Raw genomic sequence first — 55,168 nt, forward strand, 5'->3', positions numbered from 1 at the left:
AGACGACGACGGCGACCGCGACCACGACGCAGTCGTCGGGGTCGACCGGGGGCGTTCCCGAGGCGTACGCGACCGCCACGTCCCTCGACGGCACCCAGCGCAACCCCGACAGCCTCTCGTCGCAGGAGGCCGTCTCGTACCAAGACGAGCCGAAAGACGGCAAGCAGTGTTCGACCTGCCGGTACTACATCGAGGACAAAAACGGGGACGGCGTGGGCGCGTGCGCCATCGTCGCGGGCGAAGTCGCTCCCGAGGGGTACTGCGTCTCCTACGTCGAATACGAGGGGTAACGCTCCGAACCGCGGTCGCGGTCAGGAGTCGTCGCCCGTCGGCCCGACGGCGCTCTGAATCCGACAGCGGATGGACTCCTCGACGCCGTCGCGCTCGACCGGAATCACCCACTTCTCGCCGCAGCCGAGGACGGTCACCATCTCGCCGTCCTGTCGGTGTTTCACCGAGACGAACACCTCGCCGCGCTCGGGGTCGTAGTCGACGAGTTCGACGAGCACGTCCTCGCCGGCGATGAGGAGGTTCTTCGCGCCGTCCAACTCGGTGACGTAGGACTCGGTGTTCCCGGCCGGGTCGGTGACGAACAGTTCGACGACCGGCACGTCCTCCCCGTCGGGGTAGCTCGCGTCGACTTCGAGCGCCCCGTCTTCGAGCCGGATGCCGTGTATCTCGACGAGCGACGCCGCGACGCCGAAGGTGTCAGCGACCTGCTGACGGAGGTCCCCCAACGGGATTCGAACCGACTCTCGAATCGTTCCCATGCCCGCCCCTACGAACGGGGGGTGTATGAGCGTGTCCGCTAGTCGTCGCCCCAGAGGGCGTCCGCGAGGCGCGACCCCGACGGGACAGCCTCGCGGAAGGGGACCGAGTCGAACGCGAGCGGCCCGTTGAGCGAGAGAAAGCCGAGTTCGCCCTCGGGTGCGCGGTCGAGGTTGGTCAGGAAGGCCACCTTTCGGACCGCCTCGACGCCCTCGACGGTCGCGTCGGGGTCGACCGACTCGTACAGGGCGGCGTGTTCCCGGACGTGTTCGACGCAGCGTTTCGTCGGCGCGAACAGCAACAGCGCGTGGACGCCCGGCCCCTCGCGGCCGAGTTTCGTCCGGATGGCGTGCTCGTCGTCCTTGTAGAAGTAGCGCTCCATGCGGCGGTACTGGCGGAGTATCTCGTTCGCGCCGGTGGCGTGGCGGACGGCGGCGTCGGCCTTGAGTTCGATGAGGTAGTCGACCGGTTCGGGCGTCCGAACCCGGACGTACACGTCGGCGACGCCGCGGTTCCCGTAGTGGTCGTACGGCTCTTCGAGGTGAATCTCCACGTCGTCGAAGGCCGCCCGGAAGTGCTCGACCACCCGCGTCGCCAACTCGTCCTCGCGCATCTGTCGGTCGAGACGAGGCGGCCGTCGGGGAAATGTCCCGCGGTTCGCCCGGCGCGACTCGGCACATCGGAAAACACATACCGTCGGCGTTCGGTTGGGGAATCGACATATGTCCCTGCCGACCCGCAGACAGGTCCTCCAGGCTGGCGGCGCGTCCCTTGTCGCCGCGCTCGCCGGGTGTTCCGGCGAGGGGTCCAGTTCCAGTTTAGACGAGCCACGCGGTCCCTCCCCGGACGCGCTCGTCACCGACTACGACGCCCTGACAGTTCGCAACGACGCCGAGACCGGCATCTTCCGGGACGCCGCCCGGGAAGACGAGGACACGGGGTCGTCGTATCTCGACGATTTCCTCGTCACCACCGACGAGGAGCGCGAGAACGTCGCCGTCGCAGCCGAACCCGACGGCATCGACGAGGCCCGCGCGTTCATCGACGAGACGGAGTTCGACGCGCAGACGCTCGTCATCACCCAGCACCGGACGGACGCCTGCCACCGCGTGAAACTGCTGTACGTCACGCACCCCCCGGACAGCGCCGTCCACCTCGACTTCTGTCACCCGCTCCGCCCGGCCTCGGTCGAGTGTTCCGTCGACGACCGCCACGTCGTCGCCTCGCTGGTTCGACTGCCCTACTCGTCGAAGGGCGAGTCGAGTTGGGGACACGGCGGCGGAAGCAGTTGTCGCCTCCCGCCGTCGCTCCGAACCGAGACGGAGGACGCCTGAGATGCCCCGGACGCGACGCGACGTGCTCGCCTCGCTCGCCGGGGTCGGCGTCGCCGGACTCGCGGGGTGTACCGCGCTCGACGCTGGCGGCTCCGAAACCGAGGACCCGTCTCTCGACGCGGCGACCCTCCGCGAGGTCAGAGAACTCGGGTCGCCGGCGTTCCCGGCCCGCGTTCCGGCCCCGATTGCCGATTCGTTCCTCGAACGGGGCCGCGCTCGCGCCCGCGAACTCCTCGATTCCTGTCCCGAGAGGATGTCCCCGGAAGAAGTCCCGAACGAGGCGGTCCGGGAAATCTACGCCGAGGCGTACGCGGACGCCGCCGAGGACCTCGAACGGACGGCGGCTGACGAGTCGCCCTTCGAGGCGCTTCGGGGACTGCGCTACGCCCGCGGGGCCGCGGCGATGGCGAAGGGGACCTACGAGGCCGCAGTCGGCGGCTTCACCGAGTCTGACGTGCGTGACGAGGCCGAGGCGGTCCGCGCCGACATCGAGTCGTTCCGGCTCGGCACGCGTTATCTCGGCGACGAACCCGACCGGGCGCTCGTGGTGTACGAGGCCGTCGAGAACCTCGTCGCGGCCGCGGTCAGGTATCTCGACAACGCCGGCGAGTACGGGCGCTACGCCGACAGCGCCCCGCGGGTCGGCGAACTCTTCGACGCGGTCGAGTCGGCGCGGGCGTCGCTCGACGGCGCGCGCCACGTCCGCGACCGCTATCTCGCGACGATTCCAGACCCGGTGGACTTCACCGGCCCGTTCGAGGCGACGGCCTCCTCGCTCGCCGAGATTATCGCGGACCGCCTGTCCGAGTATCCCGAGGAGGAAAGGCTCGAACCCGTCGTCGAGGCCGAGGGATTCGACACGGAGGAACTCGAATCCATGCCGGCCAAAGACCTGCTGGTGGAGACGTTCGTCGAGTTCGGTTCGGGCGTCCGCACCGTCCGCGAAGCCCTCGGAAGCGACCGCTTCGCCACCGCGCTCGTGGGCGCACACACCGCCGAGACGCACCGCCGCGCGTTCGAGGACGCAGTCACGGAAGTCAAGCGAGGCCGGTACGAGTCGGTCGAGTCCGCGGCCGCGGTCAGAGACGCGAAACTCGGCGCGCTCGAAGCCCTCGAAGCCGCCCGGTCGGACGGGTCGAACCCGCACCTGACGCGGCGCGCGCTGGTCGATATCGCCCACATGGTCGGCCGCGGGGACCGTTCTCTCGGCGACGACTACTATTCGGACGACGACCCTCGGGCCGCGCGAAACGCACTCGCGCAGTACGCGACCACCGAGTTCGCCGCGCGCGAGACGCCTGATGTGAGCGCGTGGGTGCTCGGGACGCTCGCGGCCGAGCGCGGCGGCGTCCGCCGCTGACGGGCCGTTTCCTTCGTTTTGGGCGCGTTCCCGCGAACTGTTTGGACGGTATCTACCGGTCCGACTGCCGCGTCTCTGCATCGACTCTCGGAAACTCTCGAGACGACCGCTTCGATAACTCGCGGGCGGCGAGTCATGGGGGCGCCCACAGGTGGTTCATGCAATCCACGCACTACCATCGCGCTCGACCGAGTCGAACGCTCGATGGACGAACTCCGGGTGAGGTGCTCCTTAGATAGCACCTCCTCGTCTCGGTGAAACGCGGGAGATTGGCAACGTTTGGGTGTCCTCCGTCGCAACGCTACCCAACCCGATAATAAGTTTTAATATTTGATGACGGTTTGATTGTTATATGGCCGTCGTTAGCGTCTCGATGCCGGAGGAACTACTCGAGCGAATCGACCAGTTTTCCGAGGACCACGGATATACTGGTCGGAGCGAAGTGCTCCGAGAGGCGAGTCGGAACCTCCTCGGTGAGTTCGAGGACAAGAAACTCGAAGACCGCGAACTGATGGGCGTCGTAACTGTCGTCTTCGATTACGAGACGACGAGCGTCGAAGAGAAGATGATGCGACTCCGCCACGAGTACGAGGACATCGTTGCGTCGAACTTCCACAGCCACGTCGGCGGGCACCACTGTATGGAACTGTTCGTTCTCGAGGGGTCGCTCGAAGACATCTCGACGTTCGTCGGAAAAATCAGAGCGACGAAAGACACGCTCACGATCGATTATTCGGTGCTTCCGGTCGACGACTTCGGTCCGCTCGCCGATATGAACTGAATTCGCTGTCCCACGTTCGGACCCCACGCTGTCGACTCACCCGGACAGATTGGTCGTAGCGCTGGGGTAGTCTGTTATCGGAACTCTCTCTATCAGTGGACCGCTGTAGCGGACGCTGAACGAGTAGATGCTCTGTTCGACCGGCGAGAGGCGTCGTCGCCGGTGTATCGTTCGGCCGAGGAAGTTAGGTGTCGGCGGGCGTACCACTCTCACATAATGTCTGACGAACCATTCGTCGTCGTCGGCGGCGACGCCGCCGGACTTTCCGCCGCGAGCAAGTTCGCCCGCGCCGACGCCGACCGCGAGGTCGTCGTCTTCGAGAAGGGCCGCTGGGTCTCCTACGCCCACTGCGGCACGCCCTACTTCGTCAAAGGCGAGGTCGACAAGCTCACCGACATGCTCTCGCTGTCGCCCGAGGCGGCCGCCGACCGCGGCATCGACCTCCGGCGCGAACACGAGGTCGTCGCCGTCGACACCGACGAGCGGGTCGTCACGGTCGACGGCCCCGACGGGGCGTTCGAACAGCCCTACGGCGACCTCCTCGTCGCCACCGGCGCGCGGGCGCTCCGCGACCCGATAGACGGCATCGACCTCGACGGCGCGTTCACGCTCCACGGGCTGGACGACGCGGCGGCGATTCGGTCGTTCCTCACCGACCCGGACGAGGCCTCGGTCGCCGACCTCGGCGGCGGCGGGTTCGTCGACGAGGCGCGAGCGGCCCGTTTCGGCGCGATGGAACCGCCCGAGTCGGTCGCCATCGTCGGCGGCGGGTTCGTCGGCGTCGAGATGGCTGAGGCCTTCACCGCCCACGACCTCGACGTCCACCTGTTCCAGCGCTCCGGGCACGTCCTCAGCTCCTTCGGCGACGCCGTCGGCGAGCGGGTCGAAGAACACCTCGAAGATAACGGCGTCACGCTCCACCTCGGCGCGTCGGTGGAGCGACTCCGCGGCGACGACGCGGGCCGGGTCGAGGCCGTCGTCTGCGAGGGCGACGAACTCGCGGTCGACGCGGCGATGGTCGGCATCGGCCTCCGCCCCAACTCGGACCTCGTCGCCGACGCGGTCGACCTCGGCGAGACGGGCGCTATCGCGGTCGACGACTACGGGCGGACGAGCGCGGAGCGCGTCTACGCCGCGGGCGACTGCGCCGAAATCGACCACGTCGTCACCGGCGAGCCGACGTGGAACACGCTCGGCCTGCCCGCGAACCGCGCCGGGCGAGCCATCGGCCAGACCGTCGCCGGCGACCCCGAACCCATCGGGACCGTCGCGAACACCTCGGTCGTGAAGGCGTTCGACCTCGAGTGCGGCCGCGCCGGCGTGACCGACCTCGACGAGGCGCGCGACGCGGGCTTCGACCCCGTCTCGGAGACCATCACCGCCGGCTCGCGGTCGGGCTACTACCCCGGGTCCGCCGAGACGACCGTCACGCTCGTCGCCGACCGCGACACGGGGCGACTGCTCGGCGGCACCATCGTCGGAGCCGACCGCGCCGCCGTCAGAATCGACACCGTGGCGACCGCGCTCGCCTCCGAGTTGACCGTCGCCGAGGTGGAGCGTCTCGACCTCGGCTACGCGCCGCCCTTTAGCCCCGTCTGGGACCCGATTTTGACCGCGGCGAAGGTGCTCCGCGGCTCGCTGTAAGCCGCGAGCGGTTCGAAATTCGAACCGAACAAAACGACTATTATCGATTGTGTGGTAACGATACGCTCACGTGCTGGATATACCTCCAACAGAGCGCGGGTGTGTCGAAACGAAACCGACGCGGCCGACGAGTCCGGCGGAGTCGCATCGGCGTCCGCCGAGCGGAGCGTGGTGTCGGTGAACGGCCGGGTCGCCGCCGGACTGTTCGTCCTTCTGGGACTCCTCTGGGGGAGTTCGTTCGTCGCCATCGAAGTCGGTCTCGCGTACTTTCCGCCGCTACACTTCGCGGCGCTTCGGTTCTTCCTCGCGGGGCTCATCGTCCTCGGCTACGCCGCCGTCTCGACCGACTACTGGCGGCCGCACAGCCGGACCGACTGGACGCTCGTCGGCGTCTCCGGCGGCCTCCTCATCGGCGCGCACCACGCGTTTCTCTACCTCGGACAGGAGCACGTCCCCGGCGCGGTGGCGGCCATCGTCATCAGTCTCGGCCCGGTCCTGACCGCGCTGTTCGCGACGGGCATCCTCGGCGACCGCATCTCGCCGCTCGGGGTCATCGGGTTCGGTTTCGGCTTTCTCGGCGTCGGCCTCGTCGCCCAACCGGACCCGAACGCGCTCCTCTCCAGCGACGTGGTCGGCGTCGCCATCGTCTTCGTCGCCTCGGCGTGTTTCGCCCTCGGTGCCGTCCTGACGCGCCCCTTCTCGTCGGACATCCCGGCGCGGACGCTCCAGGCGTGGGCGATGCTGTTCGGGGCCGCGCTCCTGTCCGTCGCGGGCGTCGCCACCGGCGAGTCGCTCGCGGCTATCGAGTGGTCCGGCGTCGCCGTCGGCTCGCTGCTCTATCTCGCCGTCGTCAGCGGCGCGGGCGCGTTCCTCATCTACTTCGAACTGCTCGGCCGGTTCGGCCCGACGCAGATAAACCTCATCGGCTACGTCGAACCGGTCTCCGCGACGCTCCTCAGTTGGGCCTTCCTCGGTCAACTCATCGACTCCGTGACCGCGCTCGGCTTCCTCTCCATCTTCGCCGGCTTCGCGCTCATCAAGCGCCGGGCGCTCGGCGAGTTGGTCGCGGGAGCGCGCGGTCGGTCTGCGGAGTGACCGTCGTCGAGTCCCGCGTTTCGCCCGCGGAGCAACGGACACAAGTAGTCGAGCGAGCGAACACTCACTCACCATGCCCGCCGACTCCGTGCCGCCCGAGCAGAAAGCACAGATTGCGAACGCGGTCCGCGCGGCGCTCGCCACGCACGGCTACGCTCGGCTGACGACGAAGAAGGTGGCCGCGGAGAGCGAAAAGAGCGAGGCGGGGCTGTACTACTACTACGACTCGAAAGACAAGATGATCGTCGCGTTCCTCGAAACGTCGGAGGACTACCTCGCGCGGAGCCTCGACGAAATCGACGCCGAGGGCCCCGAAGAACGGCTTCGGGCGGTCTGCGACATCCTCATCGTCGACGAAGACGACGCGGCCGCCGCCGGCGTCAACATCGCCGTCATGGAACTCCTCTCGCACGCGCCACACAACGAGACGCTCCGCGAACCGCTGCTCCGGATGGAGCGCCACACCCTCGACGTTATCGCCGACATCGTCCGCGACGGCGTCGAGCGGGGCGTCTTCCGCGAGGTCGACCCCGAGGGAACGGCCGCGTTCGTCCTCTCGGCGACCGACGGCTACACCGGCTTTGCCCTCGCGCTCGGGATGGAGGGCGTCGGCGACGACCTCCGGGAGTCGCTGTCGGCGTACATCGACTCGTTGTTGGTCGAGTGAGGCCCGCCCGTCTGTTTCCGTCGTCCCCGCTCGGTCCGGCACTTATCTACCGAAACGGCCGTAAGCGGGCGGACGAATGTCTTTCGAAGGGTCGTGGTACCTTGACCCTCGGAAGGGTTATCCGTCGCCCGACCTTCGATTTGTTCGTAATGGCACACGGCAAAGTTGATTTCTTCAACGACACTGGCGGCTACGGTTTCATCTCTACTGACGACGGCGACCTCGACGACGACGAAGACGTGTTCTTCCACATGGAAGACGTCGGCGGCGAAGACCTCACGGAAGGTACCGAAGTCGAGTTCGACATCGAGTCCTCGCCCAAGGGCCCCCGCGCGGCGAACGTCGTTCGGCAGTAACACCGAGACGCGACTGCTGTTTGTAGCGGCAGACGACACCTCGACTTTTCAGACGATTACACGGCGAGCCGAGGCTCTCGACGGAACCGAGCCTCTCGGCCGTGGTTCGCTCCTCCCGTTTCTAAGTAAGTACTCACTCAGTAGATTTATATCGCTCCTCGAACGACTCGATTCCATGCCGAGCCTACACAGCGTCCACGCCCCGCCGAATCACGCCGAGCGTCCACGCCTGCCAACCGCCTCAATCGAGGTCTCGCGATGACGCTCGTCGAGGACGCGACGCTCGGCGTCCACATCCTCGCCGGGTTCGCGGCGCTGTTCGCCGGCTTCGGCGCGATAGCCACGAAGAAAGGCGGCCGTCGCCACCGTCGGGCGGGCCGGGTCTACGTCGCGGGGATGACCGTCGTCGCGGTCACGTCGCTCGTGCTGTTCGCCCTCGCGCCGACCCGCGGGCGGACGTTCCTCGCGCTCGTCGCGGTGTTCAGCTACTACTTCGTCTTCTCGGGCGACCGCGTCCTCTCGCGGAAGCGCCCGACCGACAGGCCGGAACTCGTCGACTGGGTCGCGGTCGGTCTGCTCGCCACCGCCGGAGTCGGTCTCCTCGCCATGGGCGCGCTCCGGTTCCTCGCCGGCGACAGTTTCGCCACCGTGATGCTCGTCTTCGGCGCTGCCGGCGCCGGCTTCGGCGTCCGCGACCTCGCCGCCTTCCGCCGGGAGCGCGCGGAGTCTCGGGAGTGGTTCTTCGAACACATCGGCCGCATGGGCGGCGGCTACATCGCCACCGTCACCGCCTTCTCGTCTGTCAACTTCGACTTCCTCCCGACCGTCGCCGCGTGGCTCTGGCCCACCGTCGTCGGCACGCCACTCATCTTCCTCGCCATCCGGAAGTACAAACGCGGGTCGCCCGGCGCGGCCGCCTCGACCGCCGACTGATTAGGAACCGCGGGCGACCGCTCTTTTCCCCACCTTCCGACCGCTATCTCGACGGCCTCTCGCCGCGGAGTGTGACGGCGCTCGACGAATTCCGGGCCCACATTGAATAACAACGGTGAACGATAGAATAACAGCACTTATTATATCGAATGAGTTTTCTAATAACATGCGAACGAAGACCCGACGCAGGTTCCTCGCGACAGTCGCCGGAAGCGCCGCCGTCGGCCTCGCGGGCTGTCTCGGTGACGGCTCGTCCGATTCGACCGACTCGTCAGCCGAATCGGAGACGACGGCCGCGGCCTCGTTCTTCGTCTTCGGCGACGTGGCCCGACGCGTCGCTGGCGACGTCGCGTCCGTCGACACGCTCGTCCCCATCGGTCAGCACGGCCACGGCTGGGAGCCCGGCCCGGACGTGCAGGGCCGGGTACTCGAGTCCGACCTGTTCGTCCACGGAATGCCCGGCTTTCAGCCGTGGGCCGACGACATTCGGTCGTCGCTCGAAGCCGACGGGTCGGATGTCACCGCGGTCGACGCCTCCGCCGACGTGGAACTCCACGAAATCGGACCCGACGGCCACGTCCACGACGACGAGTCCCACGACGAGGCGGAACAGCACGACGAAGAGGCGCACGCGAACGAGACGCACGAGGAGACGCACGCAAACGAGACACACAGCGAAGAGACCGAACACCACGAAGAGACCGAACACCACGACGACGAGCACGCCGAGGAGTCGGAGAGCCACGACCACGGCGAGCTCGACCCGCACTTCTGGCTGGACCCGACGCGGGTCGCCACCGCGACCGAGACGCTCCGCGACGCCTTCCAGTCGGTCGATTCTGCGAACGCCGACGCCTACGCCGCGAACGCCGAGTCCTACCGCGAGACGCTCTCGGAACTCGACGCGGCGTTCGAGGACGGCCTCGCCGCCCGCGACCGCGACGTGATTCTCGTCGCCGGCCACGACGCCTACGGCTATCTCTCCGACCGCTACGACCTCGAAATCGTCGCGCTCACCGGTATCTCGCCGGACGAGGAGCCGTCGCCGCGGGACATCGAGCGGGCGCAGGCGACCATCGAGGAACACGGCATCCGACACGTCCTCGCCGACCCGCTGGAGTCCGACCGCGCCGCACAGCAACTCGTCTCCGAGACGGACGCCGAGGACGTGCTCCCGCTCACGCCGCTTCCCGGCGTAATGACTGAGTGGGAGGAAAACGACTGGGGGTACGTGGATATCATGCGAGAGGTGAACCTCCCGTCGCTCCGGACGGCGCTCGGCGCGCAATGACGGCCGTCTCGCTCAGCGACGTGTCCTTTTCGTACGGCGACGTCCCGGTCGTCGACGGGGTTTCGCTCGACGTGGCCGAAGGCGAGTTCCTCGGCCTCGTCGGCCCGAACGGCTCGGGCAAGAGCACGCTCCTGACGCTGATGCTCGGGCTCCGCCGTCCGACCCGCGGCGAGGTGCGACTGTTCGACCGCCCCGCCCACGACTTCGCCGACGGCGAGCGCGTCGCCTACGTCGCACAGGACGCGACGGACGCGGCCCGGGACATGCCGGTCACCGTCCGCGAGGTCGTCCGGATGGGTCGTTACCCGCGGAACCTGTTCGGCCGCTTCTCGGCCGACGACCGCGAGGCGGTGGCCTCGGCGCTCGACCGCGTCGGTATCGCGGACCTCGCCGACCGCCGGGTCGGGGCGCTCTCCGGCGGCCAGCGCCAGCGAGTGTTCGTCGCCCGCGCGCTCGCCGCGGAGGCCGACCTGCTCGCCCTCGACGAGCCGACGGTCGCCCTCGACGCCGAGTCCCGCGAGGCGTTCTACGACCTCCTCGGCGAACTGAACCAACAGGGGATGACGGTCGTCCTCGTCGAACACGACATCGGCGTCGTCACGGCCCGCGCGTCCCGAATCGCCTGTCTCAACAAGCGGCTGTACTTCCACGGCGACACCGACGACTTCGCCGAGAGCGACGCGCTCGCCGCGGCCTACGGCGCGAACCAGCGCGTGCTCGACCACGACCACGGCCATCACCACGGCAACTCTCACGACCACCAGCGGGGTCACTCCCACGGCGACGCCCGCGCCGAACCGGAGGACGAGCAGTGAGCGGCCTCGTCGCACTCGCGGCGACCGACCTCCTCGCGGTCGATTTCTTCGCGGCCGACTCCCTCGCGCCGCTCCTCGTGGCCGACGCGTTCACGGGCGTTTTCGACTGGTTCTTGACGGTGGTCGTCGGCGGGGCGTTCTCGTGGCTCGCCGGCGTCACCGGTCTCGACTTCCTCGGCTACCCCTACATGCAGCGGGCGTACCTCTCGGTGCTCTGCATCGGCGTCGTCGGCCCGCTGGTCGGGTCGTTCCTCGTCTACCGCGACCTCTCGATGGTCGGGGACACGCTCGCCCACACCGCCTTCGCCGGGGTCGCGCTCGCGCTCTTCCTCGACGCGACGCTCGGCCTCGCGGTCCCGCCGCTCCTCGGCGCGCTCGTCGTCGCGGTCGTCGCGGCGCTCGTCGTGCAGGCGCTCATCGAGTACACCGACGCCCGGAGCGACGCCGCGCTGGCGATGGTCCTGACCGGCGGCTTCGCCCTCGGGAGCGTGCTCATCTCGCTCACCGGCGGCGGCATCTCGGTCGGTATCAACCAGTACCTGTTCGGCTCGCTGGCGACCGTCTCACGGGCCGACGTGGGACTTCTCGTCTCGATGGGACTCGTCGTCGTCGGCTCGGTCGCGGTCGCCTACCGGCCGCTCGTGTACGTCACGTTCGACGAGACCGCCGCCCGCGCGTCGCGGCTCCACGTCCGCGCCGTCAACACGCTCCTGTCGATTCTCACCGCGTTCGTCGTCGTCAGCGCGATGCGAATCATGGGCGTCATCCTCGTCGCGGCGCTGCTCGTCATCCCCGTCGTCACCGCCTCGCGACTCGGGCGGAGCTTCAAGCAGTCGCTCCTCTACGGCGTTCTCGCGGGCGAACTCGCGGGCGTCGCCGGCGTCACGGTCGCGTACCTCTACGGGCTCGCCGCCGGCGGCTCCATCGTCCTCGTCGCGCTCGCGGGCTTCGTCGCCGTCGCCGCCGGACACCGACTGTCCTGAGCGGTTCGCGTTTCCGCCCGGCTTCCCCGCTTCGGCCGTAGTGGTTCGGCACCCCCGCGCCTGTCTCCGGCCTTGTCCGGACAAGTGATTTTTAAACCGGCCGACGATTTCTGGTTCTATCAGCCGCTGGTAGTGTGGTATCTATCCTGCAATATACCTCCCGAATCTGTTATTTTTGGCAGTTTCGAGCCGGTTAGCGGCAATGTGGGGTTATCCGATTTGATACTGTTCGCGAATACTTATCACATCACTCCCACACGTTTTCGTATGGCAATCGAGCGAAACAAACGCGAACCGGCCGCCGGTGACGGGGCCGCCTCCCGACAGCACGACGCGTATTCCGGTCGCGGTGCCGCCGGCGCGGCGACCGACGAGGTTCTCGACGACGTGGACGACGTGGACGACGCGACCGACGAAATCGGCACGGCCGTCGCCGAACTCTCCCGCGCCTCCGAGAGCGTGGCCGTCAGCGCACAGGAGATAAGCGACCTCGCGGGCGACCAGTCGACCAACATGCACGAGGTCGCCGGCGAGGTGTCGAACCTGAGCGCCAGCGTCGAGCAGATAGCTTCCAGCGCCGACCAGACGAAGGCGATGAGCGACCAGGCGCGCGACCTCGCCGCCGAGGGACGAAGCTCCGCGGACAACGCCGCGGACGCGATGGAAACCGTCGACGACGTGACCACCGACGTGTACGACGAAATCACCGACCTCCGCGCGAAAGTCGACCAGATAGACAGCGTCGTCGAAGTCATCAACGACATCGCCGACCAGACGAACCTGCTCGCGCTCAACGCCTCCATCGAGGCCGCCCGCGCCGGCGAGGCGGGGGCCGGGTTCGCCGTCGTCGCCGACGAGGTCAAGAGCCTCGCGGAGCAGTCCCGCGACAGCGTCTCCGAAATCGAGGCGGTCGTCGGCGACATCCAGGAGACGACCGAGACGACCGTCGGCAACATCGAGGAGGCGAACGAGGAGGTCAACGACGGCATCTCGGAGGTCGACGCGGCCGTCTCCGCGCTCCGGAACATCGACGCCGCGGTCGGCGAGGCCGCCGCCGGCGCGGAGGAGGTCGCCCGCGCGACCGACCAGCAGGCCGCGAGCACCGAGGAGGTGGCGAGCCTCGTCGACCAGACCGCCCGGGGCGCAGAAGAGGTCGCCGGCGAGATAGACCAGGTCGCCGCGGCCACCGAAGAGCAGACGGCGAATATTTCCGAGGTCGCGCTCCTCGTCGGCCACATCGACGACGAGGTGGACGAGCTTGAGGACGAGGTGGACGACCTCGAAGACGAACTCGACGCGACCGAAACGGGCTCTCCGCCCGGGGCGCGTAGATGTCGCTCACGGACGCGCCCGACGCGGCGCTCGACGAGCCGACGCAGGTTCTCGAATTCGACATCGGCGCGGAGCGCTACTGCGTGGCCCTCGACGTCGTCACCGAGATTATCGACCGCAAGCCGGCCCGCTCGCTCCCGGACTCGCCGCCGCACGTCGTCGGCGCGATGGACTACCGGGGCGCGACGACGATGCTCGTCGACACGGCCTCGCTCCTCGGCGTGGGTTCGAACCCCGACGCCTCCCGCGTCGTCGTCTTCGACGCCGCCACCGAGGACGCGACCGTGTTCGGCTGGCTGGTCGACGAGGTCGACCGCGTGACGACGGTCGACCCCGAGACCGTCGACGACGCGCCGTTCGGCGACGACCTGACCCGCGGCGTCGTCAGGGGCGACGACGGCCTCGTCGTCTGGGTCGACCCGCCGGTCGACGAATAGGCCGACCGCACCGTACTTTCTTGAACGCTCCCGCGAACCACTCGGACGATGAAAACACGTCGGGACGCCGTCGATAGCTTCGATTCCTTCCGGCAGTTCGTCGGGCTCGAACGCGACGTGTTCGTCCTCTCGGTGGCGATGTTCGCGTTCAGCCTCTCGTTTCAGATGACCGGCCGGTACGTCCCGGAGTACCTCCGGGTGCTCGGGGCCGGCGCGACCGTCGTCGGCCTCTACGGGAGCGTCGGCAACCTCATCGGGGCGCTGTACCCGTATCCGGGCGGCGCGCTCTCCGACCGCCTCGGGTCGCGCCTCTCGCTCACGCTGTTCGGGACCGTCTCGTCGGCGGGCTTTCTCTTCTGGTTCGTCGCCCCGCAGGTCCCCGAAGTGACCCTCGCGGGCGTCTCGCTCGAACCGTGGCTCTGGATTTTCGTCGGGCTCTTTCTCACGCAGGCGTGGAAGTCGTTCGGCCTCGGCGCGACGTTCGCCATCGTCAAACAGAGCGTCCCGCCGGAGCGACTGGCGATGGGCTTCGCCAGCACCGAGATTTTCCGCCGCGTCGGCTTCCTCCTCGGGCCGCTCATCGCGGCCGCGCTGCTGGCGGCGACGGCGACGTTCGTCGAGGGCTTCCGGTACGTCCTCGTCGTGGCCGCGGTCTTCGGCGTCGTCGCCACCGTCGCTCAGCACGTTCTCTACGACGCGGGCGAAGACTCGCTGGGCAAGTCGTTCGAGGGGCTCGCACAGCTCCGCGACGACCTCCGGTCGCTCCCGGAGACGCTCCGCCCGCTCCTCGTCGCGGACACGCTCGTCCGGTTCGCCAACGGGATGGTGTACGTCTTTTTCGTCATCGTCGTCACGGAGTTCCTCGAAGTCGGCTTCACCGGGTTCGGCGTCTCGCTTCGGCCGGCCGCCTTCTTCGGCGTCCTCCTCGGCGTCGAGATGGTCGTCGCGCTCCTGACGAAACTCCCCGTCTCGAAGCTCGCCGAGCGGACCGGGCTCAAGCCGGTCGTCGGGCTCGGGTTCGCGGTGTACGCCGTCTTTCCGGTCCTCCTCATCTTCGCGCCGGCGGACCAGTGGGTCGTCGTCGCCCTCTTTGCCTTCTCGGGGCTCCGGTTCGCCGGTCTCCCTGCGCACAAGGCGCTCATCGTCGGCCCGGCGGAGCGAAACGCCGGCGGGCGGGTGACGGGCGCGTACTACCTCGTGCGGAACACCATCGTCATCCCGAGCGCGGCGCTCGGCGGCTGGCTCTACGCGCGGGACCCGACGCTCGCGTTCTCGGTCGCGTCGCTCGTCGGCGTGGTCGGCGTGGTTTACTTCGCACTGCGCGGAAAAGAGTTCGAGGCGTACGCCGGCGGGGCCTGACGCTCAGTTCGGGACGACGAGGTCGACCTCGAAGTAGTACATCGCCTCGAGGTCGCCCTCGAAGACGAGGTGGATGAGCGCGTTCTTGTCCGCCGGGACGTTGTTGCTCACGTCGGTGTCCTCGGCCACGAGGTCGCCCTCGGCGTCGTACACCCGACCGACGACGCTCAGTCGCCCGATGCGCGAGGAGGTGTCCACGGAGAGACCGACGCGGTAGGTTCCCGCCTCCTCGTCGGTCTCGGCGTAGTTCTGCCACGTCTTCGCGTACGGGAGGTCCGAGGAGACGACGACGCCCGGCACGGGTCCCTTCGTCAGGAGCGTGCCCACGACGTCCGGGTCGTCGTCCTCGCGCTCGAAGTCGATGCGGTCCTCGGGAGCGTCGGTCGTCGGCTCCGGCGTGGGTTCGGGTGTCGGTTCGGCGGGCTGTTCGGTCGTCGGTTCGGGAGTCGACTCGGGCGAGTCGGTCGCCGGTTTCGCGGGCTGTTCGTCGCCCGCAGGGTCGTCGTTCTGGTCGGCCGCCGGGTCGAGCGCGTTACCCTCCGCACCGAGGCAGCCGGAGAGGAGCACCACGCCCGCTCCGACGCCGCCGAGGAATGTTCGTCTGTTCATGTCGCTTCCAACGACACATATATACTAAATTATGATTGTACTGAATGGCTGAAGATTCCGGGATAGAGAAGGTCTGTGGCGGTTATAGGGGTCATTACGATTAGTGACCCACGAGTGAAAGGGGGGTCCGTCCCACGTCGCCGACCACGCAAAGATTCAACTTTGTTAACATACATCTTTGTTCATGGACATCGGAATACTCGGCGCTGGCCGACTCGGCGGGACGTTGGCCCAGCTCCTCGTGGAGTCGGACCACGAGGTTGCGATAGCCAACGAAAGCGGGGTCGAGTCGCTCGCGGACCTCTCCGAGACGCTCGGCCCGCAACTTCGCGCGGTTGAACCGACGCGGGCGATTCGGTTCGGCGACGTGGTCTTCCTCGCCGTTCCGTTCCGAGAGCGCGAGTCACTGCCCGACGCGGACCACTTCGCGGAGAAGATAGTCGTCGACGCGATGAACCCCTACACCGAGAACTTCCACGTTATCGACCTCGGCGACGACACCTCCTCGGAACTCGTCGCGGCTCAGCTCCCGGACGCGAAACTAGTCAAGTCGTTCAACACCATCCACTGGGAGACGCTCCGCGACCTCGGACATCCCGACCTCCCCGAATCGGAACGTCTCGCGGTCTTCCTCGCCGGCGACGACTCGGACGCCAAGGCGCACGTCGCCGACCTCATCCGCGACATCGGCTTCGGCCCGGTCGACGTCGGCGACCTCGTTCCGGGCGGCGAACTACTGGAACCCGGTTCAGCGCTCTACAAGCGCGAAATCACGGTCGAAGAGGCGCGTGAGACCGTCCGAACGCTTCGTGCTCGGCAGGGCTGACCGTCGTACCCGTGGAACTATCACGATTTTTGATTGTGTATGGTGAACACCAGATTGCGCTCGCGGAGTACCACGGCCGTACCCGTCCGTTTCCGTGACGTTCACGAATTACAACTGTTCACAAATAGCATGGATTTAAGGGCCATCATCTCACACAGACGCCTGTTAAGGCACCCATGATGGCACAGACGAACGACTGGAAGGACTCGCGCGTGACGTACGACGAGGCGACCGGGTCGTACCGCGTCGACCGCGATTCTTCCGAGCTACTAAGTACGAACGTTGTATTGAGTATTGCGGCAATCGAGGGCGTCCGACCGACGCAGCTCCCGCCGCTCGCACAGACTATCGACCCCGACGCCCTCGAAACGGTCTTCGGCCGTTCTGAGGACGCGCTCCTCTCGTTTTCCTACGCGGGCTACCGCGTGACGCTCGACGCGCTCGGTTCTATCGAAGTGGTCCCCATCGGCGACGCCCAGCCCCTCCAGTGAGGCGACTCACCGCCTAATCGCCGACCACTTACCGCTCATCTCCCCCGGCGAGTGGCGACACGGTCCCGCGATTCGTTACGCCGGCCTCGCGGTTCGCCACGGTCCAGTAGGTGCCGCCTGACCGCCCGCTCGTGACAGTAGGCGAAACATACCAAAACGTCCTGTCACCGTCTCCCACGGTATGTTCGGAACGAGTGGAATCAGAGGTCCGGTTGGCCGAACCGTGACCGCCGAACTCGCCCTTCGAATCGGCCGCGCGGTCGGCTGCGACGCCTGTACCGTCGTCGTCGGGCAGGACGCCCGCCTCAGCGGAGACGTCCTCGCCGACGCCGTGAGCGCAGGCGTCCGCGAGTGCGGCGCGAACGTGGTCCGACTCGGCGTCGCCTCGACCCCGACGGTCGCCCGCGCGGTCGGCTGGGCCGGCGCTGACGCCGGTATCGGTATCACGGCGTCTCACAACCCCGCGTCGGACAACGGGCTGAAGCTCTGGACGCCGAGCGGCCGCGCCTTCGACAAGGCCCAGACGCGTGACATCGTCCACCGGCTCAACCGCGACGAGGTGTCGCTCGCCCCGTGGGACGAACTCGGCGAGGAGCGCGAGTGGCCCGACGCCGCGGCCCGCCACGTGAACCACCTCGTCTCGTCGTTCGACGACCTTGACGACGTGTCCGTCGCGTTCGACCTCGGCAACGGTACGGGTCGCGTCTCCGTCGACGCGCTCTACGAACTCGGCGCGACGGTCAACACCATCGACGGCCAGCAGGACGGCCGGTTCCCCGCCCGAAAGAGCGAGCCGAACGCGGAGACGCTCACGGCGCTCCGGCGGACCGTCCCCGCGCTCGACGTGGACGTGGGGCTCGCCCACGACGGCGACGCGGACCGACTCGTCGCGGTCGACGAGACCGGCGCGTACGTCGCCGGCGACGCGCTCCTCGCGCTGTTCGCGCGGGACGCCGTCTCCCCGGGCGACGCCGTCGCCGTCCCCGTGGACACGAGCCTCCTCGTACAGGACGTGGTCGAATCCGCCGGCGGGCGCGTCACCTACACGCCGGTCGGCGACGTCCACGTCGCCGAGGCGGTCGCCGAACCCGGCTACGTCTTCGGCGGCGAGCCCTCCGGCGCGTGGATTTGGCCCGACGAGACGCTCGCGCCCGACGGCCACTACGCGGCGCTCAAACTCGCCGACCTCGTGGCCCGCGGCGAACCGCTGTCCGAACAGGTCGCCGACCTCGGCGGGGCGGCGTACGCCACCCGCCGCGCGAGCCTCTCGTTCGACGACAAACACCAGGCGATGGACCGAATCGCCCGCGACATCCACGCGACGTACGACGAGGTCGACACCATCGACGGCATCCGCGTCGACACCGACGACGGCTGGTTCCTCGTCCGCGCCAGCGGGACCGAACCGCTGGTCCGCATCACCGCCGAGGCCCGCGACGAGGCCGACGCCGACCGCCTGTTCGAGGACGTTCGCTCGCTCGTCGAGGGCGCGCGCGTCGTCGCCTGAAGCACTCCCTTTTGTGACCCGCCCGCCTCCTCCGCGGGGGTAGTTCAGTTCGCGCACGCGAGCGACCGTTCTCACGGTTTATGTACCATGGCGCCCGACCTCCGCACAGAGCGACGATGCACGACGACTCTCCGCCGCGCGACCGCTCGAACGGTTCGCTCACGCGCCGAGCCGCGACGAAAGCCGTTTCACTCGGCGCGCTCGCGGCCCTCGCGGGCTGTCTCGGCGGCGGTTCGAACGCGGAACAGCGGCCCGACCCCGTCGATCTCTCGGGCGGGAAGGAAGACGACCAAGGCGGGATGGTCATCGGCCTCCACGCCGGCCCGAACGGACAGATTTTCTACCGCGAGAACGCGCCGGAGGGCCACGACAACCCGGCGTGGTTCCACACCCTCAGTATGGGGCTGTTCCCGTACTACTTCGAACACCGAGAGCAGGGCTGGGAGGCGACGGCGGTGTACGTCACGGACTACTCGACGGTCGACTACGAGCTCTCGACCGAGGGTGGCGACACGTTCATCTCGACCCACACCGACGCCGAGACCTTCGGCGACGCCACCGAGATGACGTACGTCGTCGAAAGCGACGTGCTCGGAGGCATGGGTAAAGACCTGATTCCCTTTTCGTCGGACTCCGACGCCGACGGGTTCGTCGCCGAACACGGCGGAGAAACCGTATCGTTCGACGGCGTGACACCCGAGTGGCTCAGCGGCTACATGCGCTCGTAGCGCCGCCGCTGTCGGTCGCTTCGAAAACAACGGAGTTTCCGACGGCCTCAGAACGAGTCGTTGGGGATGCGGACGCCGTCGACGTAGACCGACACCGCGTCGGTCGACTGGAAGTTGGTGATGTCGCCCGCGAACTGGTAGCGCCGCGAGTCGTCGTCGACGGTTCCCTCGGCGGCGGGACCGACCGTCCCGGTCGTGCTGAGCGCGCCGTTCGATTGGAGCGGTGAGATCGAGCCGCTGACCGTCACTTCGAACGAAGAGACGGGACCGGTGCCCGCGACGACGAGCGTGTGCCCGTCGTCGTCGACCGGTTCGTCGGCCTGTTCCGTCGCCGAGCCGAGCCCAGAGAATCCCGCGAGTGCACCGGCGGCCGATACCGACCCGCACAGCGCGAGGTACTTGCGTCTACCGACGTCGTCGTCAGTCGTCGTCGTTTCTGGGTCCTGCCCGGTGGACCGTTCACTTACCATGTCTCAGGGGTTGCGGATTACACCCATAAATGTTGCGATAATTACATTAGTTGGAATACATGAATATCTATCGACGATACTATTGAGATCGTTACTGTTCGAATCGACGACGAGTTCCGACGATTCACTTCGACCGAAAAAACGACCGACAGCGACCACTTATTCTCGAATTAATCCGTTTCTTATGGCTGCATTAATGGCTGATTTGCGGTGTCGATTTGATTATCCTTTTTGTGATATTTTTGACGGCGACCGAATGTACTAACTTCTGATAAATATCTCAGTGGCGTGCGCAGCGACCGCTCTCTCGGTCGTCCGAGCGTCTATGAACCTCGAAACCGCGGCGGACGAGTCGGGAGTCGCGGCGGGCGTCGCGCTCGGCCTCGTCGAACGCGGTCGGCTCAGCGCCGCTGCGGTCGCTCGACTCGAATCGGCGTCAAAAAGGGGAGAGGACCGGACGAGACCGCGGGGACCGATGCGGCCACCAGCGACGAGCTGTTCTCGTCTTCGTTTCTTCCGGGGCGAGCGTCCCACTCGCGCCCTCGGGTGTTCGAACGGACGGTTCGTCGCTCCGCTGTGGGGACGGCGGCGTGCTATCCGAGGAACCCGACGTGGCGGTCTTCCCAGTCTCGGCGCTCGACGATGGACTCGCGACCTTTCTCGGACATCTCGTAGAAGTTCGTTCGGCGGTCGTGCTGTCCCTTGTTCACGTACCCCTGTTCGACGAGGGCGTCGAGGTTCGGGTAGAGCCGACCGTGGTTCACCTCCCCGACGTCCTTGCTGATCATCTCTTTAATCTCCTGCCCGGACGGGCGCTCTGCGCCGGCAATCACGTACAGCAGGTCTCGCTGGAAGCCAGTCAATTCGAACATTGTAGTCTCGAATCTAAGTATCGCCGCCATCGGGTATTGTTAGCCACCTCTATACTGGACAATTGGGTTCCTTACCGCCGCTGTCGCGAGTTTGCTCCCATTCCGGCGCGAGGACTTTTCTCGAAATCGACGAGATACGTAATCATCTCCGAGACCGAGATAACTCCCTCCCGCTGACGGTCCGTCTCCGAGTAAATATCGCGTGAAGATGAGCTTAATCCCCGTTAGAAACCGGTCCGGTGCCTCCCGGAAACGTCACGATAACAAAGGTCGGTTGTGGTGTACTACGACTCAACCGGGTCGGCTCCCCCTTTCGCATCGCGTGCGAGGACCGCCCCCGAACACGACGATGACAACCCTATCAAAAGACGAGCTCTTTCGCATCCTCAGTAACTCGCGCCGGAGGCAGATTCTCTACTTCCTCCACCGCGCGGGCGAAGCAATCTCGTTGAAGCAACTCGCGGCGATGGTCGCGGCTCGAGAGAACGGCACGGCGGTCGAGGACGTGACCGACGAAGAGCGACAGCGCGTGTATATCTCGCTGTACCAGACGCACCTCCCGAAACTCGAGAGCGCCGGGCTGGTCGATTACGACGACGAGGAGCGCTCCGTCGAACTCGTCCCGAACGTCGCCAAGCGGGGGTTCTTCTGGATGCAACCCGACGCGCGCGAGTCGTGGAGCCGGTACTACGCGCTTCTCGGCGCGCTCAGTTGGGTGCTCATCCTCGGGGTGTGGGCGGGGCTCCCGGGATTCGCGCTCGTCTCGTGGAGCGCAATCGCGGTGTTCGTCTCCGCGGCGCTCCTCGCGCTGGTGTTCGCGCAGTACCTCTCCGAGCGACGCGAGGGCACCTCGGCCGACGCCTTCGAAGCGCTCGTGGAATAACCCCCGGATAATCGTCATCTCGCGACCGCCGTGGGCACCCGCTCCGGCGCGCTCGCGTATTCTCAGTCGGTGCTACTGCCGAATCGTCGTATCCGTGAGTTTAACTGCCAGTCGAGTTTGATGTCCCTCTCGATAACGGCTTCCTTAGACGGAAAACCGGGACACTCTGCCACTTCGCGGTAGGACTACGCTACTATCGGATACATTGAAAGTCTGAGTTAGTATAGATTGTTACAACCAGTTTACTCGCAGATTTTGCGTCCCTAACAGTCGGACAAATCAGAGTGTGGGATTCTCAGACAAGTATATATCCTCGTTTAACCTATTAGTTGATTGACCCTCTGAATCTGGGGCGCGCTTGGTGGGGCGCATCCAAAGGTTGTGGTCTGTGCTAAACGTCACGTGGTCTCCCCTCTCGACTGACCACGTCACTCGGTAGCACCCGACTACACAGTGGGGGAGGAAGGAACAATGGTTACCGATTCATTACAAGCTGACACCGATGTTGTTGACCAGACGACGAACGAACAACTCGCGGAGACGACTGGTGGGTCTCACGCGGTTTCCGAACAGCAACAACAACCCGAAATCGAAGCGCTCTCGAAGGACGTCGTCTTCGAGATTCTGAAGAACCAACGCCGGCGCGACGCGCTCCGGTACCTCAAGGAGAACGACGGCGAGGCGAAGCTCGGCGACATGGCCGAGTTCATCGCCGCGAAGGAAAACGGCATCGAGATAAAGGCGCTGTCGTCGAGTCAGCGAAAGCGGGTGTACATCGGTCTGTACCAGTGTCACCTCCCGAAGATGGACTCGGCGGGCATCGTCGACTTCGAGAAGAACCGCGGTGACATCACGCTTCTCGACACCGCGAAGCAGCTCGACCAGTACCTCGACGGCGACGTCGTCAGCACCGAGACCGACGACGAGCAGGCGGCGCCGCTCGCCGCGTCGCCGAAACGGAACCTCGCCATCGCCGCCGGCGTGGCCGCGACCGTCTCCGGCGGCCTGCTCGGCGTCCCCGGTCTCGAACAGATTCCGGCCGCCGGCTGGGCCGTGCTGAGCACCGCGACGCTCATGGCCATCACCGCGATGGAGTCGTACAAGGGCCGCCTCAACCTCTGAGCCGGTCTCGCGCGCCCGCGTCGCGAACGATACAACGAACAACTCGGATCAACGAACAACTCGGATTTTACTTCGATCTGCGTTCGAACAGCGGCGGCCTTGGTCGCCGCTCGCACGTCGACGTCCGTTCTCTCAGACTCTCTCGTTCCCACTCCGCTTCTGGCTCTCGCGCTCCCGTTCTCGACTCGCGGGTGTGATTCGCAGACCGTGCAACCGACGTGGCGGCTTCGGCCGCTCGGCGACACCATCGGATGAATGCCCACCGATTAGGAGCGGCCGAACCCGCCTGCCTCCCGATTTAGGCCGGCTTTCGCCGCTTGCAACAGTCTCACACGCGACCCTAACGCGCGACCGGTTCGGGGAACCCTCTGTATAACAATCCCCGTCGCCGTCCCTGTTCCCTCTATGACTCACTCACCGTCACGGCCACGTTCCGAACGTCCGTCGCTCGCGGGAGGGCGCGAATGAACGACCGCATCACCGAGGCGGTCGTCCTCGCGGCCGGCGAGGGGCGACGGCTCCGCCCGCTCACCACCTTCCAACCGAAGCCGATGCTCCCCGTCGCCAACCGGCCGGTCGTCGAGTACGTCCTCGACGCGCTGTTCGAATCGGGTATCGAGCGCGTCGTCGTCGTCGTCGGCCACCGCGCCGACCGCATCCAGTCGCACCTCTCTGCGACCTACTCCGACGCGGACATCGAGTTCGTCCACCAGGACTCGCGTCTCGGCAGCGGCCACGCGCTCCTCCTCGCCGAGGGGCTCGTCTCCGGCCCCTTCGTCGTCTGCAACGGCGACAACGTCGTCGACGCCGACATCGTCTCGTCGGTGCTCGAACGCTTCTCGACGACCGACTCGGTGGCGACGGTCGCGGTCGCCGAGTCCGACACGCCCGAGGAGTACGGCGTCGTCGTCGAGGACAACGGCCGCATCGCCGACATCGACGAACACGCCGTCGACAGCGAGGGCTACCTCGTCAACGCGGGCGTCTACGTCTTCGACGACGCCGTCTTCGAGGCGCTCCGGCGCATCCCGCCGCACGACGGCGAGACGCGACTCCCCGACGTGATTCACTACCTCGACGGGCACGTCACGTCCGTCCTCGTCAACGGCGGCTGGCTCGACCCCTCGCACCCGTGGGGGCTCCTCTCCGTGACGGAGACGCTCCTCGCGCGCAGACACGACTCCGCAGTCGCCGAGTCGGCGCGGATTCACGAGCGCGCGCTCGTCGGCGACCACGTCGTCGTCGGCGAGGACTGCGACGTGGGGCCGGGCGCGGTCATCAGCGCCGGCTCGTGCCTCCAAGACAACGTCTCGGTCGGCGCGAACAGCGTCATCGAGCGCTCCATCCTCTCGACCGACGCGCGGGTCGGCGCGGGCGTCGTCCTCCGCGACTCCGTCGTCGGCCCCGGCGCGACCGTCGGCGACGGCGTCGTCTCGCCCGGCGGCCGGGCGGACGTCATCCTCGAAGGCCGGCTCTACACCGACCGCCGGCTCGGCAGCATCATCGGCGACCGCGCCGAGGTCGGCGCGAACGTGACGCTCACGGCGGGTAGTCGCGTCGGCGCGGAGGCCGTCGTCGGCCCCGGCACGGTCTTACACGGCGACGTTCGCGAGCGCGTGGAGGTGACTCACTGATGTGCGGAATCACCGCCTGCATCGGCGCGGACAACTCCGTGGACTCGCTCGTCGACGGACTCCAGCGGCTGGAGTACCGCGGCTACGACTCGGCCGGCATCGCCGTGAAGAACGGCTCGGGCATCTCGCTGACGAAGCGCGTCGGCGAGGTCTCCGAGCTCGTCGCGGCCGTCGAGCAGAACCCCATCGCCGGCGACTACGGCATCGGCCACACCCGCTGGGCGACCCACGGCGGCGTCACCGACGGTAACGCTCACCCGCACACGGACGAGTCGGGCCGCATCGCCGTCGTCCACAACGGTATCATCTCGAACTTCCAGTCGCTCCGCAGCGACCTCGAGTCCCGCGGCCACGTCTTCAGCAGCGAGACCGACACCGAAGTCGTCCCGCACCTCATCGAGGAGAACCTCCGCGACGGCGCGACCCCCGAGGAGGCGTTCCGCGCCGCGGTCGGCAGCCTCTCGGGGAGCTACGCCATCGCGGCCATCATCGGCGACGAGGAGGCCATCTTCGCGACCCGCTCCGGGTCGCCGCTGGTCCTCGGCGTCGGCGACGGCGAGTACTTCCTCGCCAGCGACGTGCCCGCGTTCATCCAGCACACGGCGCGCGTCGTCTACCTCCACGACGGCGACTTCGTCGTCACCCGCGCGGACGGCTACGAAATCACCGACTCGGCCGGCCGCGCGGTCGACCGCCCCGTCGAACACGTCGAGTGGGACCCCGAGACGGCGACGAAGGGCGGCTACGAGCACTACATGTACAAGGAGATTCACGAGCAGCCCGGCGCGCTCCGGCGGACCACGCAGGGCCGCCTGAACACCCACGCCGGCGGCGTCGAACTCGAGGAGTTCCCGCCGGAGTCGTTCGCCGACGTGAAGCAGGTCCACCTCCTCGCGATGGGCACCTCGCACCACGCCGGAATGTACGCGGCGTCGCTGCTCAACTCCCGGGGTATCCCCGCCTACGCGTTCATGGCGGGCGAGTACTCGGTCATCAAGCCGCCGGTGACGCCCGACACGCTCGTCGTCGCGGTCAGCCAGTCCGGTGAGACCGCCGACACCCTCGACGCCGTGCGCCGCGCCCGCGCCGCCGGCGCGCGGACCCTCGCGGTCACGAACGTCGTCGGCTCGTCGATAACCCGCGAGTGCGACGACGAACTGCTCATCCGCGCGGGTCCCGAAATCGGCGTCGCGGCCACCAAGACGTTCTCGTCGCAGGTGACGGCGCTGACGCTCCTCACGGAGCGCATCGTCGAGGACGTGACCGGTGCGAAGTCGCCCGCCGCGCGCGACCTGATGGAGGCCCTGTCGCGGCTCCCGGGCGACGTGCAGGAGGTGCTCGACACCTCGATGGCCCGCGAGATTGCCATCGAGTACGAGGGCAGCGACGCGTACTTCTTCATCGGCCGCGGGGTCGCCCACCCCGTCGCCCTCGAAGGCGCGCTGAAGTTCAAGGAGATATCCTACGAACACGCCGAGGGGTTCGCCGCCTCGGAACTCAAACACGGGCCGCTGGCGCTCGTCACGCCGCTGTCGCCGGTGTTCGCCATCTTCACCGGCCACGACGACGAGGCGACGCTGAGCAACGTCAAGGAGGTCCAGGCTCGCGGCGCGCCCGTCATCGCCATCACGAGCGACCGCTCGGGCGAGGTGACCGAGTTCGCCGACCACGTGCTCCGGATTCCGGACACGCACCCCGACATCGCCGGCGTCCTCGCCAACGTCCAGCTCCAGCTCGTCGCGTACCACGCGGCGGACCTGCTCGAACGGCCCATCGACAAGCCGCGTAACCTCGCCAAGTGCGTCACCGTCGAGTGAGAAGCGCGGCGACGTGACGCGGCGGGTAACCCCGCCTGCCCTCCGTATTTTGCGCCCATTAATCCGCCGTCGACGCTCGATTCCGGCGTCCGACCCGTCATTTTCAGGTGTTCGCGAACGTTCGGCGATAAGTGAATATTATCTCGACTGTAGGCACCGATTACATATTACCTGCCCGCGTCAGGTAACACGCGATGACCCGACGCGACCTCGTGGACGACGTTCTTTCGGCCGCAGACGACCCTCCGGGCCCGCTGACCGACGAGAGCGACGCTCCCCCGGCGACGGACGAGACCGACATTCCTCCCGAGTCGTCGGACGACGACCTCCTCGACGCGCTCGGTGACGAGGTCTCGCGGGACGTGCTGTTGGCGTGCAACCGCGCGCCGATGACCGCGGAGGAGCTCGCGGAGAACTGCGACGTCTCCGAATCGACCATCTACCGCCGCCTCGAGACGCTTTCGAGCCTCGGGCTCGTCGAGCGAACGCAGCGAATCGACGCGCCGAGCAAGACGTGTTACGAGACGGTCGTCGACGGCCTCTCGATTCACCTCGGCGACAGCCTCCGCGTCGAGGCGGGGTCGAGCAACTACGTCGTCGACGCGATGCGCACGCTTCTGGCCGCGATAGACGTCCAACAGCTCGCGTACGACCGCGAGCAGAACAGCGTGGACGTTCGGTTCCGACTGGCGCCGCACCTGCTCGATTCGCTGGTGGAACTGTACGTCAGAGACACGAATTCGCGTGAGGAGTAGTCCGCCGACCGCCGATGTCGGTTCGTTCGCCGCGTCGCCTTCTCGCGGGCTCTCGCCGTCCTACCGCCGCCACGACCCGTCGACTTCGCCGAGGACGAGCGCGAGCGCGTCTCTCGCGCGTCCGACCGCGATGAGTTCGCGGGCGGCCGCGGCGGTGAGCGGTCCGATGGACTGCGAGGATTCGAGCCCGGCGACGATATCGGGCACCTCGGCGGTGAACCACGAACTGGCGTCCGTCCCGGGTTCGTCGTCGACTTCCGCGGACGGGCGGGTGTGAGGGGCGTCGGAAATCATACCGAATATACACCCCGAAACTGGTTAGTTAGGAATCCGCGGGCCCCCGGTAGCGACTTCCTACTCACCGGGGCACCGACCGCGTTCGGGTCCGGAATCGTTCCGATTCGCATACCACATTATTGCAAAGAATAATAACCCGGTGTAGCGTTTCCCCGATAATGTCTCTCAGCGAACTCATCTCCGGCGTCGCCGCCTCGGAGCGAACACTGACGGTGTTCAATCCGACCCCCGGCGTCGTCGAGCGACTCGCCGAGCACTTTGCGGATCGAAACGTCTCGGTGGAGTCTGCGAGTTCCGACGAGGGCCCTTCGAACTACGCGGTGCTGGGTACCGGCGACAAGTTCCACACGGCGGTCTCGGTCGACGACCTCCTCACGCGCCCCGAGGACGTCGAACCGGGGTTCGAACGCGACTCGTACGCGCCGATTCTCGACCACCTCGACGAGACGCTGTTTACCTCCTACGACCGTCGGAAGATGCTCAACGCCACCCGCGAAATCGAGGACCGCGCGTGGCGCGTCGGCGCGGGCGAACTCCACTCGGGCTTCCAGTCCGGCGGAAACCTCCGGCCGCAACTCGAAACGTACCGCCGCCTCGGCGACCGCGACGACCTCTCGGTCCACGCGTACATCTACCCGAACGGCGAGGTCCCGCAGGCCGACCAGTTCCAACTCCACCTCGCGCGCTCCGACGAGATTCGGCGCTCCTGGTTCGTCGCCTACGACGGCAACGGCGTCGGCGACTACAAGTGCGCGCTCGTCGCCGAGGAGCCCGAACCGGGGTTCGGCTTCACCGGCTTCTGGACGTACGACCCCTCGACGGTCGACTACATCGTCAACCACCTCGTCTCGTCGTACTCGATTATCGAATCCGATGGCTCGGGCGACGTCGGTCCCCGTCGTCAGATGACCGTTCGACCGAAGTGTAGCCGCTGACTCGGGTTCGCTTCTTTGTACTCGCCCACAGAATCAATTCGGAGAACTGGGCGCGAATACTTACCAACGCCCGCCCGGAACCGGGCGGTATGGTTGACGGAATCCTCCTCGACGCCTCGAACCTGAAAGGCAAGGTCAAAGGCGGCCGCGCCGGGGCCGAAATCGCCGGGATGAGCTACATCGGCTACGAACTCGCGGTCACGGAGCGGAGCATCCACGTCTACGGCGACCACTGTAACGCCGACATCCAAGACGAGGAGTACCGCTACCTCATCGTCCCGCTCGACTCGGTCCGAGGAGTCGAACTCAAAGACCTGTCCGACCGAGGTCGGTGCCTGCAGATTCACGCGTTGGACGATGAGGTGATACTCTTCTCGGAGAACCAGTCGAGCCTCTCGAAGAATCTCAAGCGCGTATTTCTCCTTCTCTCGCGGTTGCTCGCCTGAGCGGACCGGTCGGCTAGTCGGCCGGTCGACCGGCCAACTGGTCAACCGGCCCGGTGGCGAATCAGGTAACGTTTCGAAAGCAGGTAAACTAACCGAACCGCTAAAGAGGGTCGGAACCGAGGTGAGTGTATGGCCACGGATATGAACCTCGACGACGCCCCCTGTCCCATCATCGACTCGCTGAAGCAGATCGGGTCGCAGTGGCGTCTCATCGTCCTCCACGACCTCCAAGACGGTGAAAAGCGGTTCAACGAACTGAAGCGCTCGACCGGCGCGAGTTCGCGGACGCTCTCTCGCGTCCTCGACGACCTGCAGGAACACGGCTTCGTCGACCGCCGGATGGAAGAGGACGCGCCGGTCGCGACGTACTACTCGCTGACCGACAAGGGCGTCTCGCTGTGCCCGGTGTTCGACGAGATACAGGAGTGGGCCACCGAGTGGCTCGACGCCGAGCACGAAGAGTCGGCCGAAGCCGAGACGGTCCAGTCGACGGTCTGAGCGGCGCTACACTACACTTCGAGCGGGTCGCCGTCCGCCGTCTCGAAAATCGCCTCGTGGACCTCCGCGACGGTGACCGAGTCGAGTTCGTCGAGCATCGCCTGAATCGCCGGCTCGAGCAGTTCGCCGAGGACCGGCTGGATGTGTTCGCCGACGGTGCACTCGTCGTTCGGTTCGTTCGTGTGGAAACAGAACGGCTCGGCGTCCTCCACCGCCTCGTAGATGTCGCGAAGCGTGATGGCGTCCGGCTCGCGGGCCAGCGTGAAACCGCCGGTCGGGCCGCGCTTGGAATCGACGAGGTCCGCCTCCCGGAGCGAACACAGAAGCTGACGGATGACCACCGGGTTCGTGTTGACGCTCCACGCGAGACGGTCGGAAGACAGCCGCTCGTCGCTCCGCACCGCCAAGTTAGTCAGCACGTGCGTCGCGACGACGAATCGGCTGCTGTTCGACATACACGTTCTTTGGAGCTACGGGCATTTTAGATTTCACGGTGATGCGCCGATTTCGCCGGATTCTCCGCGGAATCGACGTTTTTCAACCCCCGAACCGAATCGGGGGTTCGATATTCGAATTCGGTCACGAGAACTGACCGGATGGGGTTCCGAACGGACGAAAAGTAGACCCGGAGTCGGCCGACTCGGGCGGGTCGACCCGTGCGGCGGTCGGTTCACTCTCCGTTTTCGTCAGCGCTCTCGTCTGCGTTCGCCTCCCCCGCCCCGTCCCCCTCGTCGTTCGGCGGGAGCGCGTCGACGTCGGTCGCCCGCATGAGCGCGATGACCACGTTGTCGGCGACCTCCGCGGCGAACCGCAGTTCGTCGGTCCGCCACTGCCGCGGCTCGCCGACGTGTTCGTGACAGACGACGCCGACGACCTCGCCGCCCGACCTGACTGTCGCGTCGAGCATCGACGTGATGCCCTTCGGTTCGAGGTAGCCGTTCCGTAGTTCGGCGGTCGCGGGGTCGGTCTGAACGTCGTCGACGCCGAGCGACCGATTCGCCTCCAGCGCCTCGAAGTACGACGGGTAGTTTGACGCAGTTAGCGTCCCCCCGGCCGTGTGCTCGCCCGACACCTGGTCGTACTGGTCGACACAGCGGAGCGTCTCGGCGTCGTCGAACAGCCAGACGCTCGCCCGCTCGACGCTCAGCACCGTCGCCATCGTCTCGGTGATGCGCGGGAGGGCGTCTTCGAACGACCCCGCGATGACCGTCTCGTCGGTCGCGAGGTCGATGAGCGCCCGCCGTTGGCGCTCTCTTCGTTCCCGCTCGCGGTACGCCTCGGTCACGTCGCGGAACACGACGACGACCCCTTCGACTTCCCCGTCGTCGGTCCTGATGGGCGACATGCTGTCTTCGATGTACCGCTCGTCGCCGTCGCTCGTGACGAGTTTCGTTCCCGCGCCGAGTTCGACCGGCCCGCCCGCCTCGGCGACGCGCTGCATCGGGTCGATGCGTTCGCCGGTCTCCGCGTTGACGAGGTGGAACGCGTCAGAAAGCGGCTTGCCGACGGCGGCGTCGGCGTCGTAGCCGGTTATCTCCTCGGCCGTTCGGTTCAGCTGGGTGACCGTCCCGCCGGCGTCGGTGGCGACGACGCCCTCGGCGATGGAGTCGAGGGTGACGCGGAGATGCGCCTCGCGCTCCCGGAGGCGCTGCTCCGCGCGCCTGTGTTCCGTGATTCTGACGAGCGTCTGCCGGAGGACGCCGTACTGCGCCGTCGGGTCGCCGCCCTTCTGGAGGTAGCTGTCCGCGCCGAGATTCAGCGCCTCGATGGCGACCTCCTCGCGGCTCCGTCCGGTGAAGATGACGAAGGGAATGTCGGAGCCGCGCTCGTCGCGGAGCACCGACAGGAGTTCGAGACCCGACATCTCGGGCATCTGGTAGTCGGAGACGACCGCGTCGAACGACTCCCTTTCGAGGAGCGCCAGCGCCCGCTGCGGCGAGTCGGTCGTCTCGACCTCGATACCGTCGTCCGTCGATTCGAGAAACCGCTTCGTCAGCGCCAACAGCCCCTCGTCGTCGTCGACGTAGAGCACGCGTATCGTCGGTGACTCCCCCTCGGTCCCGTCCATGTACTGTCGTGATTCTTCGCTATTGTGTCTGATAACTGTTTGGTGGATTAACTGTTTTCATAGTGTCACGAACCGGCGAGACGGGCGCTCTCGCGGCGTCTCGGTCAGTCGTCGTCGGCGGTCGGCGAGTCGCCGTCCGTCTCGACGCTCGCGCCGTCGCCGTCGCCGTCGATGCGGTCGTAGAGCACGGACTCGCCGGGTTTGACCGTCCCGCCGGTCGGGATTCTGACACCCGCGTTCAGCGAGGCGTTGATGCCGGTTTTCACCCCGTCGCCGAGGACGACGCCGTACTTCCGGCGGCCCGAGGAGACGAGTTCGCCCTTGAGCATCTGTCGGACGGGCTCGCCGTCGTGGCGGAGGTTCGCGACCTTGGTCCCCGCGCCGAAGTTCACGTCGCGGCCGAGGAGGCTGTCGCCGACGTACGAGAGGTGACCGACCGTCGCGCCCTCCATCAGGACGCTGTTTTTCACCTCGACCGCGTGGCCGACCTTGGCGTTCTCGCCGACGAGCGTGTGCCCGCGGACGTAGGCGTTCGGTCCGACGGTGGCCCCGCTGCGGACGAGCACCGGCCCCTCGATGACCACGCCGGAGCGAACCGTCGCGCCCTCCTCGACGACGACCGGCCCGTCGAGCTCGGCGCGCTCGGACACGTCGCCGTCGATTCGCGGCTCGAGTTCGCCGAGCTTCCACTCGTTGGCTTCGAGAAGCTCCCACGGTCGCCCCACGTCGAGCCAGCGGTCGAAGGCGACGCCGCGCACGTCGTAGGCCTCGCAGGTCGCCGCGAGTACGTCGGTCAGTTCGAGTTCGCCGCGGTCGCTCTCGTCCACGTCGAGCCAGCCGTGGGCCTCGGCCGGGAAGACGTACGCGCCGGCGTTAACGAGGTCAGACGGCGGGTGTTCGGGTTTTTCGACGACGCCGGTGACGAAGCCCTCGTCGTCGGTGTCGAGGACGCCGTAGGAACTCGGGTCGTCGACGCGGAACGACCCGACTGCGGGCGTCCCCTCGTACAGCGTCGAAAGCGACGGCACGTCGTACAGCGCGTCGCCGTTGAGGACGACGAACGGTTCGTCGGGGTCGAGATGGGGGGCCGCGGCGCGGACCGCGTCGGCCGTCCCGCGCTGTTCCGACTGCACGGCGAACTCGACCGGGACGCCGGCGCGCTCGTCGCCGAAGTAGTCGCGCACGTCATCGGCCTCGTAACCGACGACGAGCGTGATGTCCGTCGCGCCCGCCTCGACGGCGGCGTCGGCGGTGTGCGCGACGAGCGGCCGGTCGGCCACGGGGAGCATCGGCTTGGGTCGGCGGTCCGTGAGCGGACGCATCCGGGTGCCGCGGCCGGCGGCGAGAATGACAGTCTGCATACCTGCGTAAGGAACTCCCCGGAAGAAATTCCTTCGGTCCGGGAAGTACGAGACAGGGACCAATCGCGACGCTGTGGGTTGCCTCTGGTCCACCTACCGTAACCGACTCGAGGTGGTACGGTCGGTACGGCACGTCTCTGTCAATATCAGTCTAACAAAACGCTTGCGAACCCTGCCCCGGATTCGAGTTCGATACTTCGCTCCCGCGCGACGCCGTCGCTCGCGAACGGTTCGAACCACACGGCCCGCGAACGGCGAACGTCTTGGGGTTACGATGGGTTGGAGATTCGCACGACACGCGGCGCCGTGTGTTAGTTAACAGACGAGCGCCAGCGCGTAATAGTTTCGTTCCGCGGCGACGCGAACCGCGTTCGTGGGCGTTATTACCGTCCCACCCTTCGGCTGTGGAGGGTTACGATGGAGATTCGCACAGGACTCTCTTACGGAGACGTATTGCTGGTCCCACAGCGCTCCCCGGTCGACAGCCGGAGCGACGTGGACCTCTCGACCAACGTGACGCCGGACTTGCGCCTCGACACGCCGCTCGTCAGCGCGGCCATGGACACCGTGACCGAAGCGGACCTCGCGGCGGCGCTCTCCGGCCTCGGCGGCCTCGGCGTCGTCCACCGCTTCCTCGACGTGGACGAGCAGGCCGAACAGGCCCGCCGCGTCGCCGAGGCGGGCGGGACCGTCTCGGGCGCGGTCGGCATCAACGAGGACTACCTCGACCGGACCGAGGCGCTCCTCGACGCCGGCGCCGACGCCGTCGTCATGGACATCGCTCACGGGCACATGGAGCGGTGTCTGGACGCCGTCGAACGGATTCGCGACGAGTTCGACCCCGAAATCGTCGCGGGTAACGTCGTCACGCCGGCGGCCGTCGAAGACCTCTGGGAGGCCGGCGCGGGCTGTGTGAAAGTCGGTGTCGGGCCGGGTTCGCACTGCACGACCCGCGAGGTCGCGGGCGCGGGCTATCCGCAGCTCACGGCCGTCTCGGAGTGCGCCGAGCGGGCGCACGACCTCGGCATCCACGTCATGGCCGACGGGGGGATTCGGACCTCCGGCGACGCCGCGAAGGCGCTCATGGCCGGCGCGGACACCGTCATGATGGGGAGCTTCTTCGCCGGCACCGACGAGGCACCGGGCCGCGTCGTCGAGGTCGACGGCGAGACGTACAAGCGCTCCCGCGGGATGGCCTCGACAGAGGCCGCCGACGACCGCGACGACAAACAGAGCGACGTCGACGCGGGCGAGGGCGTCGAGGCGCTCACGCCCCACAAGGGGCCGGTCGAACCGCTCGTCGAGGAGTTCCTCGGCGGGGTTCGCTCGGGTGTGAGCTACTGCGGCGGTCACACTATCCCAGACGCCCGCGAGAAGGCGTCGTTCGTCCGCGTCGCGGCGAGCGCGAAGGAGCGAGAGGGTGCCCACGGCGTCGTCTTCGCCGAGGGTCCCGTCGAGGTCGACGACGAGGTCGAACGCGAGTTGCAGGCCCCGATGGCCGACTGACTCGCTCCGCGGCCGGCGACCGGGACACGTGCGGTCCCCGCCCAGCCGACCGCTTCGAGCGGCGGCGCTCTCGGCTGCCGCCGCTCTCGACCGCCGCCGCCGCCGCATCCCCTCTCGGCAGTCGCCGGAGCCGAACCGGACACAACAGTATTTATCCGATATATTTGCACATGTATCGGTTTAGTTATCTGTCTGTCTATCCATGACTGACCGCGTGACGAAGCGAATCGAACGGACGTTCAGCGTCTAATATACGGAGATGAATCAGTGATGCTGTTGTGGGCTCGATGCCACAATGACGCCGTCAGATAGTGATTTGAGGTGATTAGCTCAGGCTGACGAACGTATTCCCTCGGCCGGTCACAGTCGTGTCGCTACGGTTGACTGGCCACCTTTCTCGCGTTTTGATTCCCGTTTCGAAAAGAACTATCAAATTGTGGGCTGTATCTGATTTTCTTATATATTCGTCAGGAGTGAATCGCCTTGAAGCCACCGGCTCGCGAGTCAGTCGCCCCGTGTTACGAATGTCGGGGCCGACTCTCTCGGAGGTGCGTTACAAGCATAAGTATGTAATCTGATTCCGCGCCCGGTCGACTCGGTCTCCGGGCACCGGATGTCGCGCACGTCAACCGTCAAATATCGCACGAAATACAGCACAGCCGAACGGCCGTTCGTCACTGCGAGGCGATTACGAGTACGTCGCGCGGATGCCGATGACGCGGGCGGCCTGCGTCACCATCTCCGGCACTTCCGTGTGGTACCACTCGCCTTTCATCCGGGTGGTGGGACCGGAGACGCTGATAGAGCCGAGAATGGTCCCGTCGTCGGAGAGAATCGGCGCGCCGACCGCCCGCATGCCGGTGATGCGCTCTTCGTCGTTGAAGGCGTAGCCGCGCTCGCGAATCGTCGCCAACTCGGCTTCGAGGGCGTCGCGGTCGTCTATCGTCTTCGTCGTCAGCCGCGTCAGTTCGCCGTCGAGAATCTCGTTTCGGCGCTCCTCGTCGCAGAAGGCCAGGTAGGACTTGCCGACCGACGTGGTGTGGAGGTCGACCGTCGTGCCGATGTGCGAGTCGGTCTGGAGGCCCTGTTCGGACTTCACCTGATAGATGTAGACGCCGCGGCCGTTCTCCTCGACCATCACCTGTCCGCGCTCGCCGACGGCCTCGACGAGGTCGTCCATCTCGCCGATGGAAGCGTGATACAGCGCGTGTCGCGTCCGTGCGTGGTCGCCGAGGTCGAGGAACTTCAGACCCAGCGCGTACTCGTCGCCCTGCCTGACGACGTAGCCGAGCTCCGCGAGCGTCTTGAGGTGGTTGTGGGCCGTGCTCTTCGAGATGCCGAGGTCGTTCGCTATCTCCGACACCCCGCTCGCGTCGTGGTCTCTGATGTGTTCGACGATGCCGAACGACGTTTTCGTAGCGCCGATTGTCCCGGCCGTCTCGCGCCCGTCCGTGTTCATAGTTATCAATGACTGAGTGCGGTAATAATTGTTGGCGTTTCGTTCGGGGAACCCGAACGAGCGTTCGGACTAGTCCCGCGTCAGCGCGGCGACGGTCTCGCGGACCGGACTCGAATCCACCGCCGAGAGCGCGTTGAGCGCCTCGTCTGCGGCGTCGTCGCCGAGACCGAACGCGAGCAGGTCGCGGTTGCGCGAGGCGAGGTCGGCCCCCGAGAGCGGGTCGCGGTAGTCGCCGCGGGGGTACTCGCGCTCGCCGACGTAGCGGCTCCCGTCGCGGGCGGTTACTTCGACACGCGCACCCCAGTCGTCGGGGAAGGCCCGCTCGAACGCCTCGTCCGCGTGCAGGTGGACGCGCTCCGAGAGCGCCTGTACGGCCTCGTCGCCGAGCGCGTCTTCGAGGAAGTGGTCGAGTTCGACGCGTCCGTCCGCGACCCAGCGGGCGAGGACGTACGGCGTCGAGAACTTCGCCGCGGTGAGCGTCTCGGGTCGCGCGTGCCTCATATCGACGCCGTTGCGGTAGGTGTACACGTCGATTCGGTCCACGTCGGCGGGCGTGAGGTCGTCCGCACCGGCGTCCCGCAGGGCGTCGAGCGGGGCGTGGGTGTAGCGACACGACGGGTACGGCTTCTGGTAGGCCTCGGTAATCCACCAGTCGTCGCCGAGCGAGTCGAAGAGGGCGGCGAACTCGCCGTCACCGAGGAGCGTCTCGAACGGGTCGTAGACGGCCTCCATCGCCGCGGGCGACCCGCGGAGTCCGGCGGCGGTCAGCGTCGCGGCGCTCACGCCGGCCTGCGCGGAGAAGCCGGCGGTGACGTTCCGCGACGGCGCGCCCTCGGCGAAGGGGTCGTGCATGGAGACGACCGCGAGATTCAGCGCGGTGCGGACCGTCTCGCGCACTTCGTCGGGCGACTGCCCCGCGCAGACGGCGGCGGTCAGCGCCGGTCCGAGCGTCGTCCACGTCGAGTGCGGGTCGCGGACGAGCCACGGAATCGCCTCGTTCATCCGGGCCTTCATCGCGAAGATGGCGTACTCGAAGCGCGCGCACAGCTCGTAGGAGCGGACGCAGGCGTCCACGAACGTCTCGCCGTCGACGTCGCGGGCCTCGGCGACGCCCACCGCGCCCGCGACGATGCTCGCGCCCACGTGGCCGCCCCGGTTGTGGCCCTCCTCTATCTCCTGTGTTATCGCCGCCGTCGCGTTCAACAGCGCCGCCTGCGACGGGTCGACGCGGCGGTCGGTCCCGAGGACGGACGCCGGGCCGTCGGCCAGCGCCGCGTCGCGGAAGACGCCCGCGTGCTGCGGGGCGGCCGCCCCCGCGACGGTCGCCGCGAGCACGTCCGCGACGATTCGCGCCCCGTCGGCGCGCACGCCGTCGGGTATCTCGTCGGTCAGAAAGCGGTACACCTGTCGTTCCCAGTCTCGGACTGGCTCCTGTGAAATCATGGTCTGAATGCGTGGTCGAAAGGGTGCTCAGGCCCGCGTGAGGGCGCAGAGCACGCGGGGGGCGGCGGGTTCGGTCGCCGCGGTCCAGAGGTCGTCGACGCCGCCGTCGCCGATGACGGGCGCGACGAGCCGGTCGAACTTCGCTCGGAGTTCCGATTCGGTGAAGGGGTCGCGCTCGCCGCCGCGGGCGGCGCGCACCTCGCGGGCGTACCGCTCGCCGTCGCTCGTCTCGACGGTGACGCGCGCGCCGCGCTCGTCGGGGGCGCGGGCCGCGAACTCCTCGGTGGCGACCACGTCGACGCGGCGGGCGAACCCGAGCGCGGCCTTCGTGAGCGCCTCGTCGGTGAACGCCTCCTTGCCGGTCTCGCCGGTCGTCAGCGCCGAGGCGACGGCGAAGGGGAGAGAGAACTTCGCCTGCAACGCGTTCTCGGGCGCGGGGTCCGACAGCGCCGCCGCCGCGGGGTACGTCTCGACGCTGACCGACTCGATGTCGGACGCGTCGACGCCCGTCTCGTCGACGAGGAGCGCCACGGCGTCGAGGGCGGCGTGGGTGTAGCGGCAGGCCGCGTGGACCTTGAAGTAGCCGCGCTCGAGTTCCCAGCGCTCGCCGAGTCCGTCGGCGAGGGCGCTCCGGTCGGGACCGTCCGCGGCCACGGGTTCGAGGTGTCGCGCCACGCCGTCGTCGAGACCGGTGAACCCCGATTCGGCCTGGTCGACCGCGAGGAGACCCGAGAGGTTGCTCATCCCGACGTAGCCGTTCCTGACTGTCGCGCCCTCCGTGGCCGCCTCGAACCGGGTGTGCTGGGCGTAGTTCGCCGCCATGCGCATCGCGTCGAGCGTCGTCTCGGCGTCGAGGCCGCGGAGCCGTGAGACGGCTGCGGCGGTGCCGACGCCGCCCCAGACGCCGTGGGGGTGCAGGCCGTCGGCGAGCGGGACGACCGTCTCGGCGGCGCGGACCGCCGCCTCGTAGCCGGCGACGAACGCCGTCAGGAACTCGTCGCCGCTGCGGTAGGCCGACTCGCCGTCCGCGAGGAGCGCGGGGAGGACGTGAATCGCGGGGTGGCCGGCCGCGAAGCGGTGGCCCTCGTCGAGTTCGAGGACGCTCCCGGCGGCCGCGTTGACGAACGCGGCGCGGTACGCCGAGGTCCGCTCGCCCGCGGTCCCCATGATGGTCGATTCGCCGCCGTTCTCGTCGGCCCACCGGCGCGCCAGCGCGGCGACCGCGGGGTCCGACGCGCCGCCCAGCACCGCGCCGATGGTGTCGGCGACGACGAGGGACGCGCGGTCGGCGACCGACGCGGGGAGGTCGCCCCGGTCGAGGTCGGACACGAACGACGCGAGCGCTTCGTCGGTCATCTCACACCCCGAGGTACGCCTCGACGACGCCCTCGTCTTCGAGGAGTTCGTCGCCGTCGGCGGTCATGCTGATGCGGCCGTTCTCCATGACGTAGCCCCGGTCGGCCAGCTTGAGCGTCTGCTGGACGTTCTGTTCGACCATGAGGACCGTCATGCCCTGCGCGTGGATGTCCTCGATGACGTCGAACACCTCCTGAACGAGGTGCGGCGCGAGCCCGATGGAGGGCTCGTCGAGGATGAGCAGGTCGGGCTCGCCCATGAGCGCGCGGGCGAGGGTCAGCATCTGCTGTTCCCCGCCGGACATGGTGCCGGCGCGCTGGTTCTTGCGCTCCGCGAGCCGGGGGAACAGCTCCAGCATCTCGTCGAGGTTCTCCCTGCGGTCCGCCTTCGCCTCCTCGGTCTGCGCGCCGAGAAGCAGGTTGTCGATGACGGTCATGTTGGTGAACAGGTCGCGGTTCTCCGGGACCTGCACGATGCCGCGCTCGACGATTTCGTGGGACGCCTTTGAGTGAATCGCCTCGCCGCGGTAGGTTATCTCGCCGCGGCTCGGCGAGAGGATGCCGCAGATGGTGCGCATCGTCGTCGTCTTGCCCGCGCCGTTCGAGCCGATGAGCGCGACGATTTCGCCCTCGTCGACGTGCATGTCGACGCCGTGGAGCACCTCGATGTCGTCGTAGCCGGCGCGGACGCCGCTCAGTTCAAGCATCGACGTCGAACCCCCCGATGTAGGCCTCGATGACGCGGTCGTCTTCGACCACCGTCTCGGGCGCGCCGAAGGCGATGCCCTTCCCTTGGTCCAGCACTTTCACGTAGTCCGAGATGTTCATGATGGCTTTCATGTCGTGTTCGATGATGAGGAGGCTCGTCCCGCGCTCGCGGAGTTGGCGGAACAGGTCGAGCATCTGGTTCGACTCCGACGGGGTGAGCCCCGCCATAATCTCGTCGAGGAGCAGGATTTCCGGCCGCGTCGAGACGGCGCGGGCGAGTTCGAGGCGCTTCTGTGCGCCCACGGTGAGTTCGCCCGCCTCCTCTTCGGCCTTGTCCGCGAGCCCGACGAATTCGAGGGTCTCCATGGCGATTTCGCGCGCCTCGCCCCGGCGGCGGGTGTGGATGTGCGCGCCGACCATCGCGTTCTCGACGACGGTCAGTTCCTCCAGCGGGCGCGTGATTTGGAACGTCCGCGCCAGCCCCGCCCGCGCGATTTTGTGCGCCGGGAGGCCGGAGATGACCTCGCCGTCGAGCCTGACGGTCCCGCTCGTCGGCGGGAACGCCCCGCTGATGCAGTTGAACAGCGTGGTCTTGCCCGCGCCGTTCGGTCCGATGAGGCCGATAATCTCGCCGCGGTTGACGGTCATGTCCACGTCGTCGAGCGCCTGCAGGCCGGAGAAGCGCTTGCCGACGCCCTCGACCGACAGAATCTGCTCGCCGTCGCGGTCGATGTCGGCGTCCGCGTCGTCGACGCTCTGCGCGTTCGTCTCGTCTGCCGACATCACTCGTTCACCTCCTCGTCACCGCGGACGCGCTCCCAGAGCGCGCGCGCCTGGCTCGGCCAACTGACGACGCCGCGCGGCGAGTAGATGACGATGGCCACGAGGAACGCGCCGTAGATGATGCGGTCGAGGCCGTTGATGTCGGAGAACGTCGTCCGCGCGATTTCGCTGACCGGCGTGACGATGAACGAGCCGACGATGGGGCCCAGAAGCGTCCCCGGCCCGCCGACGACGGCGGGGAGGAGCAGTTCGACGTTCTTGAACAGCGCGAACACGGTGTCGGGGCGGATGGTGTTGAAGTACATCGACCAGTAGGCACCGCCGAGGGCGGTGAAGAAGGCGCTGACGGCGACGCCGATGAGCTTGTACCGGAAGCTCGGCACGCCGACGCTGGCGGCGGCCCGCTCGTCCTCGCGGATGGCGAAGAAGTACAGCCCGACCCACGAGTTCTTGATGAGCCACGAGACGAGCGTCACGACGAGCAGGAAGCCGACGATGAGGTAGTAGTACGGCAGGTCGTTCTGGAACTGGAAGGCGACGAGGCCGTACTCCGCGCCGTAGTCCCGCGGGAACGCCTTGAAGTAGCCGTTGGCCCCGCGGAGCTCCGACATGTTGGTGACGACGAAGCGGAGCAGTTCCGCGAACGCGAGCGTCGCCAGCGCGAAGTAGTGGCCCTGCAGTTTGAAGCGGAACGAGAGCGCGCCGATGATGAGCCCGTACCCCCCGGCCAGCACGCCGCCGACGAGCATTCCGATCCAGGGGTTCACCGCGGCGTCGACGACGAGCGCCTGCGTGGCGTACGCGCCGATGCCGAAGAACGCCGCGTGCCCGAAGGAGAACTGCCCGGTGTAGCCGGACATGATGTTCCACGCCTGGGCCGTGTAGGCGTAGATGACCGTGAGGATGAGCACTTTCAGGCTCAGCAGCGCCGCGAGTTCCATCCCGGCGACGTCGATTTCGATAATCGTCGGGAGCGCCGCGAGCAGACCGAACAGCGCGACGCCCTTCACCAGCGGGGCGTACCGCTGGTCGTCGAACGTCCGGTAGCGGTCGCGGACGGACTCGATTGCGCTCACGCCTCAGCACCTCCGAAGAGGCCCTCGGGCTTGACGAGGAGCGTCCCGATGAAAAGCAGGAAGATGAGCACCTGCGCGGTGGTCCCGGGGAGGTAGTAGCCCCCGAACACCTGAATCATCCCGACGATGAGGCCGCCGACGAACGCGCCGGGGAACGAGCCGAGGCCGCCGAGGATGACGATGACGAAGGCGTTGATGAGGTACGTCTCGCCCGTGAAGGGGTCGAACCGCTGGAACAGCGCGATGGAGCCGCCGGCCACGCCGGCCAGCGCCGCGCCGATACCGAAGGTGAGGTAGTTGATGCGGCGGACGTTGATGCCGACGTAGCGCGCGCCGTCGCGGTTGTCGGCCGTGCCGCGAATCTTCCGGCCGAGGTCGGTCCGGTTCAGGAACGCCCGCACGGCGAGCATCGTCCCGAGCGCGATGACGAGCGCGTAGAACTGCCCGAGCGGGATGAAGACGCCGCCGACCTGTATCGACCCGAGCGAGAGTTCGACCTGCTGGGGGTCGGGCGTGAACACGATTTCGATGGCCGACTGGATGATAAACAGGACGCCCAGCGTGGCGATGAGCTGGTTCTGCTGGGGGGCCTCGATGATGGGTTCGACCGTGAGTACGTGGACGACCACCCCGAGGACGAACAGCACTGCGGCGGCGATGGGGATGCCGAGGAACGGGCTGATACCCGCCATCTCGGAGACCAACCACACCGAGTACATCCCGACGACGAGGAAGACGCCGTGGGCGAAGTTGATGACGTCCATCACGCCGAATATCATGGTCAGCCCGAGCGCCGTCAGCGCGTAGACGCCCCCGAGCAGGAGGCCGAACGCGAGCAACTGCAGGAGGACGGGCTCCAGGTTGGTGATGTCGGTCAGGAACTGTACGAACGGGTCGATGAATCGGCCGAGGCCACCGCCCTGCAGCGGCAGCGGCGCGACCGATGTGACTAGGTGTCCCATGCGGTTTCTACGCTCGGGAATTGTTGGCAACCCCCATAAAAGGTGGCTATCTTTCGAGACGGTTCGTTGACGTGACGGGCGCGAGGGTCGCGGTCAGACCTGCGGGTCGGCCTCCGCGTACTCCTCGGGGTAGACGACCTTGACCGAGAGGTCCTGAACCTGGTTCACCGGGCCGAGCGCGTTGACGTTCTCGCCCTGGTCGTCGAACTCGATAGCGCCCATCGCGGAGATGTGGTCCTCGTAGCTGAGGCCCTTGAGCGCCTCGTTGATGTCGTCGGGTTCGACGCTGCCGGCCTCCTCGACCGCCTGGATGATGACCTCGGCCGCGGTGTAGGCCATCCCGACCGACGCCGAGAACTCCTGGTCGTAGTTGTCGAGGAACTGCGAGCGGACCTCGGCGGTCTTGTCGACCGTCGGGTTCAGCGCGTAGTTGTTGTCCAGCACGCCGTTTGCGAACTCGCCGATGTCGCTGACGGCGTCGTCGTCGGTGAACGTCGCGGACGCGGACGCGGTCAGGTACGGCGGCCGGTAGTCCTGGTCCTGCAGCGCCTGCGCGAGCAGGACGCCGCCGGCGACGTAGGTCGTTGCGATGATGGTGTCGGGGTCGGCGCTCCGGAGCCGTGACACCTGCGTGTTGGCGTTCGACGCGCCGAACTCGATGGCGGTCTCCTCGACGATTTCGACGTTCTGCTCGGGGAGGAACTCGCGGAGGCTGTCGCGAATCGCCTGTCCGTAGCTGTTGTTGATGTAGAACAGCCCCGCCGTGTCGATGGTGCCGCCGCCGTCGCGGATGACCGACGGCACGAGGTCCGCGTAGTCGCTCGCCAGCCGGCGCGCCGGGGGCTGGGGCCGGTAGACGTAGTTGAAGTCGCGGCCCTGCAGGATGTTGTCCGCCGCCGCGATGGAGATGACGAACGGGACGCCCTGCCGTTCTGCGACCTGCGTCGCCGCCGTCGTCACCGGCGAGGAGTAACAGCCGGTGAGGACGTGCGCGCCCTCGCTGAGCAGTTCCTCGCTGACCTGTCCGCCGAGTTCCTGTGCGCCCTGGTTGTCGCCCTCGATGACGGTCACTTCCGCGCCGTCGAGCGACTCGATGCCGCCCTCCTCGTTTTTCCGCATCGCGGCGAGTTTGATGGCGTTGCTCATCCCGACGCCCGTCGCGGCGAGACTGCCCGAAAGCGGGTGGTTCGAGCCGATGATGACCTCGTCGACGGACTGCTCGGGCGTCCCCGTCGTGGTGCCCGTGTCGCCGCCGGACCCGCCCGAGTCACCGCCGGAGTCGCCGCCCGAATCGCCGCCGCCGTTTCCGGCGTCGTCGCTCGCACAGCCGGCTAATGTCAATGCCGCGACGCTCGCGCCCGTTGCTTTGAGGAAGCGCCGCCTGTTGCTCGTCGAAGACTTGAGAGTCTTACCCATGGCAATCAATCACGAGGTTGGTGCCAATTGTAATAAATGCTATCGTACTCGTGTTGTCACGTTCCGAAGATATTCCCGCGTCGAGTCGGTTGAGCCGGTCGAGTCGGCCGAGTCCGCGCGTCAGTCGAGCGACTCGCGTGCGTGGATGCCGGCGAGGCGGCCGTAGCCGAGCGCGGTCGTCAGCCCGTTACCGGAGAGGTAGCCGCCCGCGCCGTGGCCGCTGATACCGCAGGCCGTGCCGCCGCCGGCGTAGAGATTCTCGACGATGCTCCCGTCGGTCCGGAGGACGCGCCCGTCTCCGTCGACGACGAGGCCACCCTGCGTGTGGAAGAGCGCGCCGGTGACTTTGGTCCCGTAGAAGGGCGCTTCCAGCGGGTTCGCGCCGTCGACGCGGCCCACCTCGTCCGGTTCGCCCGCCGCGGCGGCCTCGTTGTAGTCGGCGACCGTCTCCGCGGCGCGCTCGCCGTCGGCACCGAGTCGCTCGGCGAGGTCGGCGACCGAGTCGTCGCTGTGGTAGGTTCCCTGCTCGATGGCCTCGTCGAAGTCCTCGAACTGCCCGCGGAGTCGTTCGAAGATGCGCTCGTCGAACAGTTGAATCGCCTGCCCGCCGGGCTGTTTGAGCACCGAGATGGCGAACTCGCTGTACCCCGCGGACTCGTCGCCGAACCGCTCGCCGTCCTGATTCACGAGGATGCCCCCGTTCATCGTGACCGCGTAGGTCGAGAGCATGCCCGTCTGGCTCGCCACCGTCGCGTGGCCCTGATAGGCGTCCATGCAGGCGAGTTCGCCGCCGAGTTCCGCGCCGAAGCGGACGCCGTCGCCGGTGTTGCCGTCAGCGCCGAAGTACAGCGCCCGTTCGATGTCCTCCTCGCAGTAGTCGGTGACCATCTCGCGGTTGCCGGCGAAGCCGTCGGTGGCGAGGATGACCTTCTCGGCCTCGATGGCCTCGTCGTGGCCGAGGCCGGCGACGACGCCCCGGACCGCGCCGTCGTCGGCGACGAGTTGCTTCACGGGCGCGTTCGTCAGGAGTTCGATGTTCGGCGTCGACTCGACGCGCTCGACCAGTTCGGCGACGAGGTTCTCGCCGTTTCGACCCTCCGGCGCGTGCATCCGGTACTCGGAGTGCTTGGGATACTTGAAGTCGTCCACGATGTGGAGCGTGACGTCCCAGTCGTCGACGAGCCAGTGGATGAGGTTCGTGCTCTCCTCGCAGAGGTACCGCACGCGCTCCTCGTCGGCCTCGTAGTCGTTTTTCTCCAAGATGTCGCGGGCCATGTCGGCGGGCGTCTCCTCGATGCCGGCCTCGCGCTGGAGTCGCGTCCCCGCCGCGGGAATCATCCCCGTCGAAAGCGAGGTGTTCCCGCCGCATTCGGGCGCTTTCTCCAGCACCGTCACGCGAACGTCGGGGTTCTCGCTGGCCGCGAGCGCGGCGACGAGGCCGGTCCCCCCGCCGCCCGCGACGAGCACGTCCGTGTCGATGTCCCACTCGATGTCGTCGACCGAGACGACTTCGGCGACGCCGTCGCTCGGCGTCCGCCGGGCTAGTTCGTCCATGCACTCTGCTAGGTAGACTCTATCGTAAAACTACCGCCTCCGGCGGTGACGGTTCCCCACGAACCTCCCGATTCCGCCGGGCTCGGCGGTGCGTGCGTGAGTAGACTCGTTCGCTGTTGCATCAGTTCGCTGTTGCATCATCGTTCGCCGTTGCGTCGTCCGCTGTCGCTCCGTCTTGGACGTTCAGGAATAATAGATAGTCAGGAATACCGGAGTGAAAAATTATGTGGGTTGAGAACACGCATAGCGCATGGACTCGCCACGAGACATCGTCGAGGAGTTCTTCGACCGGATGGAAGACGACCGCAGGGACACCGTCGGAGACCTGTTCGCCGAGGACGCCGTCATCTCCCTGCCGGGTGCGACCTTCGAGGGACCGACCGCGGCCTACGACTTCCTCGCGCACCTCGAACCGCGGTACGAGTGGGCGGCCAAGGAGTTCGACCGCTGGATAGCGGCGGGCGACACCGTCGTGAGCACCGGGTCGCTCTACGGCGTCGACAACGACGGTGAGGAGTTTTCGGACGTTCGCTACGTCGATATCTACGTCGTCCGCCGGGGCCTCATCGAGCGCCTCGACATCTGGAACGACCTCGCCGTCGACGGCGTCGTCCCGGTCGAGGACGCGGCCGCAGTCCCGGCGGAGGAATGAGCGACCGAACCGCGGTTCTGTTCGCGCTCCGCGACGACCCCTCGCTCGTCGTCCGCGCCGAGGAACTCGGCTACGAGTCGGCGTGGGCCGCCGAGGGGCAGGGAAAGACCGCCTTCGGAAAGCTCGAACGCTGGGCCGTCCACACCGACGAAATCGGCCTCGCGACGGGCATCGTCAACGTGTTCTCGCGGACGCCGGCGGCGCTCGCGGCGGCCGCGGCGACCCTCGACGACCACTCGGACGGCCGCGCGATTCTCGGCCTCGGCGTCGCCCACCCCGGCGTCGTCGAGACGTTCCACGGCGTCCCCTTCGACCGCCCGCTGTCGCGCCTCCACGAGTACGTCGAACTCGTGCGGCGCTACCTCCGCGGCGACGCCGACTCCTTCGACGGGGAGTTCTTCTCGCCCGAGCGCACGAGTTTCTGGGACGCCTTCGAACCCGTCCGGGAAGAGATACCAATCTACAACGGCGCGCTCGGGCCGGCGAACGTCCGACTCACCGGGCAGGTCGCCGACGGCTGGCTCCCGAACCTCTACCCCCGCCCGCAGTTCGAGGAGGCGCTGGAGTGGCTCGACACCGGGGCCGCCCGAACCGGCCGCGACCGGAGCGACGTGGACGTGGCGATGTACGTCCTCACGGCCGTCCACGACGACCCCGACGAGGCGCGCCGGGCGGCGGCCGAACACGTCGCGTACTACCTGCGGGACGTGCCGGGCTACTACGACCGCGCGGCCGAGCAGGCCGGCTTCGGCGACGAGGTCGAGGCGGTCCGCGCCGCGCCGACGACCGAGGCGGGGGCGCGCGAACTCTCGGCCGACTTCCTCGACCTCGTGGCGCTCGTCGGCACGCCCGACGACGTGCGGGGGCGACTCGCCGAACTCCGCGAGATGGGTGTCGACCTGCCGGTCGTCCGCGCGCCCGCCGGCGTCGACCGCGAGTGGGTGGCGCGGACGCTGGAGGTGTTCGCCCCGTAACATGACCTCAGCGAACCGTGCCGTACTTTTATGCTGGATGCCACCGCATCTCAGGCGAAGCGAGTCATGACAGACCGTATCTGGGAGGACCTGCTATCTGAACAGGATAAACAGGTCATCACGAAGGCTGGTTACGACAAGGAGGGCGCCTCGTCGTGGGAGTCCCGCGGCATGGGCGAGAACCCGATGGTTCTCGTCATCGACATGCAGCGGCTCATCGTCGGCGAGAACGTCCCCATCCTCGACGCTATCGAGGAGTATCGCACCGCGATGGGCGACATCGCGTGGGACGCCATCGAGCACATCGACCCGTTCCTCGATTTCGCGCGGGAACAGGGGCTTCCGGTGACGTACACCCGGGTCGTCCCGTCGAGCTACGACGACCCCGACCACCCCGACCTCGACATTGTCGACCCGGTCGCGCCCGAGGAGGGCGACACCGTCGTCGACAAGTCCTACGCGTCGGCGTTCTACGGGACCGACCTGCTCTCGCGGCTCGTCCGCGGCGGCCACGACTCGGTCATCATCGTCGGCAACTCCACGAGCGGGTGCGTCCGGGCCACCGCGGTCGACGCCAAGCAGAACGGCCTCAGCGTCGTCCTGCCGCAGGAGTGCATCTTCGACCGCATCGAGGCGTCGCACAAAATCGGCCTCCTCGACCTGTGGATGAAGTACGCCGAGGTGCTCGAGACCGAGGCGGTCGAGGAGTGGGTCGAGACGCTATGACCCACGACCTCGTCATCTCGAACGGCACCGTCGTCACCCCCGAACACGGCACCTTCGAAGCCGACGTCGCGGCCGACGGCGAGACCATCTCCGCCATCGCCGCGCCCGGCACGCTCTCGGGCGAGACGGAAATCGACGCGACGGGCAAGCACGTGCTCCCGGGCGCGATCGACCCGCACACCCACCACGGCATCTACCGCGGGCTGGAGGCGGACGCCGAGTCCGAGTCCAAGTCCGACCTCGTCGGCGGCGTGACCACCATCGGGAACTACTTCCGCCGGGCCGGGGCCTACGAGGACATCATGCCGGGCTACTTCGACGAGGCGGAGCCGAACTACTACCACGATTACTTCTTCTCGCTCGGCCTGCTCTCGATGGAGCATATCGAGGAGATTCCGACCATCATCGAGGAGTTCGGCATCACGACGTTCAAGTGGTACATGAACTACAAGGACGCCGCCCGCGAGAAGTTCGGCGTCGACTGCGACATGCACGACGACTTCGGCGACGCGTTCGTCCGGAAACTCGCCGAACAGGACGTGCCGACGACGCTCGGCTACCACTCCGAAAACGTCGAAATCACGAACGCGCTCGCCGGCGGCAACGTCTACGTCACCTCCGAGTCCGACGACACCGACGCCGACGCCGACGAGGGCTACGAGGTGATGGTCGAGGAGTTCCCCGGCTACGCCGAGACCCAGAGCATGGTCGCAGGCGCGGCGCTCGCCAAGGTCCACGGCTACGACGACCGCTTCTACGCGGTCCACATCTCCGCCGGGGGCACCGCCGACGAACTCGCCGCGCTCCACGACGCGGGCTACCGGGCGTGGGGCGAGACGTGTATCCACTACCTCGCGCTCACCACCGAGGAGTGCGACGAGCGCATGAAAGTCAACCCGCCGGTTCGGTCGAAAGCCGACCAAGAGACGCTCTGGGAGCGCCTCGCCGACGGCACTATCTCCACTATCGGGACCGACCACTGCGCCAACCTCGCGGAGAACAAGTTCGGCGAGGGCATCCGCGACAGCCTGCTCGGCTTCCCCTCGACGCCGGTGATGCTCCCCCTCATCCTCTCGGAGGGCGTCAACGAGGGCCGCATCTCGCTCGAACGCGCCGTCGAGGTCACGAGCACCAACGCGGCGAAGGCGTTCAATCTCTACCCCAAGAAGGGGACGGTCAGAGTCGGCAGCGACGCCGACCTCGCCGTCGTCGACCTCGACGAGACGAAGACGGTCACGCCGGAACTGTTACACAGCGTCAGCGGCTATTCCCCCTACGAGGGTCGAGATGTCACCGGCTGGCCGACCCAGACCGTCGTGAAGGGCGAACTCGCCTACGACGACGGTGAGATTGTCGGCACGAAGGGCCACGGTACGCACATCGACCGACCGGTGTGAACCGGCCACCCGCCGCGGCGACCGAAAAGGGAGTCGACGACGCTGACTGACCGGCCACGCGGGAGCCCGGGGGCGCGGCCCGACCCGCCGCACAGACGACCGGGCGCGCGGACACGCACACGCACCACCTGACGACCACCACACGCGACACAGAACGAGAAGACACACACGACATGACGAACGACACGAACGGACCACTCGACGGCCTCGTCGTCCTCGAAGCCGGGTCGATGATATCCGGCCCGACCGTCGGCCGCTTCATGGCCGACTTCGGGGCGACGGTCATCAAAATCGAACACCCGGCGTTCGGCGACCACATCCGCCGGTTCGGTCCACAGAAAGACGGCGTCGGCCTCTGGCACAAGTACCTCTCGCGGAACAAGCAGTCTATCACCCTGAACATCTCCACCGAGGAGGGCGCGGCGGTGTTCGAGGACCTCGTGAGCGAGGCCGACCTCCTCATCGAGAACTTCCGACCCGGCACGCTCGAACGCTGGGGCGTCGGCTGGGAGCGACTCTCAGATGTCAACGACGACCTCGTGATGCTCCGGATGTCCGGCTTCGGCCAGACCGGCCCGTATTCCGAGCGCCCCGGCTTCGGGACGCTCGCGGAGGCCATGTCCGGCTTCGCCTACCTCAACGGCTTCCCCGACTCGCCCCCGCTGCTCCCGCCGACCGGTCTCGCCGACAACATCGCGGCGCTGTTTTCGACGTTCGCGGTGATGTTCGCGCTCTACCACCGCGACGTCCACGGCGGCGGCGGCCAGTACATCGACACGAGCCTCATCGAACCCATCTTCGGCCTGCTCGGCCCGCAACCGCTCCGCTACGACCAACTCGGCGAAATCGAGTCGCGGTCGGGCAACCGCTCGACCTCGTCGGCCCCGCGGAACGTCTACCGGACGGGCGACGACCGCTGGGTCGCCATCTCCGCGAGCGCGCAACCGCTCGCGGAACGGACCTTCGACGCCATCGACCGGCCCGACCTGAAGGACGACCCGCGGTTCGAGACCAACGAGGACCGACTGGAACACGTCGACGAACTCGACGCCATCATCCAAGGCTGGATGGACGACCACAGCCGCGAGGAGGTGCTCGCGGCGTTCGAGGAGGCCGACGCGACGCTCGCGCCGGTGTACAACGTCGAGGACATTCTCAACGACGAGCACTACGCGGCGCGCGAGGCGTTCCTGACGGTCGACGACCCGGACCTCGGCGAGGCGGTCGTGCAGAACGCCTTCCCGAAGTTCTCGGAGACGCCGGGGCGGGTCGACCACCTCGGCCCGTCGCTCGGCGAACACAACGACGCGGTCTACCGCGACCGACTCGGCTACGACGAGTCGGTGCTTTCGGACCTCGAAGCGGAGGACGTGATATGAGCCTCCTCGACTCGCTTCCCGAGCGCGTCCACGTCGTCGAGATGCTGCCCCGCGACGGGTTCCAGCGCCTCGACGAGTTCGTCCCGACCGACGAGAAAGTCGAGATAATCGACGCCCTCTCGGAGACGGGCGTGGACGAAATCGAGATTTCGTCGTTCACCCACCCGAAGGCCGTCCCGACCCTGCGGGACGCCGACGAGGTGGCGAAGCGCATCACCCGCCGCGACGGCGTGACCTACCGGGCGCTCGTCCCCAACCTCCGGGGCATGGAGCGCGCCGTCGAGGCCGAGGTGGACAAGGTGAACGCGCTCGTCACGGTGAGCGAGACCTACACGAGGAAAAACCAGAACCGTACCCGCGAGGAGGTGCTCGCGGAGATGGACGACATCGTCGACCTCGCCCACGACCACGGCATCGAGGTCGAAGCCGGGATGGGGACGAGCTTTTATTGCCCCTACGAGGGCGCAATCGACCCGGCGGAGACGCTCGCGGTCGTCGACAGCGTCGTCGACTCCGGCGTCGACGAGGTGACGCTGGCGACGACGATGGGCCTCGCCAACCCGGTCGAGATCACGGAGCGCTTCACCGCCGCGTTCGAGGCGTACCCCGGCCTCGACATGGGCCTGCACCTCCACGACACGAACGGGATGAGCCTCGCCAACACGCTGGCCGCGATGGCCGTCGGCGTCGACCGCTTCGACGCCTCGGTCTGCGGCCTCGGCGGCGGCGTCGTCCTCCCCGGCGACATGTCCGGCGTCGGCAACACGCCGACCGAGGACCTCGTCCAGATGCTCGAACGAATGGGCGTCGGCCACGGCGTCGACTTCGGCCGCATCGAGGCGGCCGCCCACGACGTGTCCGACCGACTGGGCCTCGGTCTGACGAGTCACGTCCTCGCCGGCGGCACGGTCGAGGGCGTCCTCGACACCGTCGCGGCCGACCAGGAGGTGGACTGAGATGTCCGGCAAGACCCTCGCGGAGAAACTGCTCTCGGCGAAGTCCGGCACCGACGCCCGCGCCGGCGACTACGTCGAGGCCGACGTGGACGTGGCGATGGCCCACGACATCACCGGGCCGCTCGCGTTCCGGACGTTCGACGAGGTGACGGGCGACGACGGCGAGCTGTTCGCGCCCGACCGGACCGTCTTCACCATCGACCACCACGCCCCCGCGGACGGGGTGCAGGCCGCGAACAACCACAACGCGGTCCGCGAGTTCGCGGCGAAACACGGCGCGCACCAGTTCGACGTGGGCGACGGCATCTGCCACGCCGTCCTCGTCGAGGAGGGCTTCGTCGGTCCCGGTGACCTCGTCATCGGCGCGGACTCCCACTCGACGACCTACGGCGGCATCGGCGCGTTCGGGACCGGCGTCGGCTCGACCGACCTCGGGACCGCGCTCGCGACGGGCGAACTCTGGTTCCGCGTCCCGAAGACGCTGCGCTTCGAGGTCGACGGCGACCTCCAGGACGGCGTCTACGCGAAGGACCTCATCCTGCGTTTCATCGGCGACGTGGGCTTCGACGGCTGTACCTACATGGCCGCCGAGTACGCCGGGAGCACCATCGAGTCGCTCCCGATTCACGAGCGCCTCGTCCTGTCGAACATGGCAATCGAGATGGGCGGCAAGACGGGCCTCGTCGCGCCCGACGAGCGGGCCGAGTCGTACCTCGAACGCCAGACCGGCAACGAAGTCGACCTCGCCGACGCGTTCGTCTCCGACGACGACGCCGACTACGAGGCGGTCCACAGCTACGACGCGGCCGCCCTCGCCCCGCAGGTCTCGAAGCCGTCGAACCCCGAGAACGCGGTCGACGTGACCGAGGTCGCGGGTACCGAGGTCGACCAGCTGTTCGTCGGCACCTGCACGAACGGCCGGTACGAGGACATCAAAATCGTCGCGGACATCCTCGCGGGCGAGACCATCGCCCCGAACGTCCGGATGGTCGTCGTCCCCGCCTCGAAGTCCGTCTACCAGCACATGCTCGGGACGGGCGTCTTCCAGACGCTCACCGACGCCGGCGCGGTCATCCAGAGCGCCGGCTGTGGCCCCTGCGCGGGCTACCACCAGGGCGTCCTCGGTGACGGCGACGTCTGTCTCGCAACCGCGAACCGGAACTTCCCCGGCCGCGAGGGGTCGATGGAGTCGTCGGTCTACCTGTCGAGTCCGGCGACCGTCGGCGCGAGCGCGCTGTACGGCGAAATCACGGACCCCCGCGAGGTCGAGACGAAACGCTACGACGACACGGTGTTCGCGGAGGTGCTGCCATGACGGACGCGTTCGCCGGCGACGGCGGCCGCCCGGACCCCGCTGAACCCGGTCGCGCGTGGGTCTTCGGTGACAACATCGACACCGACCAGATAACCCCGTCGCGCTTCATCGTCTCGTCGGACCCCGACGAACTCGCCACCCACGCCTTCGAGGACCTCAGACCCGAGTTCTCCGAGTCGGTCGAACCCGGTGACTTCGTCGTCGCCGGCGAGAACTTCGGCAGCGGGTCGTCGCGGGAGCACTCGCCGCTGTCGCTCGTCGGCGCGGGCGTCTCGGCGGTCGTCGCGCAGTCGTTCGCGCGCATCTTCTTCCGCAACGCCATCAACCTCGGCCTGCCGGTGCTCATCTGCCCCGGCGCGGACGCCATCGAGGACGGCGACGAGATTCACGTCGACCTCGACGCGGGCGTCGTGACGAACCACACGCGAGACGAAACGTACGAGGCGGAGGCGCTCCCCGAGTTCCTCCAGTCGCTCGTCGAACAGGGGGGGCTGAAAGCCTACACGAAGGCGAAACTCGACGGCTGAGCGGGCACTCGGATCACGTCACACCGCCGCCGCCGCACCGTCCGCCGACCGAACAGAGGCACCCGCGAACGCCGCTCCGATGCGGTTATCGCTTTCTGCGTTTCACCGCTTCCGCGCGTCCCAGTAGAGAAGTCCGGCGGCGACGACGAGACAGACCGCGAGCCCCGCGAACGCGGCGACGTAGCTCGCGTAGGTAGCGACGATGCCGACGTAGGCCGGTCCAATCGCGTTCGCGCCGAGGAACAGCGCCCGCGCGGCCCCGAGGTCGGCCCCGCGGTCGGCGTCGGGCGCGTTGTCCATGATGATGGCGTCCGCGAGGGGGAACTCCGTCTTGTAGCCGGCCGCGAGCGCGACGACGGAGACGTAGATGAGCGGGCGCGCCTCCACGGCCGAGAGGACGGCGAGCGCCCCCGCGGCGACGAGCATCCCGACGACGGCGATTGACTCGCGGCGGAACCGGTCGCTCAGGCCGCCGGCGACGGGTTTGATGGTGATGCCGACGGCGAAGACGATGGCGAACGTCGCGCTCGCCAACTGCTGGTCGAAGCCCTTCGCCTCGATGAGATAGGTCGGAAAGAAGTTGATGAAGCCGCCGACCATGAAGTAAAACAGCCCGAACGCGAGGAGCGTCCGGCGCTGTTCCGCGCTGGCGAAGAGGCGTCGGAGCGTCCCCGAGACGTGGAGTTCGGGCGACCCCACGGCGTACCCGTCTCTGGACCAGAGCGCGTAGAGGAGGGTGAGCCCCGCGAGGGCGACGGCGACCGGGAGGAACGGCGTCCGCCACGTGGCGTAGGTCAGCGCGAGGATGGCGAGCCCCGACGAGACGAGGCCGCCGAGGTCGGTCCCGGCGGCGTAGAGACCGAGCGCCCGGCCGCGGCGTTCGACGAACAGGTCCGACAGGAGCGCCCGCGAGGGGATGGCGAACAGCCCCTTCCCGAGTCCCGTGACGACCGCGGCGGCGACGAAGCCCGCGAGACCGCCGGCGAGGCCGAACGTGGCGAACCCGAGGACGAGGATGCCGAGTCCGGGGACGATGAGCGTCGTCCGGGTCCAGCGGTCCGAGTACTCGCCGCCGGGATACTGGGTGATAGCGTAGACGCCCTGAAACAGCGCCAGCGCGATGCCGGCGGTCGCCTCCGTTATCTGTAGCTCCTCGATGATAGTCGGCAGCAGCGGCGACAACAGAAACCGACCCGTCTGGAGGACCGCCCACGCCAGCGACACGGTGACTAACATCCGACCCGGGTAGCCCGCAAGCAAGCGCTCGTCGGATGTCGGCTGTTGGTTCACACCCTCCGTACACCGACCTGCTACCAATGGGTTACGATTGCGGAACGCCGGTTCCGCTTGTCGGCGGCGCGGTTCCCCGTGACGCTGAGCGACTAGTAAACAAATATAAGTTTATATTGATTAGTCTAAAGGAGATGCACCGAAAGTAGAAGCACCATATTCGTTTCTCAAACGACACAATTTTTACAAATTCTACAATTTTTAGAAATTTCACAGTTTTAAACTCTACTGAGTTTATCTCCATCCGGTTCAGCGCCCCCCGTCCCCGATGGCCGCCGCACAAATTTTTACCACCCGCGGCCGCGACGGTCCGGGCATGGACGCGACGGCAATCGACCACGTGAATCTCCGCATCCCCGCCGACGGCCTCGACGCCGCGGTCGAGTTCTACCGCGACGCGCTCGGCTTCGACATCGAGAACCGCGAGTTGTTCGAATCGGGCGAAAAACCCTTCTTCTCCGTGCGACTCTCCCCGGAGAGCGTCATCCACCTCCGACCGGCCGAGAACTTCGAACCGCCGACGGAGACCGCCTTCGACCACGTCGCCATCGAGTTCGCCCACGACATCGACGAACTCCGCGGCCACCTCGACGCCGCGGGCGTCGAAATCGACCGCCAACTCGAACCTCTCGGGGCGACGGGCGTCGCGCCCGCGGTGTACGTCACCGACCCGTTCGGCTACACGCTGGAACTGAAAGCCGCGCCCGACGACGACTGAGCCGACTCTACAGCACGTACTGCGCGACCGAGTCCATCACTTTCCGCTCCGCCCGGCGCAGGTGCTCCTCGGCGGTGCGCCGCGAGACGCCCATCTCGTCGGCGATGGTCGCAGTCTCGATGCCGCGCGGGAGGTCGTAGTAGCCGCCGGCGTGGGCCAGTCGCAACGCCTCGCGCTGGCGGCCGGTGAGCGCGGGCATCGCGTCGGCGGGTGCCAAAAGCGGGCCGCTCCCGCTGGCGAACGACACCGCGCGCTTGGACTCGACGCTCACGTCGAAGCCGCTGTCCACGAGGTCGCGGAAGCACGCCGTCAGGTCGTCGGCCGAGACGGCGAGCAGGCGACAGACCTTCGCGCCGTCGCGGTATCGAAGCGGCGGGACGAGCAGTAGCCCGTGTTTCCGAACGTAGCCCTCGATGTGGTCTATCTCGTGGTCCCGGAGGCAGTCGGCGGTGACGACGACGAGTTCGTCGCCGCGCTCGACCGACGCCGCCACGCCGA

56 protein-coding genes and 1 pseudogene (2 of these 57 running past the window's edge) are annotated in these 55,168 nt (G+C 67.3%); 37 read left to right on the forward strand and 20 right to left on the reverse strand.

The genetic code is table 11. The features are described 5' to 3' along the window. A protein-coding gene (locus DEQ92_RS16820) for a high-potential iron-sulfur protein (protein ID WP_004978103.1) crosses the window boundary here: on the forward strand, positions 1-290 show its 3' portion. 166 nt of this gene lie to the left of the window's left edge; 290 of the gene's 456 nt are visible here — the last part of the coding sequence; its start codon lies beyond the left edge, outside the window; it ends in the stop codon at positions 288-290. Positions 291-311: 21 nt separating this feature from the next. On the opposite strand, the gene DEQ92_RS16825 is transcribed toward DEQ92_RS16820, so the two are convergent. Both DEQ92_RS16825 and DEQ92_RS16830 read right to left on the reverse strand, forming a co-directional pair. Beyond that, positions 312-770 carry a hypothetical protein gene (locus DEQ92_RS16825; RefSeq protein ID WP_004978105.1) on the reverse strand — a complete coding sequence of 153 codons (459 nt, stop codon included), beginning with the start codon at positions 768-770 and terminating at the stop codon, positions 312-314. A gap of 38 nt (positions 771-808) precedes the next feature. Next, positions 809-1,381, reverse strand: a complete 573-nt coding sequence (locus DEQ92_RS16830; RefSeq protein WP_042665444.1) for a hypothetical protein — start codon at positions 1,379-1,381, stop codon at positions 809-811. A 109-nt stretch (positions 1,382-1,490) separates the two neighbouring features. On the opposite strand from DEQ92_RS16830, the gene DEQ92_RS16835 reads away from it, so the two are divergent. From DEQ92_RS16835 to DEQ92_RS16900, 14 genes and pseudogenes are all read left to right on the forward strand, one after another. Further along, entirely contained in the window at positions 1,491-2,102 is a 612-nt protein-coding gene (locus tag DEQ92_RS16835; RefSeq protein ID WP_004978110.1) for a hypothetical protein, read from the forward strand. Position 2,103: 1 nt separating this feature from the next. Then, the gene (locus DEQ92_RS16840) at positions 2,104-3,462 is read left to right on the forward strand and encodes a hypothetical protein (RefSeq protein WP_115821151.1); all 1,359 of its coding nucleotides are present in this window, start codon (positions 2,104-2,106) and stop codon (positions 3,460-3,462) included. A 352-nt stretch (positions 3,463-3,814) separates the two neighbouring features. Continuing rightward, positions 3,815-4,243, forward strand: coding sequence for a CopG family ribbon-helix-helix protein (locus tag DEQ92_RS16845; protein ID WP_115821152.1), 429 nt, complete (start codon positions 3,815-3,817; stop codon positions 4,241-4,243). A 216-nt stretch (positions 4,244-4,459) separates the two neighbouring features. Then, positions 4,460-5,887 carry an FAD-dependent oxidoreductase gene (locus DEQ92_RS16850; protein ID WP_050460344.1) on the forward strand — a complete coding sequence of 476 codons (1,428 nt, stop codon included), beginning with the start codon at positions 4,460-4,462 and terminating at the stop codon, positions 5,885-5,887. Positions 5,888-6,064: 177 nt separating this feature from the next. Then, positions 6,065-6,982, forward strand: coding sequence for a DMT family transporter (locus tag DEQ92_RS16855; protein WP_049905316.1), 918 nt, complete (start codon positions 6,065-6,067; stop codon positions 6,980-6,982). 73 nt (positions 6,983-7,055) lie between these two features. Continuing rightward, positions 7,056-7,649: a TetR/AcrR family transcriptional regulator gene (locus DEQ92_RS16860; protein ID WP_115821153.1), complete on the forward strand. Its 594-nt coding sequence runs from the start codon at positions 7,056-7,058 to the stop codon at positions 7,647-7,649. A gap of 149 nt (positions 7,650-7,798) precedes the next feature. Continuing rightward, positions 7,799-8,005 carry a cold-shock protein gene (locus DEQ92_RS16865; RefSeq protein WP_004978121.1) on the forward strand — a complete coding sequence of 69 codons (207 nt, stop codon included), beginning with the start codon at positions 7,799-7,801 and terminating at the stop codon, positions 8,003-8,005. Between the two features lie 258 nt (positions 8,006-8,263). Then, a complete protein-coding gene (locus tag DEQ92_RS16870) occupies positions 8,264-8,938 on the forward strand; it encodes a DUF2306 domain-containing protein (RefSeq protein WP_115821154.1) in 675 nt (224 codons plus the stop codon). A gap of 166 nt (positions 8,939-9,104) precedes the next feature. After that, positions 9,105-10,229 carry a metal ABC transporter substrate-binding protein gene (locus tag DEQ92_RS16875; protein ID WP_115821155.1) on the forward strand — a complete coding sequence of 375 codons (1,125 nt, stop codon included), beginning with the start codon at positions 9,105-9,107 and terminating at the stop codon, positions 10,227-10,229. Further along, positions 10,226-11,044, forward strand: a complete 819-nt coding sequence (locus DEQ92_RS16880) for a metal ABC transporter ATP-binding protein (protein ID WP_004978126.1) — start codon at positions 10,226-10,228, stop codon at positions 11,042-11,044. Before DEQ92_RS16875 ends, DEQ92_RS16880 begins: the two co-directional genes overlap by 4 nt. Further along, positions 11,041-12,027, forward strand: coding sequence for a metal ABC transporter permease (locus tag DEQ92_RS16885; protein WP_115821156.1), 987 nt, complete (start codon positions 11,041-11,043; stop codon positions 12,025-12,027). Before DEQ92_RS16880 ends, DEQ92_RS16885 begins: the two co-directional genes overlap by 4 nt. A 267-nt stretch (positions 12,028-12,294) precedes the next feature. Then, positions 12,295-13,314, forward strand: a pseudogene (locus DEQ92_RS16890) (methyl-accepting chemotaxis protein); the annotation flags it as partial. Positions 13,315-13,358: 44 nt separating this feature from the next. Next, a complete protein-coding gene (locus DEQ92_RS16895) occupies positions 13,359-13,796 on the forward strand; it encodes a chemotaxis protein CheW (protein WP_004978132.1) in 438 nt (145 codons plus the stop codon). Positions 13,797-13,844: 48 nt separating this feature from the next. Continuing rightward, positions 13,845-15,155: an MFS transporter gene (locus DEQ92_RS16900; RefSeq protein ID WP_004978136.1), complete on the forward strand. Its 1,311-nt coding sequence runs from the start codon at positions 13,845-13,847 to the stop codon at positions 15,153-15,155. A gap of 3 nt (positions 15,156-15,158) precedes the next feature. Here DEQ92_RS16900 and DEQ92_RS16905 read toward each other — a convergent pair whose 3' ends face one another. Further along, positions 15,159-15,764, reverse strand: a complete 606-nt coding sequence (locus DEQ92_RS16905; RefSeq protein ID WP_004978138.1) for a twin-arginine translocation signal domain-containing protein — start codon at positions 15,762-15,764, stop codon at positions 15,159-15,161. A 184-nt stretch (positions 15,765-15,948) separates the two neighbouring features. Between DEQ92_RS16905 and DEQ92_RS16910 the strand changes: the two genes are divergently transcribed. The 4 genes from DEQ92_RS16910 to DEQ92_RS16925 all read left to right on the forward strand — a co-directional run bounded on the left by DEQ92_RS16910 (position 15,949) and on the right by DEQ92_RS16925 (position 19,316). After that, a complete protein-coding gene (locus tag DEQ92_RS16910) occupies positions 15,949-16,590 on the forward strand; it encodes an NADPH-dependent F420 reductase (RefSeq protein WP_004978140.1) in 642 nt (213 codons plus the stop codon). A 176-nt stretch (positions 16,591-16,766) separates the two neighbouring features. Then, positions 16,767-17,081, forward strand: coding sequence for a HalOD1 output domain-containing protein (locus DEQ92_RS16915; RefSeq protein WP_004978141.1), 315 nt, complete (start codon positions 16,767-16,769; stop codon positions 17,079-17,081). A 181-nt stretch (positions 17,082-17,262) separates the two neighbouring features. Continuing rightward, positions 17,263-18,588 (forward strand): phosphoglucosamine mutase, encoded by a 1,326-nt coding sequence (gene glmM, locus DEQ92_RS16920; RefSeq protein ID WP_049905300.1) that lies wholly within the window; start codon positions 17,263-17,265, stop codon positions 18,586-18,588. Positions 18,589-18,704: 116 nt separating this feature from the next. Next, on the forward strand, positions 18,705-19,316 hold the full coding sequence (locus tag DEQ92_RS16925) for a nitrous oxide reductase accessory protein NosL (protein ID WP_115805767.1): 612 nt from the start codon (positions 18,705-18,707) through the stop codon (positions 19,314-19,316). Positions 19,317-19,363: 47 nt separating this feature from the next. Here the strand turns inward: DEQ92_RS16925 and DEQ92_RS16930 are convergent, their stop codons facing one another. Then, positions 19,364-19,786 carry a hypothetical protein gene (locus DEQ92_RS16930; RefSeq protein WP_004978146.1) on the reverse strand — a complete coding sequence of 141 codons (423 nt, stop codon included), beginning with the start codon at positions 19,784-19,786 and terminating at the stop codon, positions 19,364-19,366. 593 nt (positions 19,787-20,379) lie between these two features. Then, on the reverse strand, positions 20,380-20,658 hold the full coding sequence (locus DEQ92_RS16935; RefSeq protein ID WP_004978148.1) for a PadR family transcriptional regulator: 279 nt from the start codon (positions 20,656-20,658) through the stop codon (positions 20,380-20,382). A gap of 349 nt (positions 20,659-21,007) precedes the next feature. On the opposite strand from DEQ92_RS16935, the gene DEQ92_RS16940 reads away from it, so the two are divergent. From DEQ92_RS16940 to DEQ92_RS16960, 5 genes are all read left to right on the forward strand, one after another. Next, positions 21,008-21,541 carry a hypothetical protein gene (locus DEQ92_RS16940; protein ID WP_004978149.1) on the forward strand — a complete coding sequence of 178 codons (534 nt, stop codon included), beginning with the start codon at positions 21,008-21,010 and terminating at the stop codon, positions 21,539-21,541. A gap of 471 nt (positions 21,542-22,012) precedes the next feature. Then, positions 22,013-22,663: a hypothetical protein gene (locus DEQ92_RS16945; protein WP_050460335.1), complete on the forward strand. Its 651-nt coding sequence runs from the start codon at positions 22,013-22,015 to the stop codon at positions 22,661-22,663. 464 nt (positions 22,664-23,127) lie between these two features. Beyond that, positions 23,128-24,297 carry a sugar phosphate nucleotidyltransferase gene (locus DEQ92_RS16950; protein ID WP_115805766.1) on the forward strand — a complete coding sequence of 390 codons (1,170 nt, stop codon included), beginning with the start codon at positions 23,128-23,130 and terminating at the stop codon, positions 24,295-24,297. Then, a complete protein-coding gene (gene glmS / locus DEQ92_RS16955) occupies positions 24,297-26,114 on the forward strand; it encodes a glutamine--fructose-6-phosphate transaminase (isomerizing) (protein WP_004978152.1) in 1,818 nt (605 codons plus the stop codon). The genes DEQ92_RS16950 and glmS overlap by 1 nt, the downstream gene beginning before the upstream one ends. A gap of 194 nt (positions 26,115-26,308) precedes the next feature. Further along, positions 26,309-26,869: a helix-turn-helix domain-containing protein gene (locus DEQ92_RS16960; protein ID WP_004978154.1), complete on the forward strand. Its 561-nt coding sequence runs from the start codon at positions 26,309-26,311 to the stop codon at positions 26,867-26,869. Between the two features lie 60 nt (positions 26,870-26,929). Here DEQ92_RS16960 and DEQ92_RS16965 read toward each other — a convergent pair whose 3' ends face one another. Further along, on the reverse strand, positions 26,930-27,163 hold the full coding sequence (locus DEQ92_RS16965; protein WP_004978156.1) for a hypothetical protein: 234 nt from the start codon (positions 27,161-27,163) through the stop codon (positions 26,930-26,932). A gap of 161 nt (positions 27,164-27,324) precedes the next feature. Here DEQ92_RS16965 and DEQ92_RS16970 point away from each other — a divergent pair, with 161 nt between their 5' ends. From DEQ92_RS16970 to DEQ92_RS16980, 3 genes are all read left to right on the forward strand, one after another. Beyond that, the gene (locus DEQ92_RS16970) at positions 27,325-28,101 is read left to right on the forward strand and encodes a DICT sensory domain-containing protein (RefSeq protein ID WP_004978158.1); all 777 of its coding nucleotides are present in this window, start codon (positions 27,325-27,327) and stop codon (positions 28,099-28,101) included. Between the two features lie 89 nt (positions 28,102-28,190). Further along, complete coding sequence (locus tag DEQ92_RS16975; RefSeq protein WP_115821157.1) at positions 28,191-28,547, forward strand: hypothetical protein; 357 nt, start codon at positions 28,191-28,193, stop codon at positions 28,545-28,547. Positions 28,548-28,676: 129 nt separating this feature from the next. Further along, positions 28,677-29,045: a helix-turn-helix domain-containing protein gene (locus tag DEQ92_RS16980; RefSeq protein ID WP_008094018.1), complete on the forward strand. Its 369-nt coding sequence runs from the start codon at positions 28,677-28,679 to the stop codon at positions 29,043-29,045. Positions 29,046-29,056: 11 nt separating this feature from the next. On the opposite strand, the gene DEQ92_RS16985 is transcribed toward DEQ92_RS16980, so the two are convergent. From DEQ92_RS16985 to glmU, 3 genes are all read right to left on the reverse strand, one after another. Further along, positions 29,057-29,500 carry an Rrf2 family transcriptional regulator gene (locus DEQ92_RS16985; protein ID WP_004978164.1) on the reverse strand — a complete coding sequence of 148 codons (444 nt, stop codon included), beginning with the start codon at positions 29,498-29,500 and terminating at the stop codon, positions 29,057-29,059. A 215-nt stretch (positions 29,501-29,715) separates the two neighbouring features. Next, positions 29,716-31,113 carry a response regulator gene (locus DEQ92_RS16990; protein ID WP_004978166.1) on the reverse strand — a complete coding sequence of 466 codons (1,398 nt, stop codon included), beginning with the start codon at positions 31,111-31,113 and terminating at the stop codon, positions 29,716-29,718. Positions 31,114-31,217: 104 nt separating this feature from the next. Continuing rightward, the gene (glmU, locus tag DEQ92_RS16995; protein ID WP_004978167.1) at positions 31,218-32,474 is read right to left on the reverse strand and encodes a bifunctional sugar-1-phosphate nucleotidylyltransferase/acetyltransferase; all 1,257 of its coding nucleotides are present in this window, start codon (positions 32,472-32,474) and stop codon (positions 31,218-31,220) included. Positions 32,475-32,891: 417 nt separating this feature from the next. On the opposite strand from glmU, the gene DEQ92_RS17000 reads away from it, so the two are divergent. Next, positions 32,892-33,980, forward strand: a complete 1,089-nt coding sequence (locus tag DEQ92_RS17000; protein ID WP_081605271.1) for a guanosine monophosphate reductase — start codon at positions 32,892-32,894, stop codon at positions 33,978-33,980. A 688-nt stretch (positions 33,981-34,668) separates the two neighbouring features. Here DEQ92_RS17000 and DEQ92_RS17005 read toward each other — a convergent pair. The 9 genes from DEQ92_RS17005 to DEQ92_RS17045 all read right to left on the reverse strand — a co-directional run bounded on the left by DEQ92_RS17005 (position 34,669) and on the right by DEQ92_RS17045 (position 44,736). Further along, entirely contained in the window at positions 34,669-35,439 is a 771-nt protein-coding gene (locus DEQ92_RS17005) for an IclR family transcriptional regulator (protein WP_004978172.1), read from the reverse strand. Positions 35,440-35,508: 69 nt separating this feature from the next. Next, positions 35,509-36,882, reverse strand: coding sequence for an MmgE/PrpD family protein (locus tag DEQ92_RS17010; RefSeq protein ID WP_115821158.1), 1,374 nt, complete (start codon positions 36,880-36,882; stop codon positions 35,509-35,511). Between the two features lie 27 nt (positions 36,883-36,909). Next, the gene (locus tag DEQ92_RS17015) at positions 36,910-38,238 is read right to left on the reverse strand and encodes an MmgE/PrpD family protein (RefSeq protein WP_004978176.1); all 1,329 of its coding nucleotides are present in this window, start codon (positions 38,236-38,238) and stop codon (positions 36,910-36,912) included. Between the two features lies 1 nt (position 38,239). Next, positions 38,240-38,944 (reverse strand): ABC transporter ATP-binding protein, encoded by a 705-nt coding sequence (locus DEQ92_RS17020; protein ID WP_004978179.1) that lies wholly within the window; start codon positions 38,942-38,944, stop codon positions 38,240-38,242. Continuing rightward, entirely contained in the window at positions 38,937-39,728 is a 792-nt protein-coding gene (locus tag DEQ92_RS17025) for an ABC transporter ATP-binding protein (protein ID WP_004978182.1), read from the reverse strand. The genes DEQ92_RS17020 and DEQ92_RS17025 overlap by 8 nt, the downstream gene beginning before the upstream one ends. Then, positions 39,728-40,804 carry a branched-chain amino acid ABC transporter permease gene (locus DEQ92_RS17030; RefSeq protein ID WP_050460328.1) on the reverse strand — a complete coding sequence of 359 codons (1,077 nt, stop codon included), beginning with the start codon at positions 40,802-40,804 and terminating at the stop codon, positions 39,728-39,730. The genes DEQ92_RS17025 and DEQ92_RS17030 overlap by 1 nt, the downstream gene beginning before the upstream one ends. Further along, positions 40,801-41,766 carry a branched-chain amino acid ABC transporter permease gene (locus tag DEQ92_RS17035; RefSeq protein WP_004978186.1) on the reverse strand — a complete coding sequence of 322 codons (966 nt, stop codon included), beginning with the start codon at positions 41,764-41,766 and terminating at the stop codon, positions 40,801-40,803. Before DEQ92_RS17035 ends, DEQ92_RS17030 begins: the two co-directional genes overlap by 4 nt. 93 nt (positions 41,767-41,859) lie before the next feature. After that, a complete protein-coding gene (locus DEQ92_RS17040; RefSeq protein WP_049905301.1) occupies positions 41,860-43,182 on the reverse strand; it encodes an ABC transporter substrate-binding protein in 1,323 nt (440 codons plus the stop codon). A gap of 120 nt (positions 43,183-43,302) precedes the next feature. Continuing rightward, a complete protein-coding gene (locus tag DEQ92_RS17045) occupies positions 43,303-44,736 on the reverse strand; it encodes an FAD-dependent oxidoreductase (RefSeq protein WP_004978189.1) in 1,434 nt (477 codons plus the stop codon). Positions 44,737-44,986: 250 nt separating this feature from the next. Here DEQ92_RS17045 and DEQ92_RS17050 point away from each other — a divergent pair, with 250 nt between their 5' ends. From DEQ92_RS17050 to DEQ92_RS17085, 8 genes are all read left to right on the forward strand, one after another. Continuing rightward, positions 44,987-45,388 carry a nuclear transport factor 2 family protein gene (locus DEQ92_RS17050; RefSeq protein ID WP_115805760.1) on the forward strand — a complete coding sequence of 134 codons (402 nt, stop codon included), beginning with the start codon at positions 44,987-44,989 and terminating at the stop codon, positions 45,386-45,388. After that, positions 45,385-46,362, forward strand: coding sequence for an LLM class flavin-dependent oxidoreductase (locus DEQ92_RS17055; RefSeq protein ID WP_004978194.1), 978 nt, complete (start codon positions 45,385-45,387; stop codon positions 46,360-46,362). Before DEQ92_RS17050 ends, DEQ92_RS17055 begins: the two co-directional genes overlap by 4 nt. A 66-nt stretch (positions 46,363-46,428) precedes the next feature. Beyond that, positions 46,429-47,088, forward strand: coding sequence for an isochorismatase family protein (locus tag DEQ92_RS17060; protein WP_004967836.1), 660 nt, complete (start codon positions 46,429-46,431; stop codon positions 47,086-47,088). Continuing rightward, entirely contained in the window at positions 47,085-48,485 is a 1,401-nt protein-coding gene (locus tag DEQ92_RS17065) for a dihydroorotase family protein (RefSeq protein WP_004978199.1), read from the forward strand. Before DEQ92_RS17060 ends, DEQ92_RS17065 begins: the two co-directional genes overlap by 4 nt. A 173-nt stretch (positions 48,486-48,658) precedes the next feature. Beyond that, positions 48,659-49,864 (forward strand): CaiB/BaiF CoA-transferase family protein, encoded by a 1,206-nt coding sequence (locus DEQ92_RS17070; protein WP_004978204.1) that lies wholly within the window; start codon positions 48,659-48,661, stop codon positions 49,862-49,864. Beyond that, a complete protein-coding gene (locus DEQ92_RS17075; RefSeq protein ID WP_115821159.1) occupies positions 49,861-50,820 on the forward strand; it encodes a hydroxymethylglutaryl-CoA lyase in 960 nt (319 codons plus the stop codon). Before DEQ92_RS17070 ends, DEQ92_RS17075 begins: the two co-directional genes overlap by 4 nt. Position 50,821: 1 nt before the next feature. Then, positions 50,822-52,135: a 3-isopropylmalate dehydratase large subunit gene (locus tag DEQ92_RS17080; protein WP_004978211.1), complete on the forward strand. Its 1,314-nt coding sequence runs from the start codon at positions 50,822-50,824 to the stop codon at positions 52,133-52,135. Beyond that, a complete protein-coding gene (locus DEQ92_RS17085) occupies positions 52,132-52,662 on the forward strand; it encodes a 3-isopropylmalate dehydratase small subunit (RefSeq protein WP_004978212.1) in 531 nt (176 codons plus the stop codon). The genes DEQ92_RS17080 and DEQ92_RS17085 overlap by 4 nt, the downstream gene beginning before the upstream one ends. A 102-nt stretch (positions 52,663-52,764) precedes the next feature. Here the strand turns inward: DEQ92_RS17085 and DEQ92_RS17090 are convergent, their stop codons facing one another. Continuing rightward, the gene (locus DEQ92_RS17090; RefSeq protein WP_050460321.1) at positions 52,765-53,898 is read right to left on the reverse strand and encodes an MFS transporter; all 1,134 of its coding nucleotides are present in this window, start codon (positions 53,896-53,898) and stop codon (positions 52,765-52,767) included. Between the two features lie 370 nt (positions 53,899-54,268). On the opposite strand from DEQ92_RS17090, the gene DEQ92_RS17095 reads away from it, so the two are divergent. Next, positions 54,269-54,670 (forward strand): VOC family protein, encoded by a 402-nt coding sequence (locus tag DEQ92_RS17095; RefSeq protein ID WP_115821160.1) that lies wholly within the window; start codon positions 54,269-54,271, stop codon positions 54,668-54,670. A 7-nt stretch (positions 54,671-54,677) separates the two neighbouring features. Here DEQ92_RS17095 and DEQ92_RS17100 read toward each other — a convergent pair whose 3' ends face one another. Next, positions 54,678-55,168 carry the 3' portion of a helix-turn-helix domain-containing protein gene (locus tag DEQ92_RS17100; protein ID WP_004978217.1) on the reverse strand. 160 nt of this gene lie beyond the right edge of the window, so the window shows 491 of its 651 coding nt (coding positions 161-651); its start codon lies off the right edge, out of view; the stop codon is at positions 54,678-54,680.

The sequence above is a fragment of the Haloferax sp. Atlit-6N genome, assembly GCF_003383195.1.
GTDB classification, from domain to species: domain Archaea; phylum Halobacteriota; class Halobacteria; order Halobacteriales; family Haloferacaceae; genus Haloferax; species Haloferax gibbonsii.

What these genes read in the sequence shown, in the direction of transcription:
- DEQ92_RS16825 (WP_004978105.1), bottom strand. Translation starts at nt 770, where the DNA reads ATGGGAACGATTCGAGAGTCGGTTCGAATCCCGTTGGGGGACCTCCGT.
- DEQ92_RS16830 (WP_042665444.1), bottom strand. Translation starts at nt 1,381, where the DNA reads ATGCGCGAGGACGAGTTGGCGACGCGGGTGGTCGAGCACTTCCGGGCG.
- DEQ92_RS16835 (WP_004978110.1), top strand. Translation starts at nt 1,491, where the DNA reads ATGTCCCTGCCGACCCGCAGACAGGTCCTCCAGGCTGGCGGCGCGTCC.
- DEQ92_RS16840 (WP_115821151.1), top strand. Translation starts at nt 2,104, where the DNA reads ATGCCCCGGACGCGACGCGACGTGCTCGCCTCGCTCGCCGGGGTCGGC.
- DEQ92_RS16845 (WP_115821152.1), top strand. Translation starts at nt 3,815, where the DNA reads ATGGCCGTCGTTAGCGTCTCGATGCCGGAGGAACTACTCGAGCGAATC.
- DEQ92_RS16850 (WP_050460344.1), top strand. Translation starts at nt 4,460, where the DNA reads ATGTCTGACGAACCATTCGTCGTCGTCGGCGGCGACGCCGCCGGACTT.
- DEQ92_RS16860 (WP_115821153.1), top strand. Translation starts at nt 7,056, where the DNA reads ATGCCCGCCGACTCCGTGCCGCCCGAGCAGAAAGCACAGATTGCGAAC.
- DEQ92_RS16865 (WP_004978121.1), top strand. Translation starts at nt 7,799, where the DNA reads ATGGCACACGGCAAAGTTGATTTCTTCAACGACACTGGCGGCTACGGT.
- DEQ92_RS16870 (WP_115821154.1), top strand. Translation starts at nt 8,264, where the DNA reads ATGACGCTCGTCGAGGACGCGACGCTCGGCGTCCACATCCTCGCCGGG.
- DEQ92_RS16875 (WP_115821155.1), top strand. Translation starts at nt 9,105, where the DNA reads ATGCGAACGAAGACCCGACGCAGGTTCCTCGCGACAGTCGCCGGAAGC.
- DEQ92_RS16880 (WP_004978126.1), top strand. Translation starts at nt 10,226, where the DNA reads ATGACGGCCGTCTCGCTCAGCGACGTGTCCTTTTCGTACGGCGACGTC.
- DEQ92_RS16895 (WP_004978132.1), top strand. Translation starts at nt 13,359, where the DNA reads ATGTCGCTCACGGACGCGCCCGACGCGGCGCTCGACGAGCCGACGCAG.
- DEQ92_RS16900 (WP_004978136.1), top strand. Translation starts at nt 13,845, where the DNA reads ATGAAAACACGTCGGGACGCCGTCGATAGCTTCGATTCCTTCCGGCAG.
- DEQ92_RS16905 (WP_004978138.1), bottom strand. Translation starts at nt 15,764, where the DNA reads ATGAACAGACGAACATTCCTCGGCGGCGTCGGAGCGGGCGTGGTGCTC.
- DEQ92_RS16910 (WP_004978140.1), top strand. Translation starts at nt 15,949, where the DNA reads ATGGACATCGGAATACTCGGCGCTGGCCGACTCGGCGGGACGTTGGCC.
- DEQ92_RS16915 (WP_004978141.1), top strand. Translation starts at nt 16,767, where the DNA reads ATGATGGCACAGACGAACGACTGGAAGGACTCGCGCGTGACGTACGAC.
- glmM (WP_049905300.1), top strand. Translation starts at nt 17,263, where the DNA reads ATGTTCGGAACGAGTGGAATCAGAGGTCCGGTTGGCCGAACCGTGACC.
- DEQ92_RS16925 (WP_115805767.1), top strand. Translation starts at nt 18,705, where the DNA reads ATGCACGACGACTCTCCGCCGCGCGACCGCTCGAACGGTTCGCTCACG.
- DEQ92_RS16930 (WP_004978146.1), bottom strand. Translation starts at nt 19,786, where the DNA reads ATGGTAAGTGAACGGTCCACCGGGCAGGACCCAGAAACGACGACGACT.
- DEQ92_RS16935 (WP_004978148.1), bottom strand. Translation starts at nt 20,658, where the DNA reads ATGTTCGAATTGACTGGCTTCCAGCGAGACCTGCTGTACGTGATTGCC.
- DEQ92_RS16940 (WP_004978149.1), top strand. Translation starts at nt 21,008, where the DNA reads ATGACAACCCTATCAAAAGACGAGCTCTTTCGCATCCTCAGTAACTCG.
- DEQ92_RS16945 (WP_050460335.1), top strand. Translation starts at nt 22,013, where the DNA reads ATGGTTACCGATTCATTACAAGCTGACACCGATGTTGTTGACCAGACG.
- DEQ92_RS16950 (WP_115805766.1), top strand. Translation starts at nt 23,128, where the DNA reads ATGAACGACCGCATCACCGAGGCGGTCGTCCTCGCGGCCGGCGAGGGG.
- glmS (WP_004978152.1), top strand. Translation starts at nt 24,297, where the DNA reads ATGTGCGGAATCACCGCCTGCATCGGCGCGGACAACTCCGTGGACTCG.
- DEQ92_RS16960 (WP_004978154.1), top strand. Translation starts at nt 26,309, where the DNA reads ATGACCCGACGCGACCTCGTGGACGACGTTCTTTCGGCCGCAGACGAC.
- DEQ92_RS16965 (WP_004978156.1), bottom strand. Translation starts at nt 27,163, where the DNA reads ATGATTTCCGACGCCCCTCACACCCGCCCGTCCGCGGAAGTCGACGAC.
- DEQ92_RS16970 (WP_004978158.1), top strand. Translation starts at nt 27,325, where the DNA reads ATGTCTCTCAGCGAACTCATCTCCGGCGTCGCCGCCTCGGAGCGAACA.
- DEQ92_RS16975 (WP_115821157.1), top strand. Translation starts at nt 28,191, where the DNA reads ATGGTTGACGGAATCCTCCTCGACGCCTCGAACCTGAAAGGCAAGGTC.
- DEQ92_RS16980 (WP_008094018.1), top strand. Translation starts at nt 28,677, where the DNA reads ATGGCCACGGATATGAACCTCGACGACGCCCCCTGTCCCATCATCGAC.
- DEQ92_RS16985 (WP_004978164.1), bottom strand. Translation starts at nt 29,500, where the DNA reads ATGTCGAACAGCAGCCGATTCGTCGTCGCGACGCACGTGCTGACTAAC.
- DEQ92_RS16990 (WP_004978166.1), bottom strand. Translation starts at nt 31,113, where the DNA reads ATGGACGGGACCGAGGGGGAGTCACCGACGATACGCGTGCTCTACGTC.
- glmU (WP_004978167.1), bottom strand. Translation starts at nt 32,474, where the DNA reads ATGCAGACTGTCATTCTCGCCGCCGGCCGCGGCACCCGGATGCGTCCG.
- DEQ92_RS17000 (WP_081605271.1), top strand. Translation starts at nt 32,892, where the DNA reads ATGGAGATTCGCACAGGACTCTCTTACGGAGACGTATTGCTGGTCCCA.
- DEQ92_RS17005 (WP_004978172.1), bottom strand. Translation starts at nt 35,439, where the DNA reads ATGAACACGGACGGGCGCGAGACGGCCGGGACAATCGGCGCTACGAAA.
- DEQ92_RS17010 (WP_115821158.1), bottom strand. Translation starts at nt 36,882, where the DNA reads ATGATTTCACAGGAGCCAGTCCGAGACTGGGAACGACAGGTGTACCGC.
- DEQ92_RS17015 (WP_004978176.1), bottom strand. Translation starts at nt 38,238, where the DNA reads ATGACCGACGAAGCGCTCGCGTCGTTCGTGTCCGACCTCGACCGGGGC.
- DEQ92_RS17020 (WP_004978179.1), bottom strand. Translation starts at nt 38,944, where the DNA reads ATGCTTGAACTGAGCGGCGTCCGCGCCGGCTACGACGACATCGAGGTG.
- DEQ92_RS17025 (WP_004978182.1), bottom strand. Translation starts at nt 39,728, where the DNA reads ATGTCGGCAGACGAGACGAACGCGCAGAGCGTCGACGACGCGGACGCC.
- DEQ92_RS17035 (WP_004978186.1), bottom strand. Translation starts at nt 41,766, where the DNA reads ATGGGACACCTAGTCACATCGGTCGCGCCGCTGCCGCTGCAGGGCGGT.
- DEQ92_RS17040 (WP_049905301.1), bottom strand. Translation starts at nt 43,182, where the DNA reads ATGGGTAAGACTCTCAAGTCTTCGACGAGCAACAGGCGGCGCTTCCTC.
- DEQ92_RS17045 (WP_004978189.1), bottom strand. Translation starts at nt 44,736, where the DNA reads ATGGACGAACTAGCCCGGCGGACGCCGAGCGACGGCGTCGCCGAAGTC.
- DEQ92_RS17050 (WP_115805760.1), top strand. Translation starts at nt 44,987, where the DNA reads ATGGACTCGCCACGAGACATCGTCGAGGAGTTCTTCGACCGGATGGAA.
- DEQ92_RS17055 (WP_004978194.1), top strand. Translation starts at nt 45,385, where the DNA reads ATGAGCGACCGAACCGCGGTTCTGTTCGCGCTCCGCGACGACCCCTCG.
- DEQ92_RS17060 (WP_004967836.1), top strand. Translation starts at nt 46,429, where the DNA reads ATGACAGACCGTATCTGGGAGGACCTGCTATCTGAACAGGATAAACAG.
- DEQ92_RS17065 (WP_004978199.1), top strand. Translation starts at nt 47,085, where the DNA reads ATGACCCACGACCTCGTCATCTCGAACGGCACCGTCGTCACCCCCGAA.
- DEQ92_RS17070 (WP_004978204.1), top strand. Translation starts at nt 48,659, where the DNA reads ATGACGAACGACACGAACGGACCACTCGACGGCCTCGTCGTCCTCGAA.
- DEQ92_RS17075 (WP_115821159.1), top strand. Translation starts at nt 49,861, where the DNA reads ATGAGCCTCCTCGACTCGCTTCCCGAGCGCGTCCACGTCGTCGAGATG.
- DEQ92_RS17080 (WP_004978211.1), top strand. Translation starts at nt 50,822, where the DNA reads ATGTCCGGCAAGACCCTCGCGGAGAAACTGCTCTCGGCGAAGTCCGGC.
- DEQ92_RS17085 (WP_004978212.1), top strand. Translation starts at nt 52,132, where the DNA reads ATGACGGACGCGTTCGCCGGCGACGGCGGCCGCCCGGACCCCGCTGAA.
- DEQ92_RS17090 (WP_050460321.1), bottom strand. Translation starts at nt 53,898, where the DNA reads ATGTTAGTCACCGTGTCGCTGGCGTGGGCGGTCCTCCAGACGGGTCGG.
- DEQ92_RS17095 (WP_115821160.1), top strand. Translation starts at nt 54,269, where the DNA reads ATGGACGCGACGGCAATCGACCACGTGAATCTCCGCATCCCCGCCGAC.